This window comes from Streptomyces sp. NPDC051364, assembly GCF_040682115.1.
Taxonomy (GTDB): Bacteria; Actinomycetota; Actinomycetes; order Streptomycetales; family Streptomycetaceae; genus Streptomyces.
This window is the reverse complement of record NZ_JBFBAH010000030.1, coordinates 1-56411: the sequence shown is the minus strand read 5'-3', so window position 1 is coordinate 56411 and position 56411 is coordinate 1. Positions and strand designations below refer to the sequence as shown.

Sequence of the window (56411 nt, the reverse complement as noted above, 5' to 3'; positions counted from 1 at the left end):
GCCGGGTGGGGTCGGGCAGGTAGAGCATGCCGATGGACGCCCCCGCGTCACTGCAGGCATCGAGCAGCGCCTCCCCCAGCAGCCGCTGGTCGGCACCCTCGGGCCGCGCGGCCCGCTCGGCCCCCTCGCCACCCTCGGCACCCTGGTCACGCCCTGGAAGGTTTCGCACCCGACCATGTTCCCTCCCCGCCCTCCCCCACGTCGGCACCCGCCTGCCCCGGGCGAGCCCGCACCCGCGTCCGGCGGTACCGCCGTCACGGGCGTCGGCACAGGGCGGGGTCGGGGTGGTCGTCGAAGCCGAGCGCGCGGTAGAGCGGCTCGCCCTCGGTGGAGGCGTACAGGTCCACGCGGGCGGCCTCGCGTTCCCGGAACCAGTCGAGCAGGGCCCGCATGATCGCCCGGCTGTGTCCGCGCCGCCGGTGGGCCGGGTCGGTGACCACGCCGATCACGTGTCCGATCCGGCCGTTGCGCAGGTGCGGGCCGGGCAGCCGCTGCTCGACGGTGCCGATGCCGCATGCGGCGAGGCCGTGGTCGCCGTCCACGACGAGGATCCGTACGGATTCCGCCGTCAGCTGCTCCTTCAGCACCACGGCCAGCGCGACGCGCCAATCGTCATCCATGGACGAGGGGTTGAAGAAGTCGCCGCCGAGGTCCTCGAACAACAGCGCCCGCAGGCGGACGAGTTCCGCGACATCGCCGTCCGTCGCCGGCCGTACTCCGGTGTGGTCTCTCATGCCGACCAGACTGGTGTAATGGTCTGGTGCACCTCAACCCTTACGGCGAGGACGCCGTCAACCTCGCTGCGGACCTGGCCAACCGGCGTCCGGCGAGCCCCGAGGAACTCTCGGAGCGCTGCCGCGCAGCCGGCCTGGCCCTGGAGGGACCGGCCACGCCGCAGGATCTGGACCGGGCCGGGGCAGCGCTGGATGTGTGGGAGAAGGTGGTCGACGCCGACGACGAGCCGGAGCGCGCCGAGCTGGTCAACCGGATGCTGGAGGCGGCGACCGCCCATCCGCGGCTGACCGACCACGCCGGCGACGGCTGGCACCTGCACTACCGCCCCGACCGGCAGCCGCTCGGCTCCCTGCTGTTCTCGCTGATCTCCGTCGGGACGGCGCTGCACCTGGCCGGGCGGGGCATGCACCGGCTGCGGCGGTGCGCCGTGACCGAGTGCGCCACGGTCTTCGCCGACACTTCCCGTACCGGACGCCGGCGCTACTGCACCCAGCGCTGCGCCAACCGCGACGCGGTACGCCGGCACCGCGCGCGTTACGCGTAGGGGTCGAACGGGATGGGGGGCTTGGCAGCGTTCAGGGCGTCGTTGAAGCGGCCGTCGGAGATCTTGATCGTGGCGGAGCCGAAGTCGGCGGTCATCAGCTTGTCGCGGAACCCGGCCGGGTAGCCCTTCCAGCCGACGAGGCGCGGGTAGAACCAGTTGCCGGTGTGGTTCTCCGCGGGCTCGTCGTTGCCGTTGGCGAGGCGGTAGAAGTGGGTCGAGGCGCCGTCCTTGTGGTAGACGACCTTGGCGTGCGTCCCGTCGAAACGGACCTGTGAGCGGGGGTACCACTTCCAGCCGCTGTGCTGCGAAGTCGACACGTACCGGACTTCGTTGTCCTTGATCCAGACCACGACGTGCTCGAAGTCGTGGCGGTGCCCGATGGCCGCCGGGCCGAGGGTGGCCTGGTCCTTCTCGAAGTAGCCGGCGTACATGACGGCGCACCAGCCGTTGTTGCACTTCTCGCGGGAGTACGTGTTGGAGTTCTGCAGTTGCGTGTAGTCCCGGCAGTGGCCGTTCACCGCTCCCCCGAGCTTGAGGCCGGGATTGAGGGCGCCGCTGCTGCTGATGGCGGCGGTGGCGTAGCAGCCGTCCCCGTCGTAGTCGAAGGCGGGCGAGAAGGTCTGCTCGAGGCCGTCCGCGTTCTGCGGCAGGGGCGGCATCACGTCGGCGACGGCGACGGCCGGAAGGGTCATCACGAGGGCCGCGGCACCGAGGCCGGCGGTGGCCGCGGCCCGGCGGACTCTGGCCCACCGCTGACGGCGGAAGGTTTCTGCATGCTCGTTCGTCGACGCCGACAGCAAGCTGCGCACATCATCTCCTCGGCCTGTACCGCTGGTTCCGGGTTCTCCGGGCACCATCGCGTTCCCTGGTCGCACGACCGGTGCCACGCTAGCCGGGCAGCGTTCAGGCCGGGGTCGAGTCGGGCGAATTCCAGATGTACTCCGATGCCGCGTCGAGAAGCCATTCGGCGAGGTAGCCGGCGAACGAGGAGCGCACCAGGACCCGGAATCCGGGCCGGTGCTCGTCGTGCGGGACCAGCACCACCTGGGCCCGGGCCAGCGTGGTCTGGGCGCAGCGGCCGGCACCGAAGGCGCGGGGGTGCAGGTCGAGGGAGCAGCCGTGCGCGAGGAGTTCGGCGGCCCGGGCCCCGCCGACCAGCAGGGTGGTGCGCTGTGCCGAGACGTCGACGACTGCCGCGTGCCGGTCGCCGACGGCCTCGCGCAGCCGGGCTTCGAGGTGCGTCCGGGTTCCGGCCGGTCCGATGACGAGCCATTCGTCCTGGCCCAGCCACAGCGCCGCGAACTCGCCCCCGCGCGCGACCGTGTTGGGTTCCAGCGGCAGCGGGAAGCCGAGCGCGAGTCCGACGGCGTCCGCAGCCGGGCCCTTGGGGTCGAGCCGTACGTCGACCTGGGCGAGGAAGGGCAGTTCCGCCAGCCGCAGGGCTCCGCCCGAGGCGCGGGTGGCGGCGGCGAAGCGTTCGGCGTACGGCGCGAGCGGGCTCCGCCCGGCGCGGCGGGCGGCGGTGTCAGCCATCGCGGCCTGCCCCCTCGGGGTCGTAGAGGACGGGACCGGTGACGGTGACCGGGACCAGGCCGCCGCCCACCGGTGCGTACAGCCGGTCGCCGATGCGCTCCCGGCCGCCCTTGACCAGGGCGAGCGCGAACGTGCGGCCGAGCGCCGCGCTGCGGTAGCTGGAGGTAACGTGTCCGAGCATCGGCACCGGAGGTTCGGGCAGCGGGGCGGCAGCGACCAGTTGGGTGCCTTCGGGCAGCAGGACGGCGGGGTCGTCCGGCAGCAGTCCGACGAGGTGCTTGCGGTCGGGCCGGGCGGTGTCGGGCCGGGTGTACGAGCGCTTGCCGATGAAGTCGGGCTTCTTGCGGGACACGACCCAGCTCATGCCGAGGTCCTGAGGGGTCACGGTGCCGTCGGTGTCCTGGCCGACGATGGGGTAGCCCTTCTCGGCGCGCAGGACGTGCATCGTCTCGGTGCCGTACGGGGTGATGCCGAGGGGGCGGCCCGCCTCGTACAGCGCCTCCCACAGCTCGGGGGCTTCCCACGGCAGTACGTTGATCTCGTACGCCAGCTCGCCGGAGAAGCTGATCCGGCACACGCGGGCCGGGATCCCGGCGACGGCCGTGTCCCGCCAGGCCATGAACGGGAAGTCGGCCGCGTCCACGGCGAGTCGGGGGGCGAGCCCGCGCAGGACGTCCCGGGAGCGCGGCCCGACGAGGGCCACGGTGGCCCACTGTTCGGTGACCGAGGTGCAGTGCACGCGCAGTTCGGGCCACTCCGTCTGGAGCCATTCCTCCATCCAGTCCAGTACGGCCGCGGCGTTGCCGGTCGTGGTGGTGACGAGGTAGCGGTCGCCGGCGAGGCGGATGGCGGTGCCGTCGTCGAAGACCATCCCGTCCGGGCGGCACATGACGCCGTAGCGGATCATGCCAACCTTCAGGGTGCTCATCATGTTGGTGTAGAGCCGGTCCAGGAAGACACCGGCGTCCGGCCCCTGCACGTCGATCTTGCCGAGGGTGGAGGCATCCATGAGGGCGACGCCCTCGCGGGCGGCGCGGCATTCGCGCAGCACCGCCGCCGCCTTGTCCTCGCCTGCCTGCGGGTAGTACCAGGGCCGTTCCCACTGGCCGACGTTCTCGAACTCGGCGCCGTGCGTGACGTGCCGGTCGTGCAGGGCGGTCACGCGTACGGGGTCGTGCAGCAGGCCTCGGTCGCGGCCGGCGAGCGCGGCGAAGGAGACCGGGGCGTACGGGGCGCGGAAGGTCGTCGTGCCCAGCTCGCCGACGTCGACGCCCAGCAGGTGTGCGACGACTCCGCTCGCGAGGACGCCGGAGGTCTTGCCCTGGTCGTTCGCGGTGCCCGCCGTGGTGTAGCGCTTGAGGTGTTCCGCCGACCGGAGGCCGGCGCCCGTCGCGCGGGCGAGGTCGTCGACGGTGACATCGCGCTGGAGGTCGACGAAGCTGCGGGCGGTGTCCGCCCCGGGGACCACCCACAGGTGCCGGGCGGGGGTCCGGGGCTGTTCGGCGACGGGCGGGAGCGGGAGCGCGTCGTGGGCGGTGAAGCCCTCGGCTTCGAGGGCTCGGGTTCCCGCGGCCCGGCCCTCGGTCAGGCAGCGGGAGAGGTCGAACGTGCCGCGTGCCGCGCCCGCGGCCTCCACGGCTTGGCGGCCGGCGTCGGGGACGAAGGTCCCGAGTACCGAGTCGTACCGCAGGCGCCCGCCGGCCTGGCTGAACAGGTGGACGACCGGGTTCCAGCCGCCGGAGACGAGCAGGAGGTCGGCGGGGATCTCGCGGGCGGCGGAGCCTTCCCCGGAACCGGGCACGGCCTCGGTCACGGTCACGGTCACCGAGGAGACCCGGGGTGCGCCCGCGGTGCCCGTCACCACATGCCCGGTGAGCACCTCGATGCCGGCCTCGGCGGCACGGCCCGCCCACTCCCCCGGCCGGGGCCGGGCGTCGACGACCGCGGCGATCGCGACACCCGCCGCGGCCAGATCGAGTACGGCCGCGTACGCGCTGTCGTTCGTGGTGAACACGACCGCGCGGCGGCCCGGTACGACACCGAACCGGTGCAGGTACGTACGGGCGGCCGCGGCCAGCATCACGCCGGGGCGGTCGTTGTCGGCGAAGGCGAGCGAGCGTTCGTGCGCGCCGGTCGCGAGCACGACCCGGCGCGCCCGGATCCGCCACACCCGCTCGCGGGAGACGTGCGCGGGGGCCTGCGCACCGAGGTGGTGGGTGCGGCGCTCCACGGCGAGCACGTGGTTGTCGTCGTAGTGGCCGAAGACGGCCGTGCGGAGCAGTACGCGGACCTCGGGCGCCGCGTCGAGCTCCGCGCCCGCCGCGGCGGCCCACTCGGGCAGCTCGCCCGTGCCGAGCAGGCTGCCGCCCGGCTCGGGCCGGTCGTCGGCGAGGATCACGCGGGCCCCGCTGCGGGCTGCCGCCGTCGCCGCTGCCAGGCCGGCCGGGCCGGCGCCGACGACGAGCAGGTCGCAGTGGGCGTGGACCGCGTCGTAGCGGGCCGGGTCGGGTGCGGTGGCGAGCCGGCCCTGCCCGGGGAGGCTGCTCGCGACGAGCCCGTCGTACAGCTCGACGGCCGTGGCGGGCAGCATCGGCTCGGGGAAGGGTTCCTCGATCTGTACGACGGCGTTCGGCTCCTCGGCTCCCGCGGTGAAGATCCCGCGCGGACGGCCGAGCTTGACGCTGCTGGCGGCCTGGTGAACGCCATGGGCGAGCAGCGCCGAAGCGAGGGTGTCGCCCCGGTAGCCCTCGTACGCGACGCCGTCGAAGCGGAAGCGGAGCGGCTGGTCCCGCCGGATGCGGCCGCGGTCGGGCAGCCGGAAGGGGTGCGCGGTCATGAGCTCACCGGCCTCGGCTCGCCGGTCCGGTAGACGGAGCGGATCTCGTTGGTCGCCGTGTCCCGGACGACGTTGAACCAGCGGCGGCAGCCGTCCGCGTGGCTCCACCGCTCGGCGAAGGGGCCCTTGGGGTTGTCGCGGAAGAAGAGGTAGCGGGCCCACGCCTCGTCGCTCAGGGCCGCGGGGTCCGCGGGGTAGGGCACGTGTGCCTGGCCGCCGTAGTGGAACTCGGCCTCGTCGCGGGGCCCGCACCAGGGACAGGGAATGAGCAGCATCGTCTCGGCTCCTCAGTGGGCCACCGCGGCCGCGCCGTGCTCGTCGACGAGCGCGCCGGTGGTGAAGCGTTCGAGCGTGAAGGGGGCGTTGAGCGGGTGGGGGGCGTCGTGGGCGATGGTGTGCGCGAAGGCCCAGCCGACTCCGGGTGTGGCCTTGAAACCGCCGGTGCCCCAGCCGCAGTTGACGTAGAGGTGCTCCACGGGGGTGAGTCCGGTGATCGGGGACGCGTCGGGGCTGACGTCGACGATGCCGCCCCAGGTGCGCAGGACGTGCGCGCGGGCGAAGACCGGGAAGAGTTCGAGGGCGGCCGCCATCTGGCGTTCGATGATGTGGAACGCACCGCGCTGCGTGTACGCGTTGTACGCGTCGATGCCGGCGCCCATGACCAGCTCGCCCTTGTGGGCCTGGCTGACGTACACGTGCACGGCGTTGGACATCACGACGGTGGGGTGCACGGGCTCCAGCAGCTCGGAGACCAGCGCTTGCAGCGGGTGGCTCTGCAGGGGCACCTCGAAGCCGGCCATCGCGGCCAGTACGGAGGAGTGCCCGGCCGCGCAGAGGGCGACCCGGCCGGCTGCGATCGGCCCGAGCGAGGTCTGTACCCCGGTGACCCGGCCGTCCTCGACGTCGATGCCGGTGACCTCGCAGTTCTGGACGAGGTCGATGCCGGCGGCGTCGGCCGCGCGGGCGAGGCCCCAGGCGACGTGGTCGTGCTTGGCGATGCCCGCGCGCGGCTGGTAGGTGGCGCCCATGACGGGATACCGCACGTCCGGGGAGGTGTCGACGATCGGGCAGACTTCCTTCACCTGCGCCGGGTCGAGCCATTCGGCGTCCACGCCGTTCAGCCGGTTGGCCTCGACGCGGCGCACGCCGTCCCGTACGTCCTGAAGGGTGTGGGCCAGGTTCAGCACGCCGCGCTGGGAGAACAGGATCGGGTAGTCGAGGTCCTCCTCCAGCCCCTCCCACAGTTTGAGGGCGTGCTCGTAGATCCCGGCGCTCTCGTCCCAGAGGTAGTTGGAGCGGATGATGGTGGTGTTGCGGGCCATGTTTCCGCCGGCGAGCCAGCCCCGTTCGAGGACGGCGACGTCGGTGATGCCGTGGTTCTTCGCCAGGTAGTGGGCGGTTGCCAGGCCGTGTCCGCCGCCGCCCACGATGACCACGTCGTAACTGCGCTTGGGCTCGGGTGTGCGCCACAGCCAGGAGGGATGTTCGGGCAGGCCGGCGCCCGGGGTCCGGGGGCTCATCGGGCGTCCCCCGACAGGCCGCGCAGGCGTCGCATCCCCGGGTCGAACAGCGGCTCCTCGGCGACGGCGGCCGCGATGCGCAGGTCGAAGTAGCCGATGTCCAGGGCGCGACCCGGCGTGGCGAGCTCCGCGGGCAGCCAGGCGTAGGCGATGCCCTTGCCGATGGTGTGGCCGTACGCGGCGCTGGTGACGTAGCCGACCGGCCGGTCCCCGTCGTACACGGGCTCCTTGCCCATGACGACGGCGCTCGGGTCGTCGACGGTCAGGCAGGTGAGGCGGCGCCGGACGTCGGCGGCGCGCCGTTCCAGTGCGGCCCGGCCGATGAAATCGCCCTTGCCCGTCTTGACTGCGAAGCCCAGGCCGGCCTCGTACGGGTCGTGTTCGTGACCCATGTCGGTGCCGAAGGACCGGTACCCCTTCTCCAGGCGCAGACTGTTGAAGGCGCCCCGGCCGGCCGCGATGCCACCGTACGGCTGCGCGGCCCCCCAGAGCGTGTCCCACAGCTTCAGCCCCATGTCGGCGCTCGTGTACAGCTCCCAGCCGAGCTCGCCGACGTAGCTGAGGCGCAGGGCGGTGACGGGAACGGCCCCGATATGGGCGCTGCGGGCCCGGAAGTACCGCAGGCCCTCGTTGGAGAAGTCGGCGTCGGTGAGCGGCTGGAGCACCTCGCGCGCCTTCGGTCCCCACAGGCCGATGCAGCAGGTGCCCGCGGTGATGTCCCGTACGACGACGGAGCCGTCGCCGGGCAGGTGGCGGGTGAGCCAGTCCAGGTCGAGGTTGCCGTTGGCCCCGATCTGGAAACGGTGGCGGGCGAGGCGGGCCACCGTGATGTCGCTGCGGATGCCGCCGTCCTCGTCGAGCATCAGCGTGTACGTGACCGAGCCGACGGACTTGTCGACGTCGGAGGTGGTCAGGCGCTGGAGGAAGGCTGCGGCTCCGCGGCCGGACACCTCCAGCCGTTTGAGGGCCGACATGTCGTACAGGGCGACGCTCTCCCGGGTGGCCAGGGCCTCTGCGCCGACGATCGGCGACCACATCCGTGCGGCCCAGTCGTTGGGGGCCGGGATGTCCCACCGGTCCAGGAGGGGCTCGTTGGCGGCGTACCACTGGGGCCGTTCCCAGCCGGAGGCCTCCAGGAACAAGGCACCGAGCTCGCGTTCTCGGACGTGGAACGGGCTGGTGCGCAGCGGACGGGGCGCACCGGCGGGCTCGAGCGGGTGGAGGATGTCGTAGACCTCGACGAAGTTCTGACAGTCGCGGGCGAGGACGTACGCGGGGGCGAGCTGGTGCGGTTCGAAGCGGTTGACGTCGCATGCGTGCAGGTCGAAGGAGGAGCAGTGGCCGTCCACGAGCCATTCGGCCATGGCGCGGCCGACGCCGGCGGAGTGGGTGACCCAGACGGCCTCGGCGACCCAGAAGCCCTTGACGTCGGGTGATTGGCCGAGGAGGGGCATTCCGTCGGTGGTGAAGGAGAAGAGTCCGTTGATGCCCTCCTCGACCTTGGCGTCCCGGGTGGCCGGCAGCAGGGACTGGGTCTCGGTCCAGGCGTCGGCGAAGTCGTCGGCCGTGAACCGCAGTACGGAGGGCATCGGCTCGGCAGAGTCCGGTGGGGCGATGTCGTCGGCGGAGACCGGCATCGGACGGTGTCCGTAGAAGCCGATGCCGAGCCGGTCGTGGCGGTCGCGGTAGTAGAGGTCGGCGTCCTGGTGGCGCAGGATGGGACGGACCGCCTCCTCGGTCTGTCCGGCGAGTGCGGGGACGGGGCCGGTCCATGCCAGCTGGTGGGCGAGGGGCGTCAGCGGCAGGCTCATCCCGACCATGCGGGCGACCTTGGGGCCCCAGATGCCGGCGCAGCACACGACGATGTCGGCGGGGATCTCGCCGCGGTCCGTGACCACGGCGGTGACGCGGTCGCCGCCGGTGGTGTCGTCGGCTTCGGTGCGGATGTCCAGGACCTCGTGGCGCTCCAGGAGGCGTACGCCCCGGGCGCGGGCGGCCCGGAGCTGCGCCTCCACGGCGAGCACCGCCTTGGCCAGGCCGTCGGTGGGGACCAGCAGTCCGCCGAGCACGCGGTCGCGGTTCACCAGGGGGTGCAACGCCACGCAGGCGTCCGGGTCCACAAGCCGGCCCTCGACGCCCCAGGAGGTGAGCCAGCCGTGCCGGCGCCGCAGATCGATGAGGCGCTCCGGGGTGGTGGCCAGTTCGAGCCCGCCGACCTGGAGGAAGCAGGGCTGCCCGTCGACGTCGAGGGTGCAGAGCTTCTCGACCGTGTAGCGGGCCAGTTCGGTCATGGTCTTCGACGGGTTCGCCTGGAACACGAGGCCGGGGGCGTGGGAAGAGGAGCCGCCGGTGGCGGGGAGGGGTCCCTGGTCGACCACGGTGAGATCGGTCCAGCCGCGCGAGGACAGTTCGTCCGCAAGCGCTGCACCCACGACACCCGCTCCGATGATGACCACGCGCGGTCCCGCCATCTACGCCCCTCCGATTCGAACGAAATCGAGTTGCCGTCAGCGCAACGTGGTGCAGGTTGCGCAACTCACACTGCCGGTCGCCCCCGGCGGTGTCAAGAGGATCGATTGCGAGGCAACTCGCCGGCGCAGAGGGGCAAACGGCCGTGCCCGGCGGGCTGTCGGAACAGCCCGCCGGGCACGGTGCGGCACTCGGGAACAGGGGGCCGGATCAGCTCTTCTTCCCGAGCCAGGCATCGACCTTCGCCCGGTTGGCATCCACCCACTTCTTGGCGGCGTCCTCCGGCGACATCTTGTCCTGCGCGATGTACTTCGCCACGAGGTTCTGGTCCTCGTTCGACCAGCTGAAGTTCTTCACGAGCTGGTAGGCCGGGCTGCCCGAATCGGCGAACTTCTTGCTGACGATCTTGTCCAGCGCGTAGACGGGGTAGTCGCAGGCCACCTTCTCGGGGTCGTCGTCGCAGCCCGCCTTGTACTCCGGCAGCTCCACCTTGACGAGCTTCAGCTCGGAGAACAGCCACTGCGGCTCGTAGAAGTAGCCGATGACGGGCGTCTTCTTGGCCTCGGCCTGGCGGAACGCCTGGATCAGCGCGGCCTCGCTCCCCGAGTAGACCACCTTGAAGTCGAGGTTCAGGTTCTTCACCAGGGCGCCGTCGTTGGTGACGAACGACGGGTCCCCGTCGAGCAGTTGGCCCTTGTCTCCGGACTCCGAGGTCTTGAGCTGGTCCGCGTACTTGTTGAGGTTCTGCCACTTGGTGATGTCCGGGTACTTCTCCGCCAGCCACGGCGGGACGTACCACCCGATGACCCCCTTGTTGCCCGTCTCCCCTGCGGCGACGGCCGTCTGCTGCTGCTCGATGTACTTCTTCTTCAGGTCCGGGTGGCCCCAGTTCTCGACGATCGCATCGACCTCGCCGGTGCCGAACCCCTGCCAGGCGACCTCTTCCTTGAGGTCCTTCTTGGTCACCTCGCAGCCGAGGTCCTTCTTCGCGACGTACGCGATGACCGCCGCATTGGCCTCGTACCCGACCCACGGGTTGACGGCGAGGTTGAAGGACCCGCACTTCCCTGCGCTGCCGCCGCCGCCCGAGGGCCCGGCGCCCGCCTCGCCGACCTTCGCGCCGCTGCATCCGGCGAGCGCGAGGGCCAGCGCCGACAGACCGGCCAGCGCCGCCCGCTTCCGGGCCGGGCGCCGCTGCGCCGCCGGCCCTGTGTTGAGCTTCCCTGTCATGTGTCCTGCCCCTTCTTCCGCCTCAGCGCCCGCCGGGGGCTGTTGCCGCCCGGTGCGCCGCCGCCTGGGTGATCCGGTCGAACATGACCCCGAGCAGCACGATGGCCAGGCCCGCCGCCAGCCCCTTGCCGTACAACTGGCCCTGCGAGAAGCCCGCCACGACGTCGTAGCCGAGGGCGCCCGCCCCGACCAACCCGCCGACGACGACCATCGACAGGACGTAGATCAGCCCCTGGTTCGTGGCGAGCGCGAGGGCGCCGCGGGCCATCGGGAGCTGGACCTTCGTGATGATCTGCCAGGTGCTGGAGCCGGCCGACACCGCAGCCTCCACCGTGTCCTGCGGCACGCCCCGCACCCCGTCCGCGATGATCTTCACCGTCACGGGGGCCGCGTAGACGACGGCCGCCACGATCGCCGTGAACCGGCTCGCGCCGAACAGGGCCAGGAACGGCACCAGGTAGACGAACGCCGGCATCGTCTGGCCCGCGTCGAGTACGGGGCGGATCAGCCGGTCGGCCAGGGCGCTGCGCCCCATCCACACGCCCACCACGACGCCGAGGGCCAGGACGATGACCGTGGCGACCATGCTGGAGGCCAGCGTCGTCATACTGTCCCGCCACAGGCCCGTGCCGACGATCAGTGCCACGCACACGGCCGCGGTGGCCGCCGCCCGCGGGCCGCCGAGCAGCGCGCCGAGGGCCACCACGACCGCGCCGACGAGCCACCACGGGGATCCGGTCAGCAGCGCCTCGAAGGGGTTGAGCAGCTGGGTGGTGACCAGGTCGCGCAGGCCTCCCGTCACACCGGAGAAGCTGCCCTGCGCCCAGGCGGTGGCGGAGTCCGCCGTACGGGCGATCGCCCCGCCGACACCGGAGCCGGCCGGGAACTGCGCCGCCCATACGTAGGTGTGGGAGAGCCAGATGCACACGGCGGTGAGCACGCCGCCGGTGAGGACCAGGGGGCGGCGCCACCGCGCCGCGCGCCTGCCGCGGCGCCTGGCGTCCTCCACCCTCCCCCGGCCTTCGGCCGGGGGGACCACCATCGCGCTTCGCTCGCTCGCCGCGGTGGTCACGCGGTCGAGCACGATGGCCAGTACGACGATGGCGAGGCCGGCGTTGAACGCCGTGCCCACGTCGAGCGTCTCCAGCGCCTTGACGACGGTCTTGCCCAGCCCGGGCGCGTCGATGAGGGCGGCGATGGTGACCATGGACAGCGCGGCCATGATGGTCTGGTTCACGCCGAGCACGACGGTCCGCTTCGACATCGGCAGCAGCACCGTGGCGAGCGTCTGGCGCCGGGTCGCACCGAGCGACTCGGCCGCCTCGACCGTGGCGGCGGGAACCGAGCGGATCGCGTGGGCGGTGATGCGTACGGCGGGCGGGGTCGCGAAGATCAGCGTGGCGATCGTGGCGGACGCCGGGCCGATGAGGAAGAACAGCGTCAGCGGGGCCAGGTAGACGAAGGTCGGCATCGTCTGCATGAAGTCGAGCACCGGGGTCGCCAGGCGGTGCACCCGGTCCGACAGCCCGGCCCAGACACCGAGCGGAATGCCGATGAGCAGCGAGACGAGGACGGCCGCCACGGTCAGGGCGAGCGTGTCCATGCTCTCGCGCCACAGCCCCTGGAGGCCGAAGAGCACGAATCCGGCGACGGCCAGGCCCGCCACCCGTACGTTCCCGAACACCCAGGAGACGTATCCGACGAGGGCGACGACGCCCAGCCAGCCGACCACCGGGACCGGGCGGCCGTAGGACGGCTGCGCGACGAGCGCCTGGAGGAAGGTGACCAGGTTGTCGATGACCAGCCGGATCTCGTTGAAGACGTAGAGGAAGACCGGGTTGCTGTTGCGGCCGGCCCCCACGGCGTCGTTGATCTCGTTGAACCGCCGGTGGAGCGGCGTCAGTTCGGCGGTGCCGAGGGGAAGGGTGTGGATGCCGCGCAGGGCGAGCCACAGCACGACCCACCCGACGAGAACCGCGGCCGCGACCAGTGCGCGCCCGCCGCGTACGGGCGCGCGCCGCGCGGCCGCCGTTGCCAGGACGGCCATCAGGCACCGCCCTCCGGGCCGGCGACGACCGCGAGGATCTCCTCGTCGCCGACGACGCCCAGCAGCCGTCCGTTCTCGACGACCTTCACGGGCCGGTCCGCCGCGAGGACGGCGCGCGTCGCCTCGCGGACGATGGTGTCCGGGCCGAGCTCCGGTCCGTCGAGTGCATCGTCGGGGCGGGCCGGGCGCATGATCCAGCGCAGGGTGAGCACGCGCGAGCGCGGCACGTCCGCCACGAAGTCCCGGACGTAGTCGTCGGCGGGCGCGCCCACCAGCTCGTCGCCCGTACCGCACTGCACCGTGCGGCCGTCGCGCATGATGAGGATGCGGTCGCCGAGCTTCAGCGCCTCGGACAGGTCGTGGGTGACGAACACCATCGTCTTGCCTACCTCGCGGTGCAGCCGGACGACCTCGTTCTGCATGTCCCGGCGGATCAGCGGGTCGAGCGCGGAGAACGGCTCGTCGAAGAGGAGCACGTCCGGGTCCCCGGCGAGGGCGCGGGCCAGCCCGACCCGCTGCTGCATGCCGCCGGAGAGCTGGTCGGGGTAGGAGTGCTCGTTCCCGGCGAGGCCGACCAGCTCGACCACCTCCATGGCACGCCGGGTGCGCTCGGCCCTGCCGATGCCGCGGATCTCCAGCCCGTACGCGACGTTGTCCAGGACCCGGCGGTGCGGCAGCAGCCCGAAGTGCTGGAAGACCATGGCGAACTTGCGCCGCCGCAGCTCGCGCAGCCTCTTCTGACCGGCTGCGCGGATGTCCTCGCCCTCGAAGACGAGCTCGCCGGCCGTCGGCTCGATCAGCCGGGTCAGACAGCGCACCAGCGTCGACTTCCCGGAGCCGGACAGGCCCATGACCACGAAGACCTCGCCGGGCGACACGTCGAAGGCCACGTCCCGTACGGCCGCGGTGCAGCCGGTGCGCTCCATGAGCTCGCGGCGCGAGAGGGCGCACAGCTCGGGCGAGTCCGGCACCCGCGCCGCCTTGGGCCCGAAGACCTTCCACAGGCCGCGGACGGAGATCACGGGGGTCCCGTCCCCGGACGCGCCGCGCTGCGACGGCAGTTCTGTCTTCGTTGCGGTCACTGTCGGCCTCTCTTCGGATGGCACCGGTTCAGCCGCGGAACCAGTTCTGTGCCCTGGGCTGGATGTTCTGCCAGATGTGCTTGGGTTCGCGGTACTCGTCCAGGCCGGTCGGGCCCAGCTCGCGGCCGACACCCGAGTGGCCGAAGCCGCCCCATTCGGCCTGGGGGACGTAGGGGTGGTAGTCGTTGATCCAGACCGTGCCGTGCCGCAGCCGCCGGGCGACGCGCTGGGCCTTGCCGGCGTCCTGGGTCCACACCGCCCCGGCGAGCCCGTACTCCGTGTCGTTGGCGATCCGTACGGCCTCGTCCTCGCCCGAGAAACGCTCCACGGTGAGCACCGGGCCGAAGGACTCCTCCCGTACGACGCGCATGTCCGGGCGGCACGCGTCGAGCACGGTCGGCGGGTAGTAGAAGCCTCCGGCGAGTGCGGGGTCCTCGGGGCGACGGCCCCCGCAGCGCAGTACGGCACCCTCGGCGAGGCCCGCCGCGACGTACTCCTCGACCTTGGACCGGTGGGCGGCGGAGATCAGCGGCCCGGTCTCGGCGGCGGGGTCGAAAGGGCCGCCCAGCCGGATGGCGGCGGCACGGCGTACGAGCTCGTCGACGAAGGCGTCGTGCAGCGGGTCCTCGACGATCAGGCGGGCGCCGGCCGAGCAGACCTGCCCGGAGTGCAGGAAGACGGCGGTCAGGGCGAAGTCCACGGCCGCCTCGAAGTCGGCGTCGGCGAAGACCACGTTGGGGTTCTTGCCGCCCAGTTCCAGCGCGACCTTCTTCACGGTGGCCGCGGCGGCCGCCATGACCCGCTTGCCCGTCTCGAGGCCGCCGGTGAAGGAGACCATGTCCACGCCCGGGTGCTCGGCGAGCGGCGCACCGGCCGCGGCCCCCGCTCCCAGTACGAGGTTGGCCGCGCCGGCGGGCAGTCCGGCCTCCTCCAGCGCGCGCATGAGCAGGATCGAGGTGGACGGGGTGAGCTCGCTGGGCTTGAGGACCAGAGTGTTGCCTGCGACGAGGGCGGGCGCGACCTTCCACGCGGCCTGGAGCAGCGGGTAGTTCCACGGGGTGATCAGCCCGCACACCCCGACCGGCTCGTACACGACCCGGCTGACGGCGTCCTCGCGGCCCGTGTCGACCACCCGGCCCGCGCTGGTGCCCGCGATCCCGCCGAAGTACCGGAAGCAGGCCACGACGTCGGCGATGTCGTACTCGCTCTCCACCAGGCGCTTGCCGGTGTCGAGGGATTCGGCGCGGGCGAACTCCTTCGCCTCCCGCTCCAGCACCTCGGCGGTGCGCAGCAGCAGCGCGCCGCGCTCCCGCTCGGGTGTGCGCGGCCACGGCCCCTCGTCGAAGGCGCTGCGCGCTGCGGCGATCGCGGCTTCGGTGTCGGCCCGCGTCGCTTCGGACACGGTCCGCACGAACGCGCCGTCGGCGGGGCAGTGAATGTCCCGACGGCCGCCCGCCACCGCTTCGCGCCACTTCCCACCGACGTACAGATCTGCCACGCGCGGAGCCTCCATCCGGATAACACCGGTATGCGAGTTGCGTATTGCGCATCGTATTGCTCGGAATGGAACGACACGATCGCCCACGGGGTGCGGTACGTCAAGGGGACGGGCGCCCGGGCACGGCGGTTGTGCGGCGCCCCGCTCAGCGGTTCAGTCGTTCCCGTTCAGCCGTTCAGCCGTTCAGCCGCCGATGCGCTCCAGCATCGCGCGGCGCCAGCGCTCGGTCTCGGCGATCTGGTTGAACGTGAACAGGTGCAGCCCGGCCACCGCGGCCTCGGGCGCACCCAGCGCGGGGACGCTCCGGCGCAGCAGCCGCTCCGGGTTGTAGCCGCCGGGCGCCGCGAAGCGCAGGAACCACGAGGGGTGCCGGGTGAGGAACTTGGCCGACTCCCCCACGCCGATCTTCGTGGCCATGGACAGCAGCTTGGCGCGCTCGACGGGCCCGGCGACCCCGACGTGCACGGGCAGCACGATCTGCCGGCGCCGTACCCGCCCGAGCCACTGCCGCAGGGTCGCCGGGTCGAAGCACAGGTTGCTGACGATGTACGTCGCGTGCGGCTGCTTGTCCCACATCGCCTGGACGGTGACGTCGTCGTCGATGAGGGGATGGCTCTCCGGGTAGCCGGTGATGCCCACGTGCGCGAACGGGCTGCCCAGCTCGCCGAGCCGACGCAGGACGGGCAGGGCCGCGTCGTACGCCCCGGCCGGCGGGTCGGCGTCGCCGGCCGGTACGAAGACGTCCTCGATACCGGCGGCGACGAGCCGGTCCACGATGTCCGCGAGGTGGCCGGCGTCGGCGATCTGCCGGGCCGGGACGTGCGGGACGACCCGGTAGCCGTGCCCGGCCAGGCGGGTGGCGAGGTCCAGCGTCGGGCCGAGGCCTTTGGCCGGGGAGGCGGTGACCGTGACGGGCACGTCCGCCGGGACGTGTGCCAGGACCTTGTCCTCGGTCGCCTTCGCCGGCAGGACCTCGTAGCGGACCCTGCGCAGGAGCTCGGCCAGGCCGCCCCCGGTGACCGGGGCCTGTACGGGGCGTTCGGGATACGGCGTGGGCCGGGCGGACATGCCGCTCCTCCTCAGGTGTGGCCGGGGCTCTGCCCCTGCTCTGCCTCGCTGCGGAGGCGGTGGTGCCGGTAGAACTCGGCCCTGGACGGCGGCAGCGGCTCGTTGCCCAGGATGAGATCGGCGGCCTTCTCGGCCACCATCATGACGGGTGCGTAAATGTTCCCGTTCGTCACGTAGGGCATCACGGAGGCGTCCACGACGCGCAGCCCCTCCAGACCGTGCACGCGCAGGCTCGCCGGATCGGTGACCGCCCCCTCGCCGGTGCCCATCCTGGCGGTGCAGGACGGGTGCAGCGCGGTCTCGCCCTCCCTGGCCACCCAGTCGAGGATCTGCTCGTCGGTCTCGACCTCCGGCCCGGGCGAGATCTCTCCGTCGTCGTACGGGGCCAGCCCGGGCCGGCCGAGGATGGTGCGGGCGGTCCGGACCGCCTCGACCCACTCGCGGCGGTCCTGCTCGGTGGAGAGGTAGTTGAACCGCAGGGCCGGGTGCACCCGGGGGTCCTTGCTCCTGATCTTGACCGAGCCCCTGGCGTCGGAGTACATGGGGCCGACGTGCACCTGGTAGCCGTGGCCCCCGGCGGGCGCGGAGCCGTCGTAGCGGACCGCGATGGGCAGGAAGTGGAACATCAGGTTGGGGTACGCGACGTCCTCGTTGCTCCGCGCGAAACCGCCGGCCTCGAAGTGGTTGGTCGCACCGGGGCCCGTACGGAAGAGCCACTGCAGGCCGATCCAGGGGCGGTGGCGCCACTTCAGGTAGGGCTGCATCGAGACCGGCTGCTTGCAGGCGTACTGGACGTACACCTCCAGGTGGTCCTGGAGGTTCTCCCCCACGCCCGGCAGGTCGTGGACGACATCGATGTCCAGGGCCCGCAGCTCGTCGGCGTTGCCGACCCCGGACAGCTGGAGCAGCTGCGGGGAGTTGATCGCGCCGCCGGACAGGATCACCTCGCCGGCCCGCACCTGCCGGGGCGCACCGTTGCCGCGGCGGTACTCGACGCCGACGGCGCGCTTGCCCTCGAAGAGGATCCGGGTCACGAAGGCTCTGGTCCGCACGTCGAGGTTGGGCCGCTTCATGGCCGGGTGGAGGTAGGCCCGGGCGGCGGACAGCCGCCGCCCGCGGTGGATGGTGCGGTCGAAGGCCGCGAATCCCTCCTGCCGGTAGCCGTTGACGTCGTCGGTCAGCGGATACCCGGCCTGCCGGACCGCCTCCATGAAGGCCGGGAAGAGGGGGCTGGAGGCCGGGCCGCGCTCCAGGACGAGGGGTCCCGAGCGGCCGCGGAACTCGTCCTCCGGGTCCGCGGCCAGGCAGTTCTCCATCCGGTTGAAGTACGGCAGGCAGTGCGCGTAGTCCCAGGTCTCCATGCCGGGGTCGGCGGCCCAGCGCTCGTAGTCGAGGGGGTTGCCGCGCTGGAAGATCATTCCGTTGATGCTGCTCGACCCGCCCAGCACCTTGCCGCGGGCGTGGTAGATGCGCCGCCCGTTCATGTGCGGCTCGGGCTCGGACTCGTACTTCCAGTCGTAGAAACGGCTGCCGATGGGGAACGTGAGCGCAGCGGGCATGTGGATGAAGACGTCCCACGGGTAGTCCGGGCGGCCGGCTTCGAGGACCAGGACGCGGTTGCCGGGATCCGCGGAGAGCCGGTTCGCGAGGGCGCTGCCGGCCGAGCCGCCGCCGACGATGACGAAGTCGTAATGCTGGGGCACCATCGGAGTCTCGTCCCTCCGTCGTCTCCGGCCGAGGGCTGCCCCCAGCCGTCAAGATGCGGCGCATGCTAGTACGGGTATCGCCAGGCGCACCAGGTTGCGTTCCGCGCAACTTTTCGGCCTCGGCTCGCCCCGGCCTGTTGTTGATGACGGCGCGTATAGTTTCGCCATGAGCAACTACGAGGCAGCCACCGAAACCGCGGGCGCGCCGGCGGGCGGGGTGCAGTCCGTCGACCGCGCCGTCAGCGTGCTGGAGATCCTCGCCCAGCGCGGCGAGGCGGGCGTCAGCGAGGTGGCGGCGGAGATCGACGTCCACAAGTCGACGGCGTTCCGGCTGCTCGGCGCGCTGGAGGCGCGCGGCCTCGTCGAACAGGCCACCGAGCGCGGCAAGTACCGGCTCGGCTTCGGCATCGTGCGGCTGGCGGGCGCGGTCACGGGGCGGATCGACATCACCCAGGTGGGCCGCCCGGTGTGCGAGCGGCTGGCCGAGGAGCTCGGCGAGACGGTCAACATCGCGATCCTGGAGGAGCAGTACGCGATCAACCTCTGCCAGGTGCGCGGCCCGGGCGCGGTCACGGCGCACAACTGGGTCGGCCAGCTGACCCCGCTGCACGCCACCTCCAGCGGCAAGGTCTTCCTCGCCCACCTCCCGGCGAAGCAGCGCGTGCAGCTGCTGGCGGAGGCAGGCCTGAAGAAGTACACGCCGAGCACCCTGACCGCCCGGACGAAGCTCGAGAAGAACCTCGTCGCGTCCCTGGACCGCGGGTACGCCATGACGTTCGAGGAGTACGAGATCGGGCTGCACGCCATGGCCGCCCCGATCCGCGACCGGGACGGCATGGTCATCGCGGCGATCAGCGCATCGGGGCCGAGCTACCGCTTCACCGAGGAGCGCATGCACGAGCTGGCGCCGCTGCTGCTGAAGGGCGCGCAGGAGATCAGCCACCGCATGGGCCACCTGGGCTGAGCGTCCGCTTCAACGGCTTCTACCGCGGCTGCTCGTGCCCGGTGCCCAGCCGGTCGCGGACCCAGTCGTGGAACGCTCCGATGTGGTGCTCGCTGGGCACCAGCACGCCGCCCTTGGCGTACATACGTGAGCTCATCGCGGGCTGGCAGCGCTCGCAGGCGTCGAAGTCCTGCCGGTTCACCCGGTCGAAGAGCTCGACGGACCGGCTGACGTCCTTGCCGCTCTCCACCACGTCCTTGAGGTAGAGCCAGTCGCATTCCACGACCGTGCGGTCGGCCGCGACCGGGTACATCCGGTGGAAGATCACATGGTCCGGCACCAGGTTGATGAAGACCTGCGGCCGTACGGTGATCGCGTAGTACTTGCGGTCCTGGTCCGGCGAGACGGTGGGGATCCGGTCGAGGCCCTCCGAGCCGTCGACCGTGAAGCCCTGGATGCCCTCGCCGAAGGCGGCGCCGTGTCCGACGTAGTACTGCGCCGCGTAGCCGCCGGCGAACTCCGGGAGCACCTCGGTGAGTTCGGGGTGGATCGTGGCGCAGTGGTAGCACTCCATGAAGTTCTCGATGATGAGCTTCCAGTTCGCCTTGACGTCGTAGACGATCCGCCGTCCGACCTCCAGGTCCTCGATGCCGTACCGCTCGATGGACTCCGCGTCGCCGAGCCGCTCGACGGCCGCGCCCATGACCTGTTCCTCGAAGGAGGGCGGGCTGTCCGCGAGGCAGACCCAGACGTACCCGAGCCATTCCCGTACGGGCACGGGCGCCAGCCCGAACTCGGTCCGGCCGACGTCGGGCATCTTCGTGAGGTTGGGGGCGGCGATGAGCTTGCCGTCGAGGTCGTACGTCCAGGCGTGGTACGGGCACTGGAACGCCCGCCTGACCTCGCCGGTCTGCTCCGTGCACAGTTTCGCGCCGCGGTGCCGGCACACGTTGAAGTAGGCGCGGATCGCGTGGTCGCGCGCTCGCGTCACCAGGATGCTCTCGCGGCCGACGTCCACCGTCCGGAAGGCGCCCGGCTTGGCCAGCTCGGACGAGCGCCCCACGCAGAACCACATCGTCTCGAAGATGCGCTCCTGCTCCAGCCGGAAGATGTCGGGGGCGGTGTAGTAGTCGCCGGGGAGGGTGGCGATCAGGCTTTCCGGCAGGCCGGTCGTGGTCACGTGCACTCCTCGCGGAACGTCGTGGTTCGGGCGTCGGGGCGTCGGTGGGCAGCGGGGCGGCGCGTAGGGGCGTCGGGGTGTCGGATCAGGACGCGCCGTGGGTCAACCGGACGTCCGGGCCTCGGCGGTGGCCAGCCGGCGCCGCCACCGGGTGAACAGCCGCGTCTGGTTCAGGCCGAGCACCGCGACCGGTCGGCCCGCGCTCCGGTAGACCGCGAGGAAGCTGCGGTCGGCCGCCGCGCCCTCCTCGACCGTGACGCTGTCGGCCTCCGCGGCGTACCCGGCGAACTGGATCCGGGTCCCGTACTGGTCGGACCAGAAGTACGGGGGCCGGGGCGCCTCCGGCACGCCCTGCCCTCCGGAGAGCAGGGCGGCGACCGCCGCGGCCGGGCGCTCCCGCGCGCCGGTCCAGTGCTCGACCCGGCGGTGGGCCCCGGCCGCGGGCTCGTACCAGGCCGCGCAGTCCCCGACGGCGACGATGCCGGGGATGTTCGTACGGCCGGCCGCGTCGCACCGTACGCCGTCGTCCAGGTCCAGCCCGGACCCCGCCAGCCAGTCGGTGCACGGGCGGGCGCCCACGCCGACGACCACGGTGTCGGCGTCGAGGCGGCGGCCGTCGTCGAGTACGACGGCCTCCACCCTCCCCGCACCGGCGAGTGCGCGTACGCCCGTTCCGCACAGCAGGCGGACGCCGTGGTCGGCGTGCAGCCGGGAGACGAGGGAGCCCATCTCCGTACCGAGCGGGCCGGCCAGCGGTGTGGGCGCGGCCTCCACGACGGTGACGTCGAGGCCGAGCCGCCGGGCGGTGGAGGCGACCTCCGCTCCGATGAATCCGCCGCCGACGACCACCAGTCGGCCGCCGCGGGCCAGATCCGCCCGCAGCGCGCGGGCATCGTCCAGGGTGCGCAGGGCGTGCACGCCGTCGAGGCGCTCGCTCCCGGGCAGGGTCCGGGCGGCGGCGCCGGTCGCGATCACGATGCCGTGGGCCCGGACCGACCGGCCGTCGGCGAGCCGTACGTGGTGCTCGGCCCACGAGCCGGTGTCGAGCCCGACGGCTGGCACGCCGAGCTCCCACACGGCGGCGAGGTCCTCGCCCTCCGCTTCGAGGGCGAGTGCGTCCTCGTCGATCTCGCCGGCGAGGAACTCCTTCGACAACGGGGGCCTGTCGTACGGGCGGTGGGGTTCGCCGCCGATCAGGACGAGCCGCCCGTCGTAGCCCTGCTCGCGCAGCGAGCGGGCCGCGGACAGGCCGGCCAGCGAGGCGCCGACGACGGCCACGGTCTTCACGCGCGGCCTTCCGCCCGGTGGACGGCCGCACAGGGCGTCGGGGACGGCAGGACGTACACCATGCCGTCCTCGACGAGGACCTGGTGGGTGCGGACGGGGCGCTTGGCCGGCGGGAAGTCGACGCTGCCGGTGCGCAGGTCGAACTTCGAGGCGTGCAGGGGGCATTCGACCTCGCACCCCTCGAGCCAGCCGTCCGACAGCGAGGCGTCCTGGTGGGTGCAGGTGTCGTCGATGGCGTACACCTCGCCGCCATCGGTATGGAACACCGCGATCGGAGGATCGGAATCGAGTCTGCAGGCCTCGCCTCGCGGGAGATCGGCGAGTCGGCACACGGGAATCTTCATGACACCTCGGTGCGTATAGCGAAACGGATTGCGGTGAACGCAACGTCAGTGTGAGGGCGCCCCTCTACCCTGTCAAGGAAGGATTCACGACATCGGGGGGGCCGGACGGCCGTTGCGCACGCGGCCGTGAGAGGGTCGGCGCCCGGCCTCCGACAGGCCGCGCGCGAGGAGGGCAGTGTGACCGGCAGCACATCCACCGGACTGGTACTGGTGGCGGACGACGACGCCGCCATCCGCCGCTCGCTGGAGCGCGGGCTGCGGCTGAGCGGCTTCAAAGTGGTCCTCGCCGAGGACGGGCCCGCCGCGCTGGGCCTGCTCGCCGGCCAGGCCCCGGACGTCCTCGTACTCGATGTGTCGATGCCCGGCCTGACCGGCACGGAGGTCTGCCGCAGCCTGCGCGCCCGGGGCGACGAGACTCCCGTCCTGATGCTGTCGGCCCTCGACGAGGTCACGGACCGCATCGCAGGGCTGCAGGCCGGGGCCGACGACTACCTGGTCAAACCCTTCGCCCTGGAAGAGCTCGTGCTGCGCCTGCACGCCCTGCTGCGGCGCCGGCCGGCGCAGGCCCCTGCCTCGGACGTACTGCGCGCCGGCCCGCTGGTGATCGACGAGGCCAGCCGGCAGGTACGCCACGAGGGCGCCGAACTCCACCTCACCCGGCGCGAGTTCGAGCTCCTGGTCCAGCTGGTGCGCAACGCGGGGATCGTCCTCACGAGGGACCAGCTGCTGGACCGGGTGTGGGGCTACGACTTCGAGGTGCGCAGCGACGCCGTCGACACCTTCGTCAGCTATCTGCGCCGCAAGCTGGAGGAGGGCGGGCGCCCGCGCCTGATCCACACCGTGCGCGGGGTCGGTTTCGTCCTGCGCGTCCCCGAGGCCCGGAGCGGCTCGTGAAGCTCGCCACCCGTATCGCGCTCTCGGTGACCGTGGTGGTGCCCCTGCTGGTGCTCGCCGCGGGCCTGCTGGTGCTCGGGCTGGTCAGCCGCGATCTGCACCAGCAGCAGGACACCCGGCTGCAGGACCGGGCCTCGGCCGTCCTCCCGGACGTCAAGGCGATGCTCACGGCCGACCTGAACGGGCGGCCGAAGGCCGAGCAGAACCAGCATCGCAAGGTCCTCGGCGATGTCCTCGACGCCGGGATCCGGGTACGGACCACGGACGGAACGGTCGTCCTGGAGGGCGGACCGCAGCCCGCCGACCCGGTACAGCTGCCCGAGCGGACCCCGGCCGGCCCCGTCACCGTCCGGGCCAAGGGACATGCCTGGCGGGTGCTGACCGTCCCGGTGGCCGGGCCGGCGCCGGGCACGTTCTGGCTGTTCACCCCGGCCTCGGCCGCCGACCCGCAGGTCGTCGCCGTGCGCCGCCGGGTCCTGCTGGTCGCCCTGCTGGCGGCGCCGGTCTCCGGGCTGCTCGCGTACGGGCTGGCCGGACGCGCCACTGCCTCCGTACGGAGGCTGAGCCGCCGCGCCGCCGAACTCGACCCGGGGGCGGGCGCGGCCGCCTTCGCCACCGCGCCGGTGAACATCGCCGAGGTGGACGAACTGTCCACCGCCATCGGCCAGTTGCTGGCCCGGTACGAGGAGCAGGCCGCCCGGACGGCGCAGGCGCTCGACACCGCCCGCTCCTTCTCCTCTGCCGCCTCGCACGAGCTGCGCACACCGCTGATGAGCATGCGGACGGACCTGGACGTCCTCGCCGCCCATCCCGACCTCTCTCCCGCCGAACGGGCCGAGATCGTACGGGACTTGCAGAGCGACCACGCCCGGCTGCTGGACCTGCTCACGGCCCTGCGGATGCTCGCCCGGGGCGATCTGGTGGAGGTGTCCGCCTTCGCCCCGATCGACCTCTCCGAGCTGGTGGACACGGTCGTCGGCGAGACTGCCCGCCGCCATCCCGCGGCCCGCCTCGAAGCCGAACTCCCGCCGGAGCTCCGGGTGTTCGGCTGGGATGCCGGGCTGGCCATCCTGCTCGCCAACCTGCTGGGCAATGCGGTGGTGCACGGCCACCTGCCGGACGATCCGTCCCTGATCGCGGTACGGCTGTGCGCGGAGGGCGAGTTCGCCGTGCTCACCGTGGACGACGCGGGGCCCGGCATCCCGCCCGGCGAGCGGGAAGCCGTCTTCCGGCGGTTCCACCACCGCCCGGGCAGCCCCGGCTCCGGGCTCGGGCTGACGCTCGTCGCCCAGCAGGTCGCGCTGCACCAGGGCACGGTCACCATCGGGACGCCGCCCGGAGGCACGGGCACCCGCATCGAGGTGCGCCTGCCCCTGTCGGCCGCGGACGCCCCGACCCTGCGCCTGCCGAGGCGCCGCGACTGGATCTCCCGGGGGGACTGAGCGGAGGCGAACCGGCCGGGGCCGGGCCGGGGCCTCACGGGGGCGCTCCTGTGGACTCACAAAGATTCCACAAAGACACCTCCTACCGTCCTGACCGGTCGGCCGCCTGTGAGCCGGCCCGTTCGCACCGAAGGGGATACAGCCATGCTCCCGAACCGTAGGACCGCCGCTGCCGCGATCGGCGCCGTGGCGCTGGCCGGCGCACTGCTCTCCGCCGCCCCCGCCCAGGCCGATGGCGGCAGCCCCGCCCCCGCCGCCCCGAAGTCGGCCAAGTCCGCGCCGAAGGGCGACGGCGCCAAGGCGATCTGCAAGCGCCTGCCGAAGACGGAGACCCGCGTCAGCGCCGCGATCAACCGCCTCAACGGCGACGTCACCGTCCTCGGCTCCGTCGCGCGGCTCGAGCAGCGCGTCGCCAACGCCCAGACCGCCGGCCACACCGAGGTCCACACCTACCTCAACGACCGCCTGACCTTCCGCAAGAGCCTGTTGCCCACCCTGCAGAAGCGGCAGGACGACCTCAAGGCCGTCAGCACCTGGTGCTCCGCCCAGGGGTCCAAGTGACCGTGCCCCGCCGCGCCGCCGCGGGTCTCGCCACTCTGATCACGGCGGCCGCACTGCTGCTCACCGGCTGCACGCCCGGCGCGAAGGCCCAGCCCCAGGACACGCAGTCCGTGACCTCCGACGACGCCGAGGCCAAGGAGATGCAGCAGAAGCTGGACGACGCCGAGAGCGCGGCGGCCCAGGCGGACTCGGACGCCGCCCAGAACAACTGACCCACCCCACACGCACGCCCCGGCCTGCCCCCGATCCACGGGGGCAGGCCGGATCCGTCTACGCAGCGGGCTCGGGCCGGTGCAGTGCGCGCAGACCCTGGACCAGCAGGCTCAGACCGAACTCGAAGTGGGCCGTGAAGTCGGTGCCGGTGAACACGGGCAGGGCCGCGGTGAGGTGCGGGAACCGGGCTGCCGTCACCGCCTCCCGCAGCTGCTCGGGGTCCGCGGGCCCCTGGTCTCCGGGCTGCAGGACGGCCTGCTCCTCGAGGGTGTGGCCGACGGTGAAGTGGACGACGGTCAGCGCGGTGCGCGCCGCGACCTCGTGGCCGAAGCCCGCCTCGCGCAGGATCCCGATGAGGGTCTCGGCGAAGCCGAGCGTGTTCGGTCCGGTCGAGTGGGTTCCCGCGTAGACCCGTGCGCCGTCGCGGTGGGCGAGCAGCGCCGTACGCATACCGCGGGCCAGGGCGGTCAGCCGTCCGCTCCAGTCGGCGCCCGGCGGCGGGGCCGCGCAGCCCGCCAGGATCCGTTCGGCCATGGCGGTCAGCAGGTCCTGCTTGGTGGCGAAGTGGCGGTAGAGCGCCCCGGCCTGGACGCCCACCGCGTCGGCCAGCCGCCGCATGGTGAGCGCGTCCAGGCCGGATTCGTCCAGCAGAACCAGGGCGGCCTCGACGGTGCGGGCCTGGTCCAGCCGCGGGGGCCGGCCCCGGCTCGGGCGGGCGGCGCCGGCGGGCGGCGGGGTTGACGGTGAGCTCATGGACCCCACTATAGTGAACATCGTTCACGTGAACACTGTTCACTAATGAGGGGAGAGGTTGCCGATGGACACCGAAGTGATCGTCGTGGGCGCGGGCCCGACCGGGCTGATGCTCGCCGGCGAACTCGCGCTGGCCGGCGTACGGACCCGGGTCGTGGAGCGACGGGAGGCCCCGCAGCAGGATTCGCGGGCGCTGACCCTGCATCCGCGCAGCGTCGAGCTGATGGACCAGCGGGGGCTGGCCGGCCGGTTCCTCGCACGCACTGGCCGCCTGGGCCGGGAAGCCGTAAGCAGCCGAGCGGGGGTGTCAGGCCCGCTTCCCTTGCAGGAACCGGCGCAAGCGGGCCCAGGGCCAGGTGTTGACGACATCGTCCTTCGTCAGCCAGCCGCGCTGCGCCGTGCCCACCCCGTACCGCAGGTACGGCAGGTGCGTGGTCGCGTGCGCATCCGAGTTCACCGCGAACTTCACCCCGTGGCTCTTCGCGCGCAGGATGTCCTCGTCGCGCAGGTCGAGCCGCTCCGGATGCGCGTTGATCTCCAGGGCCGTTCCCGTCCGCGCACAGGCCTCGAAGACCGCGTCGAAGTCGGCGTCCACACCGGGGCGCCGGCCGATCCGCCGGGTGGTGGGGTGGCCGATGACGGCCACGTTCGGGTTCTCGCATGCCCGGATGAAGCGCCGGGTCATGGCAGCCCGGCTCTGACCGAAGTGGGAGTGGACGGAGGCCACGCACAGGTCGAAGTCCGCGAGGAACTCGTCGGGCCAGTCCAGGCCGCCGTCCGGGCCGATGTTGAGTTCCGTGCCGTGCAGCAGCCGCATCCCGCGCACCGTGCGGTCCAGTGCCCGTACCTGCTCGCGCTGCGCCAGGATCTTCTCCTGCGTCATGCGCTGCATGGCGAGGTCCGGCGCGTGGTCGGTGACCGCGTAGTACGCGTAGCCGCGGGCGGCAGCGGCGGCCACCATGTCCTCCAGGGAGGCGAGGCCGTCGGTGAGGTCCGTGTGGGTGTGCAGGTCGCCCCGGATGTCGCCCTCGGCCACGAGGTCGGGGAGTTCGCCGCGCAGCGCGGCCGCGATCTCCCCGCGGTCCTCCCGCAGCGGCGGCGGGATCCAGGGCAGGCCCAGCCGGGCGTAGATCTCCTCCTCCGTCTCCGAGGCGAGGTTCTTGCCACTCTCGGCGTCGAAGAGCCCGTACTCGGAGAGCTTGAGCCCCTGGCGCACCGCCAGTGCGCGGGTGCGGATGTTGTGCGCCTTCGACCCGGTGAAGTACTGCAGCCCTGCTCCCCAGGACGCCGGCGGCAGGACGCGCAGATCGACTTGGAGGCCGGCGCCGGTCCGGATGGAGGTCTTTTTCGCCCCGTGCGCGATGACCTCGGCCGCATACGGGAGCTCGGCGAGGGCCGTCATGAACGGTGCGGACCGGTCGGCCGCCACCAGGATGTCGATGTCGCCGATCGTCTCGCGCATCCGGCGCAGCGAGCCCGCGTACGTGCACCGTACGCACCCCGGGATGCGGTCCATCTCGGCGACGATCTGCTCGGCGATGTCCATAGCGGCGTCGAGCAGGATGCGGCCGTCGGCGTTCCGGAGTACGGAGATGCCGTGCAGGATGTTCTGCTCGGTCTGCTCGCCGAAGCCCTTCAGGTCGCGCAGCCGCTCCTGCCCGATGGCGTCCTCCAGCTGCTCGACGGACGAGATGCCCAGCTCCTCGTACAGGACGAGCGCCTTGCGGGGCCCGAGCCCGGGGATGGCGGTCAGTGTCCGCACCCCGGCCGGGACGGCGGCCCGGCGCGCCTCGATGTCCGGTACGTGCCCGGTGCTCAGGTACTCCACGATCTTGTCCGCGATGGACTTGCCCACGTGCGGGATCTCCCGCAGGCCCTTGGCGTCGAGCTGCGCGACATCGGCCGGGTGGCCGCCGATGGCGCGGGCGGCCTTCTCGTACGCGCGCGCCTTGAAGGCGTCGCCGCCGCTGATCGCGATGAGGTCGGCGTACTCCTGGAGCAGTGTCTCGACCTGCTCGTTGGCACTGGGCATACCTCCAGGGTGCCCCCTGCATCCGGGCCCGGCGCGTTCCGTCCCACGGCTGCCACCACCCCGCGATAGAAGTTGAGGATTGTTCACTTTCCATTGACAGGGCGGGCTCCGGGGCCCAAAAGTGTGCCGTCAGCGATGCACCTGCGACCGAAGTGAGCCCGCATGACAGCGCCCGTACCCGCGTTCCCCGCCGATTTCCTCTGGGGCGTCTCCGCCTCGGCCTTCCAGATCGAGGGCTCCCCCACCGCCGACGGCCGGGGCCCCTCCTCCTGGGACGCCTTCACCAAGGAGCCGGGGCGCATCCGGGACGGCTCGCACGCGGACGTGGCCACCGACCACTACCGCCGCTACCGCGAGGACGTGGCCCTGATGGCCGAACTCGGCGTCGGGGCCTACCGGTTCTCGGTGTCCTGGTCGCGGGTCCTGCCGGACGGCCACGGGCAGGTCAACCGCAAGGGGCTGGACTTCTACGACCGGCTGGTCGACGAGCTCTGCGCCGCCGGCATCGCCCCGGTGCCCACCCTGTTCCACTGGGACACCCCGCTGGCCCTCGAGGAGAAGGGCGGCTGGCTCAGCCGCGACACCGCCGAACGGTTCGCGGCGTACGCCTCGGTCGTCGCGCAGCGGCTCGCCGACCGCGTCCCGGTGTGGATCACCATCAACGAGCCCGCCGAGGTCACCCTCCTCGGATACGGCCTCGGCGAGCACGCCCCCGGCAAGCGTCTCGTCTTCGACGCCCTGCCCGCGGCGCACCACCAGCTCCTGGCCCACGGCCTGGGCGTACAGGCCCTGCGTGCGGCGGGCGCCCGCGAGATCGGCATCGCCGCCTCGCACAGCCCCGTGTGGGCCGCGAGCGACAATGAGGCCGACCGCGCCGCCGCCGAGCTGTACGACACGCTCACGAACCGCCTCTTCGCCGACCCCGTCCTGACCGGCGCGTATCCGGACGAGGGCCTGGCCGCGCTGCTGCCCGGCCCGGTGGCGGAGGACCTGAAGACCATCTCGGCCCCGCTGGACTGGTACGGGATCAACTACTACAACCCGATGCGCGTCGGCGCCCCGCAGCCAGCGGCCCCGGCAGGCGAGTTCGGCGGCATCGGGATACCCGCGGACCTCCCCTTCGGCATCCGGCCGATCGAGGGGTACGAGCACACCGACTTCGGCTGGCCGGTGGTCCCCGACGGGCTGCGCGAACTGCTCGTCTCCCTGCGCGAGCGCTACGGCGACCGGCTGCCGCCGCTGTACATCACCGAGAACGGCTGCTCGTACGGGGACGGGCCGGATCCCACGACGGGACGGGTCGCCGATGCGCGCCGGATCGCGTACCACGAGGGCCATGTGGCGTCCCTGCACCGGGCGATGGCGGAAGGCGTCGACGTCCGCGGTTACTTCATCTGGTCGATCCTCGACAACTTCGAATGGGCGGAGGGGTACCGGCAGCGGTTCGGGCTGGTCCACGTCGACTACGAGACGCTGGAGCGGACCCCGAAGGAGTCGTACGCCTGGTACCGCGACCTGATCAAGGGCGGCAGATGACGGTCGGACGGACGGCCGAGGAGACCGCAAGCCCCGTCGGCGGGCGCTGGGTCGGTGCGCTGTCCCTCGCGAATCTCGGTGTCTGGGTCGGCTGGTTCGGCCCGCTCCAACTGCTCCTGGCCCGCCAGGCGGAACAGCTCACCCCGGACCACAAGGCGTCCACCCTCGCCCTCGTGACGGGTGTGGGAGCGGCGGTCTCGATGGTCGCCAACCCGGTCTTCGGGGCCCTGTCGGACCGTACGACGTCGCCGGCGGGCCGGCGGATCCCCTGGGTGGTGGCGGGAGTTGCGGGCGGGGCCGCCGGGTTGCTCGTCCTCGCCCGGGCTTCGAGCGTCGCCGGGGTGATCGCGGGCTGGTGCCTGGTCCAGCTCGCGCTCAACGCGGCGTTCGCCGCCCTCACCGCCGCCGTGCCCGACCAGGTCCCGCCCCGCCGGCGCGGCCTGGTCGGCGGCTGGCTCGGCGTCTCCCAGGTCGGCGGGATCCTGGTCGGCACGGCGCTGGCCACGGTCGCGGGCGGCATCACCGCCGGGTATCTCGCGTGCGCGGCCTTCTCGGTGCTCGCGGCCGTCCCGTACGTGGTGATGCGGCGCGACACGCGCCTGTGGCCCGATGCCCGGCCCGCCTTCCGGTGGCGGACCTTCCTCACCGGCTTCTGGATCGATCCGCGGCGCCATCCCGACTTCGGCTGGGCCTGGTTGACGCGCTTCCTGATGAACCTGTCGTACTCCGTCAGCACGATGTACCTGCTGTACTACCTGACCGATGCCGTGCACTACGAGGACGACGCGGACACGGGCGTGCTGATCCTGACGGCGCTCAACGCGCTCACCCTCCTGGCCACGGTGGTGATCAGCGGGGTCCGGTCGGACCGTACGGGCCGCAGGAAGGTCTACGTCATCGGGGCGGGGCTGGTCATCTCGGCGGCAACGCTGCTGCTCGCCGTCTGGCAGACCTGGACGGGGGCGATCGTCGCCTCGCTCGTCCTCGGGGTCGGGTTCGGCGTCTACACGTCGGTGGACTTCGCCCTGCTGACGGATGTGCTGCCGACGGCGCAGGACCGGGGCCGGGACCTCGGCGTCATCAACATCGCCAATGCGCTGCCCCAGGTGCTGGCCCCGGTGATCGCCGCGCCGGTGGTCACCCACTTCGGCGGCTACACGGCGCTGTACGTGCTCGCGGGGGCTCTGGCGCTGGCGGGGTCGGTGCTGGTCCGCCGCATCCGCGGGGTGCCGTGAAGCCCGGCGGGGGTCCTGTGACGCCCAGCGGTGTCACCGGACGGGTCCGGTGACACCGCGTGCAGGGTGTGTCAGTGGTTGACGCAGACGTTGCCGGCGGTCGGGTTCAGCAGCCCGATGATGTTGACGCTGTTGCCGCAGACGTTGATCGGGATGTGGATCGGCACCTGGACCACGTTGCCCGAAAGGAAGCCCGGGGAGCCGATGGCATAGCCCTCGGCCTCGGCGTCGGCGGAGGCGCTGCCGATCCCGCCCAGCGTCGCACCGACGACCAGGCAGGCCGCAACGGCCAGGGTACGGATCTTCATGTGGATCTCCCATCGAATGAGGGTGTGCCGAGCCATCCCATACCATCCCGGCCCGAACCAGCCCGATTCACCCACCCGTGGGCCGTGTCTGCGGCGGGAATCCGCGAGATGCCGATCGGGAGATTTTTCCGGAAAACGCAATCTCCCGACCCGTCTGGACCGTATGCCCCTGTAGAAGTCTCTCCAGGAGGAAAGCTCATGGCGATCTTCACTCATCTCATCCCAGCAAACCGCCGTCACGGAAAGAGGGACATGACCTCGCGCGACGACAACACCGGTAGGCGCCGTCACCGTCGTCACCGCAACACCGGCCACGGCCACCACGGGAACAACGGCCACCACGGTCACGGCTGGTGACCGCCGAGAACGGCTGGGCGGACCCCGCTCCTTGATCCGCCCGGCCGGCCATCTTTGAGGAACGCATCCATGAGGCGTATCGCGTGGCATGCGCTGCACCGGCTGCTGTCGGTGGCCGATGATCCCGATGCGGTCGTCGCCGCCGCGCCGCCGGTCGCCCCGCGCGAGGCGTTCCGGCGGTTCTGGCCCTACACCCGCGGCGGCCGGCGCTGGCTGGTCCCGATCCTCCTCTTCAGCATGATCGGCCCCCTCATCGACGCGGCCGAGATCTGGCTCTTCAAGATCGTGGTGGACGAGGTGCTCGTTCCGCGCGATCTGCGCCCCTTCCTCTGGATCGCGCTCGCCTACCTGGGGCTCGTCATCTTCTCCGGCGTTCTGGAGTTCGCCGACGACGTGATGTCCACCTGGGTCGGCGAGCGTTTCCTGCTGGCCCTGCGCTCGGACGTCTACCGGCACGTCCAGGGCCTCTCGCTCGGGTTCTTCGAACGGCGGCGGCTGGGAGACGTACTGTCGCGCATCACCGGCGACGTCGACGCGATCGAGACGTTCCTCCTCTCCGGAGTGGCCAACGCCCTCTACTACGTGATCCAGTTGGGCGTGTTCCTCGGCCTGCTCTTCTACCTGAGCTGGGACCTGACCCTCCTCGCGCTGATCATCGTGCCGCTCTTCTGGGCCTCGGCCCGCCGCTTCTCGCGGCTGGTCAAGGCCGCCTCACGGGAGCGGCGCCGGCGCAGCGGCTCGATCAGCGCGATAGCCGAGGAGTCGCTCGGCAACATCGCGCTGGTGCAGGCGTACAACCGGCAGGGGACGGAGGAAGGCCGGTTCGCCCGGGAGAGCATGGGCCGCTTCCGCGCGGAGATGGTCTCGGCCCGGATCCGTTCCGTCTACGGCCCGATCGTCGAGATGATCGAACTGACCGGCGCACTGGCCGTGATGGGCCTCGGTACGTGGAAGCTCGCGCAGGGACAGCTCACGCTGGGCGGACTGCTGGTCTTCATCGCACTGTTGAGCAAGCTCTACAGTCCGATCCGCGACCTGTCCCAGCTCACGACCACGTTCTACGCGGCGTCCGCGTCGGCCGAGCGGATCATCGAACTGCTCGACCAGCGCCCCCAGGTCGTCGAGGTGGAAGCCGCCCGTGCCCGGAGGATCGGGCGCGCCCGGGGCGATGTCGAGTTCCGCGGCGTCTCGTTCCGCTATCCGGGCACGTCGCGGTGGGCGCTGCGCGACGTGTCGTTCCGTGTGGAGCCCGGTACGACGCTGGCTCTGGTCGGTTCGAGCGGCGCGGGCAAGTCCACGGTCGGGAAGCTGCAACTGCGCTTCTACGACCCGGACCAGGGGGCGGTCCTCCTCGACGGCACCGATCTGCGGGAGCTGCGGCTGTCCGAGCTGCGCGAGAACGTCGCGGTCGTGCTGCAGGAGACGCTCGTCTTCCACGGCACCGTACGGGAGAACATCGCCTACGGCCGGCCCGGCGCGACGGAGGCGGACATCGTCGCGGCGGCCCGCGCGGCCGACGCCGACGGGTTCATCCGGCTGCTCCCCGAGGGCTACGACACCGTGGTGGGCCAGCGGGGCCGGACGCTGTCCGGCGGGCAGGCCCAGCGGCTGGCGATCGCCCGCGCGATGGTCAGGGACGCACCCGTACTGCTGCTGGACGAACCGACCACCGGCCTGGACGCCGAGTCGGGCCGCCGGATCATGGAACCGCTGCGCCGGCTTATGGCCGGGCGGACCACCGTCGTGATCTCGCACAACCTGCTCACCGTGCGCGACGCGACGTGCACGGTGGTACTGGACCGCGGCCGGGTCGTCGAATGCGGCACGCACGAGGAGCTGCTCGTACGGGGCGGCGCCTACGCCCGCCTGCACCGTGCGAACGGCGGAGCGCCCGGCGCCGTCACGGCCGCTGCTCCCCTGAAGGTCCTGTCGTGAGCCCGAAGGTCCGTGTCGTGAGCCCCAAGGTCCTGTCATGAGCCCTGCCACCGCCACCACCCGGCCTGCGGCCCCGCCCCTCGCGCCCGGCACGGCCCCCGCGCCGGGGTACGAGGTCCTGGCGCACCTGGCCAGGACCGGCTGGCTCGACCTCTACGACGCCTGGAGCGAGGAGCGGGACTGCCGGTGCGTGGTGAAGGTCCTGCGCCCCGACTGCCGCGACGAGCCCCGGCTGGGCGACCGGCTGGTCAGCGAGGGCCGCTGGCTCCAGCGCTTCACGCATCCGCATCTGGTCCGCGCGTACGAGACCTTCGTGTCGCCCGAGCCGCTCGTCGTCCTCGAGACGCTGACGGGCGAGACGCTGTCCCACCTCATCGGCCGTCTGCCCCGGCGGGCGGCCGCCGAGGACGTGGCCGTCCTGGGCGTGCAGCTGTGTTCCGCGATGCACTACCTGCACGGGCAGGGCCTGCTGCACCTGGACCTGAAGCCGTCCAACGTCGTGGTGGAATGCGGCCACGCGAAGGTGCTCGACCTCAGCGTCGCCCGCGCGCCGGGCATCGCCCCGCCGGGCGTGGGCACGTTCGGCTACCTGGCCCCCGAACAGGCGCGCGGGGAACTGCTGTCGGCAGCGGCCGACGTCTGGGGCATCGGCATCACGCTGTACGAACTCGCCACCGGAGACGTCCCGTTCGACATCGGCGACACGGCGGACGGCACCACGAACAGCGGAAGCGCGGACAGCGGTATCCCGGACTGGTATCCGCAGCTCGAAGAGGCAGCCCCACCGGTGACCGCCCGCCGACGCCTCCCGCACGCCCTGGCTGCGGCCATCGACGGCTGCCTCCGACCCGATCCGGCGGCGAGGCCTGCGATCCCCGAACTGTCTGCCGCCCTCGACGCGACGCTGCACCGGCGGCGGCGCGACACGCCTGTGTGCGACACGCCTGTGCCGGAGTGACCGGAAAAGCGTCTGGTGGGGGCTGACCGCATCTATGTAATGTCACATTGCATGATGCTCTTACGGCGTGCCGCGTCTTTCGCGGTCCTTCTTGCCACCGCCCTCCCCCTGGCCGTCACCTCACCCGCGCACGCGGAGGACACCTCCTCGTGCCGCACCGCACCCTCGGCGCCCCTCGACGCCGAGCAGGCGCGGCTCACGGATGCGCGGACCACGGCGCTCGTCGAGCGCGCCGGGTTCGGGGACTTCGTACGGCGCTTTCCCGCCGCGCTGTGCGGAGTCCGGAGCCCCGCCGAAGCCGGGCTGCTGCTCGACAGCTGGGGAGAGGGCCTCTGGCAGGCCGCCGTACGCCGCGCCCAGGGGCAGCGGCCCGGCGGTGACCTCCCGGCCGGGGACGATCGGCCGCTGTACTGGACGCGGCTGGCCATGACGACCGCGCTCGCCCGCTGGGAGCCGGGATTCGCCGTCGACCGCGCCGCGCTGCGCACCCGTTTCGAGGACGCCTCCCGCGGCCTCACCGACAACGCCTTCCACACGCCCGCGGGCATACGCTGCGTCTTCATCAGCGGCTTCGACCCCTTCGGCCTGGACGCCGAGCTCCGCCGCGCCAACCCCTCCGGCTCCGCCGCCCTCCGGCTCAACGGCCGCCGCATCACCCTCGCCGACGGCAGCCGCGCCGAGATCCGGGCCGTCGTCCTGCCCGTGCGGTACGCCGACTTCGACGCCGGGATCGTGGAGCGGGCCTTCGCGCCGCGACTGGCCGGCGGTCCCGGCGCGGCGGACGTCATCACCACCATCAGCCAGGGTTACCCCGGCATCTTCACCCTGGAGGCCTGGGCGGGCCGGTCCCGGTCGGCGGATCCGTACCCCGACAACACCCGTTCCCTCTCCGGCGGCACCCGCGAGCACCCCGTGACCGCTCCCGGCCTCGCCCCGGGCGCGGAGTTCATCCGGACCACGCTCCCCACCGACGCGGCGACCGGCGCCGTCCAGAGCCCGTACCCGGTGCTCCTGAACACCGCCGTCACCGAGATCCCGGCGGGCGCCGCCGAGCCGGTGGACCGCGAGGACGGCCCGACGCCGGGTTCGCGGGCGGTGGAAGGCGGCGGAGGCGGCTATCTGTCGAACGAGGTGGCCTACCGCTCCAACCGCCTCCGCGGCGACCTCGCCCCGCAGCTGCCGGGCGGCCACCTGCACACCCCGGTCCTCACCGGCCTCCCGGCGGACCCGACCCTGCTGACCGGCCCCGAGTTCGAACAGAACGAGACCGCGATCACCGCGGAGGTCCGCACCATCCTCGAACACACCGCCGCGCGCCCGTAGGCCTCCTCCCCTGCAACGTGCCTACAGGGATCCGAGTTCGTCGCTCAGATCCCCGAGACCGAGTGAGCCGAGCGAGAGCGCGGCCATGTGCCAGCGTTTGAGGTCGAAGTCCGGGCCCTGCTTGGCCCGGGCCCGCTCCCGGCCCTCCAGCCAGGCCCGTTCGCCGAGTTTGTACGAGATGGCCTGGCCGGGCCGGCCCAGGTAGCGGACGACCTCGCTGTCCAGGTAGGCGACGGGCCGGCTCGAGTAGCGGCCGAGGAACTCCCGCGCCAGCGCGGGAGTCCACCGCTCCCCGGGCCGGAACGGCGAGTGCGCGGGGATGCGCAGCCGCAGGTGCATGCCTATGTCGATCACGACGCGGACGGCCCGCATCATCTGGGCGTCGAGATGGCCCAGCCGGTGGGCGGGGTCCGTGAGGAACCCCAGCTCGTCCATGAGGCGTTCGGCGTACAGGGCCCAGCCCTCGGTGGTGGCGCTCACCTTGCCGACCTTCGTCTGGTAGCGGGACAGCTCGGCTGCGACGAACGTCCAGTGCGCCAGCTGGAGATGGTGGCCGGGCAGTCCCTCGTGGTACCAGGTGGACACGAGGTTGTGGGTGGGGAAGCGCGTCCTGCCGAGCGTGGGCAGCCAGGTCCGGCCCGGGCGCGCGAAGTCGAGGGAGGGCTGCGAGTAGTACGGGGCCGCGGCGCCACCGGGCGGCGCGATGCACGACTCGACGCGCCGGACCGGATCGGCGATGTCGAAGTGCCGCCCCTCCAAGGCCTCCACAGCCTCGTCCATCAGGGACTGGAGCCAGAGCCTCGTCTCCTCCACGCCGTGAACGCTCTTCCCGTGCTCTCCCAGCCAGGCCAGCACCACCCACGGATCCTGCCCGCCGGGCAGGATGCGCTCCGCCTCGGCGCGCATCTCGGGCAGCAGCCGGTGGAACTCCTCCCAGCCGTAGGCGTACGCCTCGTCGAGGTCGAGGTCCGCGCCGGTGTAGTAGCGGGCGAAGCGGCCGTAGCGCTCGCGCCCGACGGCGTCCTCGGCGCCGGCACCGGTGGCCTGCGCACCGTACTCGCGCCGGAACCACTCCCCCAGCTCCGCGAAGGCCAGCGTCGCCGCCCGCGCCGCGGCCCCGACCTCGGCGCCCATGTGCGGCGGCGCACCGGAAGCCAGCCGGCCGAATCCGCCGCCCTCGGTGCCCAGCCACTCCTCCAGCTGAGCCACGTTGGCCCGTACCTGGCGGGGCGCGGCGGTCGTTCCGCGGCGCGCGCCCTCGGCGAGGGAGGCACGGTAGCCGCTCAGGCACCCGGGCACGGCCCGCAGCCTTTCCGCGATCGCCGCCCAGTCCTCGGGCGTACGGGCCGGCATCACCGCGAAGACCTTGCGCACCCGGTGCAGGGGCGAGGAGATGTTGTTCACGGCGCGCAGGTGCTCGCCGGCGTCGTACTGGGCGAGTTCCGCGTCGAGCCGCTCCCGCAGCAGCCGCGCGCACCGCCGCTCGACGTCGGCGCCGCCGTCCGTGTGGGCGGCGAGCCGTAAGAGGGTCTCGCGCGCGAGCTCGGCCTCGGCCAGGGCCCCGTCGGGCGAGTAGTCGGGCAGTCTACCGGCGCCGGCGGACGTCCCGAGGTACGTCCCGCTGATCGGGTCGAGCGCGACCAGGGCGTCGACATGGGCGTCGGAGATCTGACGGGGCAGCTCACGCTGATGCCTCAACATGCCCCGACTCCTGCCCGCCCCTCCCCCGAACAAGCCCCTGGCACAACCCTTTGGCCGGTATCCGGTGGCGGGCCCCCGCGTGTCCTGCTTGCCAAGGCCAAGGCCCGGGGGTCCCCGTGGTCGTGCGCCCTGCGCCCTGCGCACTGCGCACTGCGCTGGAGCATACGGAGCTGCACGAGGCCGACATCGCGGCGGCGCCGCCCTCCGAACGCTGCCGAACGCCGGGCGGCGTTCGAGTTCAGGCCGGATCCCGCAGCGCTGTGACGCGGGCCGTGTCCGGGTCCACGCAGGCCCGTACACACGATGCTCGCCTACCTGCAGTCCAAGCGGGCCGCCGGCTACCGCAGACGCTTGATTCACTTCTGTGGCACGTCCTGAGTGGCCGCGGCGTCGTTGGGGCGCTGCAGGCCGAGCAGAAGACCGGCCTCGACGTGGAGAACGTCCTGCGTCGCCCGGCCAGCCCCTTCGCCACGTGGATCGGCGCGCAACCGGCCCGCCTTTCAGCAGAACCCGGGCGTGGGACGAGGCTCACCCGCCGCTCGCGCCCACCGTGCCAGCGCGCGGGCGGAATGGGCGTGGGACGAGGCTCACCCGCCGCTCGCGCCCACCGTGCCAGCGCGCGGGCGGAATCAATGGTGCGCCCGGCCCGCATTTTCGCCGGGGCTGCCTCGGCGTCCCAAGGCCACGGGTGCGGCGTTGTCGGAAGCTGTCGCCGCCAGTGTCGCGGGCGAGGCGCTGCTCGAGACCGGCAGCCCAGCGCTGGGCCCAGTCCCGGTCCTGGCTGAGGCAGTCGACGGGGCCGTGGACCTGGACGGCGTAGCCGCCGGTGATCACGAGCGGGTGCGGCGTGCCGATGGCTATCACACCGGCCAGGAGCCGGCGGTGGAGTGCGCTGAGGTTCACGCCGCGGACGTCGTCCGCATCCGGGCGGCGAGCCGGGGGAAGCGCTCCTCCCCGACCTGCCGGGTGTGCCGGCTGACCAGGGTGCGAAGGACGGGCCACTGCTCGGCCGGCAGGTCGCGGGCGAGGAGCGCCGTGAGGTCGTCGCGCTGGCCCGCCCTTGGCCTGTGTCGCTCCACTCGCACCATAAATCGAACACATGCTTGAATTGATGGATGCAGTGCACCTCCTTCCCCGACGACCTGGTCGCCCTCCAGGCCGAGTGGCTCCGTACCTACCGGGAGCTGGCCCGGCGGCCCGAAACCGTCGGCACAACCACGCTCCGCCGCAGGCTGATCACGCTCTCGTGCACGATCGCCGCTCATCCGTACTGGTCGCGCCCGGTCCGTACGGCGGGCGGCCCGGTCGAGCTCCGCCTCGCGGCGAGGGCCAGAGGCTGGGTGAGGGCGGCATGACGAGCGCCTGCCCCGGGAACGACCCGGGATCCGACGCGCCGGTCCCGGCTCCCTGCCTGGTCGTCCACCCCCCGGACCACCGCGGGTGGCGCCGGGTGCGGTGCGACGGCCAGAGCCTGGGCACGGCGTACCGGATCAGCGACATTGCCGTCTTCCTCGCCGCGACGGGGATGGAGAACGCCGAGGACTTCGATGTCACGGACCCCGCCCTGGTCGACTGGCGCGGCGGCGGCCCCGACTGCTGGACACCACCACCGGTGTAGCGAGCGCCCGGCGAGCCGCTCGCGGCGGCTCACCGGTCTCGGCGGCGAGGAGGAAAGCCTGCCCATGGACGGCGGCAGCCTCTTCGAGGCGCCCCTGCTGCCCCAGGATCTCCCCGTAGAGACTCAAGGCCGCGCCTCGTCGGCACTGGTCCCGTGGAGCCGGAAGACGGAGCCATGACGTTTACAGAACAGCAGCTAGGGTCCCCGAACCTGACCGCGCGTCAGCACGGTGAGCGTCGAGGTTGAGCGTTGGGGTCAGCTGGCAATCAGTCGTGCGGCGATTCGCTGGCAGCCGACCGACGACCCCCGATGGAGGCGACCAATGCGTCTGCCACGATCGCCGCATCTGCCTCTGCAACATCTGCTGGGTACTCCGGCAGCAGATCGTCCCAGACGGGCATCCATGATCCGTACAGCTGCGTCTGTCCCTCGGGCCGGGCGAAGAACCAGATGTGCAGGTGTGCGCCTCCATCTCCGATGCGGTAGACGTGGGCTCGCGAAATGTGTGGCAGGGCCTGCACGTGGCGGACGATGTGAGTGGACAGGACCCCCAGCTCGGCTGCCAGCTCATCGGGCAGGTCAGCCATGTCATAGTGCTCACGAGGATGCAGCATGAGCACCAGCGGCACACCAACTCCCGCGATCCGGGTGAGCCGCCAACTGTCGTTGAACCAGATCCCATCGCCTCGGTCACGGCACGCCCCACAGTTCGACGGGTCCTCGCCGTGTCGCGGAGGCTCGGGCAGAACCGGAGGGCGCAGCGGCGCGACGCGCAATCCGTCCGGCTCGAACGGGCTGATATCCCACCCTGTCATGCGCGCGAGCGGGAGCCGACGCTCCCCATCCGCAGCGGCAAGCGCGTGGTCGTAGAACTCGTCAGGTCTCAAGGCCATGATCCGAAGATTAGTTCGGCACCGACACCCAGTGAGGCCCGGGGTGACCTGACTTGACCCCTGGTAGGGCCGGGTCCGTCCCGCCCGCCGGGAATGGTGGGAGCACACCGCCGTCCTCGCCCGGTGAAGCCTCAGCCACAGAAGGTGCGCCCAGCCGATAGCCGCACGCGGAATCCGGTGTACAGGCGCTACTCCGCACCACAGACGGTCCTAGCCACTGTGCTGCGTTTCGCGATGCACGGCCACAATGCGCTCGCCACCATCCCTCACTGCTCAGTTGGCGAGGCGAGTACCGGAGCGCAGCGCAGGGCGCAGCGCAGGGCGCAGCGCAGGGCGCAGCCAACCCGCGGAGCCTGACTGGTGAATCCGAAGCCCACGAACCGGCCTTCTCCTGCGTGCTCCCCGGATCACGTCGTCCGAGGCCGATCGGATCCCCTGCGCCGACCTCTGCGCGAGGAGCGCCCGACCCGGCCTGAGGCTGCGCCCGCCGTACGGGCCATGCCCGCGGCGGGCGGGGCCGGGGGTGTGATCCGGGAGGGGTGCACGCGGAGGGCGCGGCTGCCGGGCGGGGGCAGGTGTCTGCCTCTGCGGCGGTGGGCTGTACTGCTGGGCATGCAGGGCCGCCGTGCGCTCGGCGGCTTCGCCGGCGTGGCTGAGGGGGGGGGGACGCGGACTGCATCTCCTGGCGCAGGGCAGCCTCGCGCCGGATCTCGCCCAGGCTCGCGCGATGGCGGTCGACCACGGCGCGCTGGGCCGCCGCGTTGCCAAGCAGTTCCCGTACGTCCTCTGCTACGCGCGCGTCCAGGCGACCGGCGAGCACCGGGACGCGCCGCCGCATCGCCTCCAGGGTCGCCTCGATCGACTGGACGTTCCTGGGCGGGACCGAGTTTCCGGCCTGCGCGAGCAGGGTGGTGTGGGGGTAGGCCATGAGGGTCTGCCACGGCCCCGAGAGGCGTGCCTGTGCTGCCGTACGGTGCACAGTCCGCCCCTGGCCGGACCGGGCACCGTACGGCGCTGTGTGCTCAGGCCGGTCCCGCACCACCGTTCTTGACCAGCTCGGTCACGTCGGCCGTCTCGGCTGCCGGCGGGGCCGCGATGTCCTTCGCGATGCCGAAAGACAGGAACTCCACGCTCATGCCAACTGCGCCGTGCGTCTGGTTCAGCCGTGCGGGCATACCCTTGTCGTCGACCCAGATGTCTGAGGTGAGCTCATCGGCGCTGCCTCCCAAAGCACCGAACGCGGCGGCGGCGTCGCCGAGCTTGTCGGCGGGGATCGTCGCCCGGTAGTGGACCGTGCTCCGCCCGTTGACCTCTTCCGAGCCGACCTTGGTGACGTTCTTGGCCCACTTGAGCGTCTTCAGCCCGGCAGTCGGGTCGTTGTTGCCGGTGTTCATGCTGGCCGCGCCCTTGTCACCGAGGACGGCGGAGGCGTCGAGCTTGAGCCAGCTCTTGCCCTTCAGCGGACCGTCCGGCGCGGGGTCGACACCGTAGTAGTACGCGCCCTGTACGAGCCGCATCGTGACCGTGCCGTCCGCTACCAGCTCCTCCATCTCAAGGTCCTTGGCCGGCATCTCGGCTTCCATCGCGAGGCCGTTGCCCCACGAGTAGACGCCGTTCATCTGCACCGGCTTCCCCCCGGTGTCCGGCATCGTCACGGTCATCTTGACTTGGGCCGAACCCGCCTTCGACGCCTCGTCGGACGCCTTGGTGAGCGCTGCGACCAGCGTCTCCGCGGAGTCGGCCGCCTTCTGCCCCACGCTCGCGGCCGTACATCCGCTGGCGCCCGCCGTGATGACGATCGCCGCGGCGATGCCCACAGCAGCCCTACCTGACTTCATTCCCCACCCCTTGTCCAAGTCTTCAATCCTGAGAAAAGGTACCGCCCCAAGTCCGCACATCCATTCGGATTTCGCGTGAGGCCGCGGCGAGCGAAACGCGCTGACACTGCTGAGAAGCAGGCCATGGGCTCCGTCGCTCGCTGTCTGCTGTCCCGACCGGCTCGACCTGGCCTTCTTGTAGGAGGGCTTCAACGCCTGCGCGGCCGCTGGGCTCGTCGGCGATGCAACTGCAGCCTGCGAGAGGTCGACCGCGGTCCTCCCGCTGCACACGGTGCCTGCGCAGGCTGTGACACCAGAGCTGTCAATGATTCGCGGGCTGGGACACCGCCCCGACTTTTGTTCGCGGACAGAAGTCTGCGCCTCGATACGAGCTGGGCCTCTCATGTCCTGCGCACCTCTGGGCCGGCGCACGGTTCCTGATGAGAGGCTGGGCAGCATGGGCTCTGAGCTGGACGATCAGGACTGCCGGGATTTCTTGGGATCGATCCGCGTCGGCGACCTCTACAGCGGGACCGCAACAGAGGTCACGCAGTCGCGAGGGGTGGCGGTGACCCTGGATGTATTTCCGCGGCGTCCGCTGGGAATGGTCGGCCCCTTGGGACTGTCCTGGCGCCGCCGTGCGACCGGCGCTGTGCAGGTCGGCCAGCGGATAACGGGCGAGGTCGTGGCCGTTGATCTGGATGAAGGCATCGCCTGGTTGTCGATGGCCGCCGCCGAGGAGCCGGAGCTCTGGGCGTTCCTGAGTTCCCTTCGCCCCGGGGAGCTCCTTTCCGGCACGGTCGCTGCCATCGAGCGGTTCGGCGTGTTTGTGGCGTTGGACCAAGGCCCCGCCCACCCGGTCTTCCCAGGGGTCGGATTCATCACGATCCCCGAGCTGTCCTGGCGGCGCTTCGAAACGGCATCGGACATCGTCCAGGTCGGACAGCGCGTCTCGGGCGAGTTCCTCTACTTCGACACGTGGAACGGAGAGGCCAGGCTGTCGGTGCGAGCGACTCAGCCGGATCCGTTCCAGGCTTTCGCGGACAGCACCATGGTGGGCGAGACCCTACATGGGCAGGTCACCAAGCTGGTCCCGTTCGGCGCTTTCGTCCAAGTCGCCGACGGCATCGAGGGACTGATCCACCTTCAAGAGCTCACAGCGACACCTGTGGGCACTCCTGAGGAAGTCGTCCAGGTCGGCGACGAGGTGTCGGCCGTTGTCACCGGCCTCGACCGCGAACGACGGAGGCTGTCCCTCTCCTGTCGCCAGGCTGCACCTGGCCTTCGCTGAGTCCTGTGCATTTGCTGGCGCGGCGACCGCCGCCTCCAGCAGGGGTGAGCCGTCCATCTCCACCACCCGCCGCTCCCCCGGTTGCCAACCGCGGGCCGACGCCGTGTCGAGCAGGGCCCGCACTACGCCCGGTTCGTGCAAGTTCAGGAAGCCGCACTTCACGTCGACCGGTGCCGAGGCAACGCCCCGGCTGCGGCAGTGGAGGAAGCCCGACTTTTGTCCGCGGACAAAAGTCGGGGCCCACCGTGAGCAGGATGCGGTGTGCCCTTCGGGTCAGTCAGCGGGTGCTGGGTCCGTTGTCGTTCTGGCCCTCGGCGTCGGGCCTGGGCGAACAGAGCGGTGGAGATCGCAGGTCAGGCCGACTCGTTTGAAGAGCCCCACCCCGCGGGGGTCAGTTTGTGCCACTCGTGGCCGCACCCGTCGGAGCAGTAGCGCTCGCGGCGGCGTCCGTCGGAAATCGCCAGCACCGAGATCAGCAGTCGGAATGCCTTCCTGCGTTCGTCCAAGGGCGTGAGACCGGCGATCTTCCCCAACTGTTGGCTGATCCGGCCGCGTGAGATGAGCACCGCCGGCGTATGAGTCGGGCGGAGCCCGGCACGGCGGATGCTCTCCGGTGCGTCTTCGGCGCTGGCTCGAGCCTGGATGCAGTAGTGCGACAAGAGCCGCAGGGCGGCGGACTGCTCTTCGGCGTCAAGTCCCTCAAACCACTCGATGCCGTGTGACATCGGCCGCCGCTCCTGAGCGAGCTCGTTGAACACCACGGCCCACGGGTTCATCACACTGCTCCCAATTGGTCGGACGACAGGCACAGCCCTTACGACGTGGTGCGCGATGGAGGTTGGTTCAGTACACCTAGCTCGGACGCCGGAGAGCAAGTACCCCGGCGGTAGGTTTTGACGGTTCAGAGGCGGCGTGCGGCGGGGTCACGCTCAGCGATGTGCTGGCAGACCGCGTCGACGCTGGGACGGTGGCGGGCCAGGTGTACTCGAACTCGGGAAGCTCGAATCCCTGGTCAAAGCGGCAGATGCGGGACGCGGTACGGCGGCCTCCGTGGCGTTCGTAGAACGCGACCGCGCGGGTGTTGCCCTGCAGGACCTCCAGGTAGACGTCTTGGCCCGGGTGCGCAGTGGTCGACCAGGCCAGGGCATACTCGAGAAGCCGACTGCCCAGCCCGCGCCCGGTGTCGCCGGGACGGGCATGCAGGTTGTCGAGCAGGACCCGGCCGTCCGGCTGCGGTTCGAGGTAGATGAAGGCGAGCACCACGCTGGATTCCACGGCCAGGAACAGTGCCGCGCCCGGGACAGGATCGGCCAGCCGTGCCCGCCACACCTGTTGGCGTTCGGCGAGCAGCGGACCGTCCAGGTACCGCGCAGGGAATAGGGTCGCGTAGGCCCTTCGCCAGCTGGCGGTGTGCAGCTCGGCGACGGCATCGGCATCGGTCGCCACGGCGGTTGTGATCTTCATGGCCGCATTCTCGCGGCCGACTCGGCTGAGGTCTACGAGCTGAGACACGCTCTCACCACTCGCTCACTCACGCAGCCGTGAGGGGTGCACGGCATCTTCCTCCTATGGTGAATGCAGATCCGGCTCCAGGCCTGGTCGGCTCGATATTCTTCGCCCTTCTTGCATCAGCTCCACCGCCTGGGGCTAGCTGCGCCGGACGTGCAGGACCTGATGGACCGGGCCGGGGACGCTAGGCGACGGCATGGAGTGGATCAGCACAGTGCGGGACCTGCCGGAGCAGGTCACGTAGCGCCCTCTTAGGACGCCTCTTCCGGAGTGTCGCCCCGGGCCGGGTCCGGGCCCTCGGGGGCAGCGGGGACCGCAGAGTCAGCGGGGCCGGCGGGCGCGGGTTGCGGATCGGCGAGGAGGATGGCCGTTTGCTCGTCGAGGGACCTCCGTTGCGCCGCCAGACGTTCCAGCTCGCTCACCAGGCGCGCGTCCAGGCGCGCGTCCCCGTCGGGAGCGGCCCTGAGGGCTTCGAGTTCCAGCCGCGCCCGCGCGGTCTCCGCGTCGAGCGCGGTACCTTGCCCCCTCAGCGCCCCCAGGGCCCGCTCGGTCGCGGAGTCCCGGAGGAGTTCGGCCTCGGCGCGGATCCCCTCTGCCTCGACACGCGCCTCGCTGATGGCCTGGTCCGCTACCTGCTGGGCCAGACTGAGTACGCGGGCGGAACTGTCGCCGCCGGGGCCGAAGGGGTAGTTCGGGATTGTCCCGGACAACCCGGCCTGGACGCGCGCGCTCGTGTACGCCGCGTCGGAGTCGCTGTACGCGCTCGTGTACGCCGCATAGGGGTCGCCGTAGTCCGGATAACCCCCGTACTCCGTCGCCGGCGGCGGCTCGTACCACCCGACATCGTCGGCAGCCTCCAGCACCGCCTCGCGCCCCCGTTCCAGGGCGTCACGGCCCGCTGCCAGCACGCGCTCGACGTCGTCCAGTTCCGCCTCCGCGGCCCCGGCCACCTCGGCGCGGGGCATCGGGGCGTACGCGAGCAGCACCTCGGCCACCTCTTCGGGGCCTCGGTCGGTCAGCGGCCTGAGCGCGGAAAGTTCGGCTTCGAGTTCCTCGATACGTCGCGCCGCCCGGTCGGCGACCTGCTGTGCCCGGTCCCGGTCCTCCTCGGCGAGCCGCAGCTGCTCACGCAGGTCCCGTTCCAGATGTTGGGCCTGCCGCAACTGGGGCTGAAGGAGGTCGAGCGCGCCGCTGGACGCCACCGGTCCGGCCTGAAGGGCGTCGACCCGACGGGTCAGCTCCAGCACCCTCGCCTGGGTCCGGCCCAGCACGTTGAAGAACACGGTCGCGATGCGGAGCGCCTGGTGGCGCTCCCGTTCGCTGGCTTCGTAGGCACGCTGGGCCCGGTCCATCTCCTCGTACGCCTGAATGGTGCGTTGCTGCGCCCGGAGCAGTTCCCTGACGCTGACGACCGGTTCGACACGGACCTCCGCCAGTGAGGTGGGGCGCTGCTGCGCCGCCTCCCACAACACCCGGGCCGCCGTCTGCCGCTCGTTCGACTGGTCCCAGCCCTCGGAGCACACGTCTGCCACGGCGGCGACGAGGTGCCAGGTCAGCCCGTCGCCGGCCAGCCGCTCCCTGAGCTGGCGCAGCTTGGGCACCTCATCGTCCTCGTCGAAGTGGTCCGGTGTCAGTCGGGAGTGCAGGACCGGTACGGATACGCCGGTCTCGTCCAGCCAGGACCGCAGCAGGACCACCAGCTCGTTGATCTCGGCGCACGACCCTTTGGGCTGCTCCCGCCACGGTCGGCCCGCTCGCCGCACAGCCTTTTCCTCCATGAGCCCTCCCCCTGCCCTTTGTTGCCCGGACAATCCCGGTTGTCGCCCGGACAACATCCAACCGCTCCGTGGGGTCACCGCGAGGGTGGATCGTCGTTCCGGGCGTCGCTCACGACGCCCGACCGCTGGGCGGAGCGCCGGCGGACCAGGCACGAGTTCCACGGAAGGGACCATGGAGAATTTCCTCGCCGCAATCGCCAACGGAGCGTCGGCCGGGCCGACGCAGGCCCTCACTCTGCTCGGCGGTGCGACGGACCCGTCGCCGGGGTTCATGACCCGGACCCTGCTGGTGTTGATCGTTCTGCTGCTGGCGGTCATCGCGGGCATCACCTCGGGCGTCCTGCACCGGATGGAGCACGCCGCGGTCCCGGCGGCGATCTGGCGCGGCTGCATCGCCTTCGCGTCCGTCACCACGCTCAGCCTCGGCATTCTGGCGATCTACGGCCTGTCCTAGCAGCGGCTGAGAAGTCTCGCGCAGGGGTCGGCTGGCGCTCCAGGTTTTGAGCGCCGGTGGACACCCGCGCGTAGCCGATCTTGATCTCGGTCCGGACGGCGGGTACGCCCACACCCGCGCCGCCAGGAAGGAGCGGACCTCCTGCTCGGCCTCCCGGATCTCCCAGGCGTGCTCGTGACGGCCTTGCTTCCGCGTCCCGTACCCGGCCCACTCGGCCGAATCGACACCGAGCCGCTCAGCCGCGAACCGCACCACCACCGCGGGGGCCACTGCCAGGCCCTCGGTCGGGAACGCCCCGAGCATCCGCACCGAGCCCCACCGTACGCCGACACTGGGAACGCTGGATCGACCACCTGGCCAGTCGGGGACTACTTGGCGAGGGCTTCGCCACCGCCGCACTGTCGTACATCGGCTCGCCGCTGACAGCGGCGATCTACCGACAGGGCACCATCGGCGAAGCCAAGGCCCACCTGGAGGCCACCGCCCGCACCCTGAACGAGCGGCTCGACAAAACGGTGGGCGGGCGGGCCGTGACCTCCGTCAACGGCGCCGCCGTCACCCAGTCCTCCACCGCCATCCCCGGCATCGCCCTGTACACCGGCCTGCTGCGCGGCGTCCTTGGAGAGGACCTGGTCCCGCCGGTGCATCAGCTCGCCGCCCTGTGGGACCAGCTCACCGGTGCCGCGCCGCTCGCCCTGGATGACGAAGGCCGGGTCCGCCTTGACACCTGGGAACTCACCGACGACGTCCAGGCGGCCGTCGCCGAACGCTGGGAGGCCGCCACGACCGACGCCATCGCCGGTCTCGCCGACCTCGACTGGTTTCACGCCGAAGTCCAGCGCCTGTACGGATTCTCTGTGCCGAGCGTCGACTACAGCGCCCCGGTGGCCATCGACGTTCCCTGGCCCGTTCCCACACCCTGATCCCGTCGCGGATCCGCCACGTGGAACGCCTCCGCTGAGCGGCTCTCACTCTTCGTCGATGGCGTCCTTGTCACGCAGGGCGGGACTGTGGTGTGCCCCGTTGCGGCCCACATGTGCCGAGGGAGGGTGGGCCGCAACGTGTGGTGAGTCATCCGGTGCCGGCGATCCATCGTTGGACGGCAGCGTTGGTGGTGGCGTCGAGTGCGGAGACGGCTTCGATGGCGTGAAGGTCTCCGGCGAGCGGTGGGATGCCGGCGGCGGTCAGCGCGGCGTGCAGGTCGAGGCGCCGGTGGTGTGCTGCGCTGATCCGGCTGAGAGGCCGCTCCGCCGGGGCCGGGGTCGGTACGGAGCTTTGGAGGCGAGTGTCCTCTTCGTCCTCGAATCCCCGGACGCCGGGGAAGCGGTAGGGGTCGAGCGCCTCCTGCTGTTTCGGTGCGTGCGAGGAAGCTCGCCACATGTTCATGCAAGGACCTCCTGGAGTCTGCCTGTCGGCGGGGAAGTTGCGGTGGGGCTGTACGGGAGCGGCGCGGGTGGGTGGCGAACCGGATGCCTCCGGGCGCGGTGGGGGCAGGTGCTTACGTCCGCTGCTGCTGCAGGGCGATGGCACCCGCGGTGACCACCTCGGCGAGCTGGCTGGCGACCGCGACGCTGCATCCGCCGAGCCGGACGAACCCGCGGCAGCCCAGGGGTCCGTCGTTCGTCAGGGAGGGGAGGGCCAGCCCTGCGAGCGCGAGGGCTGCCTCGAGATAGGCGACGGCGTCCTGGCCTGCCTGGTAGGCAGCGTCCTGTAGCTGTTTGTACTGGATTCGCTCAGCGTAGGAGGGCTCGTACGCCATTGTTGCTGTCCTCTCTCAGTAGGCCGGGGGGAGGTGTGGTGCGGGGGGCGTGGCGCTTCAGTGCCTGGCGAGCCCGGTCGCGCCGGGTCGGCGGGGCGGGCCGTCGTACAGGTGGCAGCGGAGTCCGGGCAACCGGGATGGGCTCCGAGCTGCGGTAAGTGAGGTGCCCGGGCCGGCTTCGCGTGCACGAGGCGGTCGTCGAAGCCGTCGTGCCGAGATTGCGGACCGCCCGTGACTTATCGGATTCGATTGTCGTTCCTCAGGTGTAAACGATCACTCGATCACTCCGCGGGCTCTGGGAAGGACCACGTGCTCCATGCGGTCAGCGGCTGTCACGCCTTCGTCTCCGGCGCCGTATGCGGCGGCGCCGGCTCTGCCTTTGGCGGCGCGGCCACGACTGACACGGCAGACTCCGGCCCTGCCCGTCTCAGCGGTCGCCGCCTCCGCCAGGGCGTCGTGGCGGCCCTCACCGTCCTCGACCGCACCCGGCGACCGTCCGCCAGGCACAGAACTGCTTCGCACGGCCGGCGGACCGATCCTGGCCAGGGACTTCCCGGACGTGACCGTCAAGCCCCGTAGTGGAATTTGGGGGCAGAAGAGGGCCTGGAGTTGCGGTGCCGTGGTGTCGGTTGACGGGGCGGTCGGGTGAGAGTGATCTGGCGGACGAGCTGTTGGAAGCAGGCGAGCGCGGCGATGGCCGGAAGGGTCGCCGCGGCCTCGGCGGCGAACGTTCTCGGCGCCTGGGCCACGCACAGCAGCGTGGCCAGGGTGGAGAACAACAGGACGATGGACCAGGAGTGGATGGCACGGCGCTGGTGCAGGGCCGCCCTGAGGATGGACAGGGAGGCAACCATCCAGGGTCCGTAGATGAGCAGCGGCCACCAGCCGACCACGTCGTGGGCGGTGCGGGGCGCGGCACTGTGCTGAAGGGCGTCGCAGATGGCAAGGCCGCTGAGGACGCTCACGACGGCGGCGATGAGTGCGACCAACCCAGCTGTGCACAGGCTGCCCGTTCGCATCAGGGCCGCGGCCGGCGCCTTCGCCGTGACGGTCCGGCGGTGCCCGCCGGACGCTGCTGCCTCCGGCAGCCCGGTGACGACCGCCGGTCCGGCTGCCAGCCCTGCAGTGCTCATCATGTCGTTTGCTTCATCGAACATGCCCCGGTCGAAGGACTCCGCCTGGCCGCCGGCCATGCTCCCCTGGAGGAGACAGGCGAGCTCCTCCGCCGGATCCCATGTGCTGTTCCCGTGGTCCGGTCCGAACGGCGGGTGCCCCGTGGCAATGTGCTGTTCGGGATCCGGTACCGGCCGAAAGATGTGGGCATCCGGCTGGGTGGGGAAGCCGTTCCAGTCGTGATGACCGTACGGTTCATACACGGGGGTCCTGCCTCACTTGGCCGTCGGTGCACATTCCGGATGTCCCGGTTGCAGCCACGTCTTGCGACCGTCGGTTGAACTCGCGATGGATCGTGCTGATCACCTTCAGAAAATCCTCAAAGATTGAGGACGAGTAATTCAGCTCGATTTTCCGACCTTCATGATGCAGAGTCGCATTCTCGCCGTGGCTGCGGTCGGATGAAGCCGGTGTGAATGTCCACTTACCCATCCGGGCGGCCCCTGCGTGGACGGGGAGACCTTCCTCTTCGGCATACCGATGGAAGGTTGCACCGATGTTTGCTGTTGTCATAGTCCAACCAACGCTTCCGGCCCCGGGCGGGGTATGAGCCATGCGGGTGATGATGGTGGAGCGAACGAGTGGTGACTGTTTCCGTTCATCATTTCTGCACTTGTGACGAACCTGTCAGAACCGCTTCGCGTATCTCGCCTGCGGTGCATCTCCGCAGCTCAGGAGAGTGACGGTGCGATGGCAGGTCGGGCGTCTCGGGGGCGGCGTCCACGCCGGCCGACTTCCCCCTCGAGCAGGTTCCGGCACGCCCCCGGGCGGGGTCGGCGATCCTCCGTGCCGTCGGGCCGTCACGCTCCGTCCGGCCTGCCGGGGCGCTTGGCCGCCAAGATGACAATCGGAAGTTACTGTAACCGGACAGGGTGCTGCACATGGCTGCAATGAGGTGACGGGCCATAACTCTGCATATTCCGCCGCGTTATGTCGAGATGTTGCTGAGGGCTCGACCGCGGGCCCCGCTTTGCGAATCCGTCACCCTAAAGGACCCGCTGTGGCAGACGTGTTGATGAGGCTTGTGCTGATCTGTGCAGTACTAGGTGCGTTCTGGAGCGCATTGGCATCGTCAGGGGTGGGCCGAATGCGGCAAAGGGACATCCTCGAACTGAGGCGCCAGCAACATTTCAGGTACGTCCTGGCCCGGAATGCGAATGCGCCCTGGCTCACCCACCAGGAAGTCCCGGCAGCTGCCGCGTCGGTGCGAGAACCCGCCGGCAGTGCGGCGTGTGCTGCCTGCGGAGCCCTGTCGCGTTGGGAAGGCGGTGTTCCTGGCCGAGTGCCGTCGCTGCCCACCCCTTACACGGACCGGGTGTAGAGCCGGGTGGTGTCGCGGATGAACCGGCGGCTCTGTTCGAGGCTGAGTGCTTGTGCTTGGAGGTGGTCGTACATGAGGTGGTAGGGCTGGCGGTCCGCGGGCTTCTCCAGGTAGAGGTCGCTGGTGAAGCGCTCCAAATACACGACTCCCGCGTCGCTGTCGCGGAAGGTGAGGATGGAGAACTGCCCCGAGGCACCGGGGTGGGCTCCTGCGGTGTGGGGGAGGACCTGCACGGTGATGTGCGGCTGGGCGCCGAGGCGGTTCAGATGTTCGAGCTGTTCGCGCATGACGTCGGCGGTGCCGACGGCGCGATGTAATGCCGATTCATCCAGAACGACCCATAAACGGAAGGGACGGGCGGGGTGGTGGGCGCGATGCTGGCGCCGCAGCCGCACCTCCAGACGGGTGGCGGCCTGCTCGGCTGTGATGTGAGGGTTCGTTTCCTCGATGACCGCGGCGGCGTATGCAGGGGTCTGCAGCAGACCCGGGATCACCAGCGGGTCGTACGAGTGGATGGAGGCGGCCTCCGTCTCCATCCCGATGAACACGCTGTAGGGGACGTCCCCGTAGGCGACCCACCAGCCCTGCCGACCGGACTCCTTCGCCATCCGCATCAGCGAGGCGACGAGCGACTGGTCGGTGACCTCGTAGACCTCACACAGATCACGCACGTCACGGGGGTTGATGGCGCGACGGCCCGTCTCCAAAAGGCTGATCTTGGACTGGGACACCAGCAGCCGCCCCGCAACCTGCTGGGACGTCATGCCCGCGGCACGGCGCATCCGGCGAAGTTCCGCGCCCAGGCGGCGCCTTCTGACGGTGGGGCTTCCGTTCGCCGCCATGGCGGTGCTACCTCCGACTACAGGACCTCACGCGGAAATACACAACGCTAGGCAAGTGGCAAAAGCATTCTCCATACCCGAAGCGACGAGGAGCACATCCAGATGACGAAGATCACCTGTCCGGCCCAAAGGGCACGGCCGGAGTAATGCCCCGAGGTCAGACGGCCCGACGGGCCCGCGCCGAGCGGCGCCGGATGTCCTGGAACCGTCCCACCCGCAGCCACTGCGAGGCCGGCCGTGACCGAAGGGCGGCCGCGTTCCCGCCGCGTTGTGGGCGTCGTGCCAGGCCCATCGGCGACATCGGCTTCCACGGCCAGTGGGCGCTGATGCTCACTCCGACCCGGCCCGTCCGTGTCTACGCCGCGACGAAGACCGGGCAGAGGTCACGCTGGACGGGGCTGCGGGCGCGCTGATGCCGCGGCCCCCAAGCACGAACACTGCCCCCCGGCGCCGCGGTCGCGGAGCCGCCCGTCAACACCTTCACCCTCCCCGTACGGAGGCTCTCCACCCTTGTTGCCGTGCTGTCCGCTGCCCAGTTCGCCGTCACCCTCGCTCTTGGAGCCGGCAGATGGCGGCTTGGGGTCGTGGCGGGGCTGATGCAGGGCTGGTTTGCGCCGCCATCGGCGTGCCTGTGGCCGGCTGTGCCTGAGGCAGGTCGCTGTTCCGTCTCGGGCAAAGGCCCACGTAGGCCGTAGGGGGTATCCACTCATCCGTACAGCCCGCCTTCGTGGGTGTTGAGCAGGCACGGGCGGGTGACGGCGTTAGCGTCGGCTCGGCGATCATCAGCGCCGCGGCCGATCCGGACATGCCTGACAGGGCATCGCTCGTGGCCCATGGAAACGCCACTTCGGTGTCGTGCATTGCAGGAGGTTGTGATGTCGGGTAGCGCGGTATCTGCGGCATCGGAACAGGGGGGTACGGTGCGAAGTCGAGGGGCCGGGGGCTCCTGGTGGACGTTGCTGCGGTCCTGGGTGACGGGGCTGGCGGTACTGGCCGGGATGGTCGTCCCCCTCGCCGCAGCAACACCCGCCACCGCGCAAACCAGAACCCTCGCCTACGTCACCAACAACGCCGCGGACACCGTGTCGGTGATCGACACCGCCACCAACACCGTCACCGCCACCATCCCGGTCGGCAGTGGCCCCGAGGGTGTGGCGGTCTCCCCGGACGGCACCCGCGCTTACGTCACCAACTCCAATGGCACCACCGTGTCGGTGATCGGCACCGCGACCAACACCGTCACGGCCACCATCGACGTCGGCAGGGGCCCCCAGGGGGTGGCGTTCACCCCCGACGGCACCCGCGCCTACGTCACCAACTCCATCGGCGGCACGGTGTCGGTGATCGACGCCGCCACCAACACGGTCACCGCCACCATCGACGTCGGCGAGGCCCCTCGTGGTGTGGCGGTGGGATTCAGCGTCTACGTCGCCAATCCCGGCTCGGGCACCGTGTCGGTGATCGACATCGCCGCCAATACCGTCACCGCCACCATCCCCGTCGGCACCTTCCCCCAAGGTGTGGCGGTCAATCCGGACTCCGCCTACGTCACCAACACCAATGACGCCACCGTCTCGGTGATCGACACCACCAGCAACACCATCGACGCCACCATCGACGTCGGCGACTCCCCCCTGGGGGTGGCGGCCGCCCTGGTCGGTGGCGCCAACGTCTACGTCACCAACGCCACCTCGCCGGGCACCGTATCGGTGATCAACTCCGCCACCAATACCGTCACCGCCACCATCCCCGTGGGCTCCCTCCCCCAGGGGGTGGCGGTCACTCCGGACACTTCCCACGTCTACGTCACCAACGTCGGCTCGGACACCGTGTCGGTGATCGACTCCGCCACCAATGCCGTCAGCGCCACCATCGGTGTCGGCGACAGCCCCGTTGCCGTGGCGATCGGGACCATCCCCGTGCTGGAGCAGCCGCGGATTGCGACCACACTGACGCTGAAGGCGGAGAGGCAGGAGCGGAAGGGCAAGGACAGGCCGGGTGTTCTGGACCGCGGCGACCTCACCCTGAAGGCCAGGTTGACCGCCGGAGGCGCGCCCGTGGAGGGCAAGCGGATCGAGTTCACCACCGACTCCACCTCTCTGTGCACCGACACGACGGACAGCAGGGGCCATGCCATCTGCAAGGTCCCGCGCACGTATGACAGCGAAGCCTGCTACACCGCCGCCTTCCCCGGCGACGACACCCACGGCCCGTCCACCGCCACCGTCTGCACGAAGGACCACCACGGCAAACCCCACCCCGACGGGGACCAGCCCGACCACGGCAGCATCCGTGATCTGAAGCAGGCCCCCATGGCCTCACCAGGCCTTCCCGCCATCCGGCGCAGCCACTGAGTTCTTTCAGCGCGGCCACGGCGGCCGTCGTGGCCGCCTGAAAGCCCTTCGGGGCGACGAACCGGGCCCGGAACCAGCCGGCTCCGCTCTGCGCGACGCCCAACGAGAAGCCGCGCTGCCGGTCGGCCTCGGTCGCCCTCACGTCGGACCAGTGCCGGCCGTCGCGCGAGAACTGCACGAGCACGGTGATCGTCCCTGGCCCGTTTGACGCGAACTCCATCGCCCCTTCGATGCGGACCGGCCCGGCCTCCGTACGAGTGGCCCCGAACCGCGAGAAGGCAGCGGGGTGGCGTACCTCGACTTCCTTGCTCCCCCGCTGACGAAGGCCGTGAACGGGTCCGTGTAGTCCGCACGGTTCGTGAGCACGAAGTGTCCGCTGCTGCACGGGGCCGCCGTAACCGTCACGGTGCCGCCCGCGGCCGTGGTGAACTCCCCGGGCCAGTCGTCCTATATCACCCGATGGCTCGACGGGAATGGCGTCAGCGGCACCTCTGAGGCGCCGGGCGATCTCGGCCGGCCGCCGGCAACAGGCGTTCGAGCATCCGGGACACCGCCGGCTCGTTCATAGGACTGAGAACGGACAACAGCCGGACGAAGGGGAACCACCACCGTGGAGAAGAACGCCTGGGACATCACCGGGGAGCTTGCCGTCTTCCTCGACGAGGCCGCCGCCCATGTCCCCGCCGAGCAGCGCCGGGTATTGCAGGTACTCAAGATCGGAGAGGAGTTCGGCGAAGCCGCCCAGGCCGTCATCGGTGCCACCGGCACCAACCCCCGCAAGGGCCGGTCCCACTCGTGGCGGGACGTGGAGTCGGAAGTGTGCGACGTACTGGTGACAGCGATGGTCGCGCTTCACCGACTCGGCGTTGCGGACCCGGCCGCGATGTTCACCGCGCACCTGGAGAAGACCGCCGCCCGCACCCTGGCTGCCCGGGAGGCATGAGCATGTGGATTCCCCGAGAGGAGTGGATCAAGACGCTGCCGCGGACGATCGTGGCCTCCTGCATCATGCTGCTGGACCCCGACGGCCGTGTCCTCCTCCTCCGATACGGCCCCGGCCAGCCGGCCGCGGGGCAGTGGTGGCTTCCGGGCGGGATGCTCGATCACGGCGAGGACCCGTGGACGGCGGCCCGGCGGGAGATGAGCGAGGAAACCGGCGCCGACCTGGACGACGTACCTCGGCTGATCGGCACGGACCACCGCGCCGATGTCGAGAACGCCGGCCCCGTGATCGACTACTTCTTCCACGGCGGCGTCTACACCGGCGCCCGGCCCATCCGCCTGAGCCACGAGCACGACCTCCACGCCTTCAAGCACCTGGACGAACTGCGGGACACCCCTCTCGCTGCTCGTCTCCAGACGCTGACCGCCCTCCACGCCGCCGCCCGGTCCGGCACTGCGGTCTACCTCCGTGAGGGGAGCCCGTCATGACCGTACGCGGCGACCATCCCGCGCCGCGCTCGTGACGGCACGGCAACCTCGCCTGAGCTCCGCGTGGCCGAGCGCCCCGCACACCGAGCTGGTGTGCGGGGCGCTACGTCAAGCCAACCCACCGGCGTGCTCTGCAGGTCGCCCTCCGGGGTAGCGCGCATGCCTTGGAACGCATGGCCGCGGCCAACACGGAGCGGGCGATGCTCGCCCGCGGAGACCTCGGGCGGCCCCAACGGGTCGCGTCCGCCCAGGTCTACCGGTACCTGGCCACGGCCATCGCCCTCGGTGGACTCGTCTTCACCCTTGGCGGCCTCCTCGAACTCGCCTGACGACCAGCCGGCGCTGCAACGCCTCGAACGACAACCGGCGACGCATTCCGTCGTCGGGGCTCGCTGGTCACTCTGAGAGGATGACGCCATGACACGTGATCGGCAGATGGTCAGCTCCGGGTCCCCTCTCGAACCGCAGATCGGCTTCTCCCGAGCGGTTCGGATGGGTGAGTACGTCGCCGTTGCCGGGACCGCGCCCATCGGGGACGACGGCGCCACTGTGGGAACAGGCGACGTCTATGCCCAGACGGTGCGCTGCCTGGACATCGCCGAACGCGCACTGAAGGAGGCGGGAGCCGAGCTGGGGCACGTCGTGCGAACCCGCATCATGCTCACGGACATCGAGCAGTGGACGGAGGCTGCGCGAGCGCACGGTGAGCGATTCGCATCGATTCGCCCCGCCTGCACGTTCGTCGAGGTGTCCCGCTTCATCGACCCCGCATGGCTCGTAGAAGTCGAAATCGACGCCATCGTGGACTAGGGCGTGTATCCGGTTGTGATCAATTTGTGCGACTCGCCCGTGCCCTGTGACGCGATCTGGTAGATCGTCACTCATGACGCGGGCGCAACTG

49 protein-coding genes and 5 pseudogenes (1 of these 54 running past the window's edge) are annotated in these 56411 nt (G+C 71.3%); 23 read left to right on the top strand and 31 right to left on the bottom strand.

Features of this window, described 5'->3' with window-relative positions; translation table 11 throughout:
* Both AB0M76_RS35535 and AB0M76_RS35530 read right to left on the bottom strand, forming a co-directional pair.
* Positions 1-169 carry the start of a SpoIIE family protein phosphatase gene (locus AB0M76_RS35535; RefSeq protein ID WP_365956879.1) on the bottom strand. Its footprint begins 2042 nt before the window's first position, so the window shows 169 of its 2211 coding nt (coding positions 1-169); it begins with the start codon at positions 167-169; its stop codon lies off the left edge, out of view.
* A gap of 85 nt (positions 170-254) precedes the next feature.
* The gene (locus tag AB0M76_RS35530) at positions 255-734 is read right to left on the bottom strand and encodes a GNAT family N-acetyltransferase (RefSeq protein ID WP_365956878.1); all 480 of its coding nucleotides are present in this window, start codon (positions 732-734) and stop codon (positions 255-257) included.
* A 26-nt stretch (positions 735-760) separates the two neighbouring features.
* Here AB0M76_RS35530 and AB0M76_RS35525 point away from each other — a divergent pair, with 26 nt between their 5' ends.
* On the top strand, positions 761-1279 hold the full coding sequence (locus AB0M76_RS35525; protein ID WP_365956877.1) for a CGNR zinc finger domain-containing protein: 519 nt from the start codon (positions 761-763) through the stop codon (positions 1277-1279).
* Here the strand turns inward: AB0M76_RS35525 and AB0M76_RS35520 are convergent.
* From AB0M76_RS35520 to betA, 11 genes and pseudogenes are all read right to left on the bottom strand, one after another.
* On the bottom strand, positions 1270-1971 hold the full coding sequence (locus tag AB0M76_RS35520) for an NPP1 family protein (RefSeq protein WP_365956894.1): 702 nt from the start codon (positions 1969-1971) through the stop codon (positions 1270-1272). The two genes, AB0M76_RS35525 and AB0M76_RS35520, sit on opposite strands and share 10 nt — an antisense overlap.
* A gap of 211 nt (positions 1972-2182) precedes the next feature.
* Positions 2183-2812, bottom strand: a complete 630-nt coding sequence (locus tag AB0M76_RS35515) for a sarcosine oxidase subunit gamma family protein (protein WP_365956876.1) — start codon at positions 2810-2812, stop codon at positions 2183-2185.
* Positions 2805-5923: pseudogene (locus AB0M76_RS35510) on the bottom strand (sarcosine oxidase subunit delta family protein). Before AB0M76_RS35510 ends, AB0M76_RS35515 begins: the two are co-directional and overlap by 8 nt.
* A 12-nt stretch (positions 5924-5935) precedes the next feature.
* Positions 5936-7168 (bottom strand): sarcosine oxidase subunit beta family protein, encoded by a 1233-nt coding sequence (locus AB0M76_RS35505; protein WP_365956875.1) that lies wholly within the window; start codon positions 7166-7168, stop codon positions 5936-5938.
* Positions 7165-9639 carry an FAD-dependent oxidoreductase gene (locus AB0M76_RS35500; RefSeq protein WP_365956874.1) on the bottom strand — a complete coding sequence of 825 codons (2475 nt, stop codon included), beginning with the start codon at positions 9637-9639 and terminating at the stop codon, positions 7165-7167. The genes AB0M76_RS35505 and AB0M76_RS35500 overlap by 4 nt, the downstream gene beginning before the upstream one ends.
* Before the next feature lie 208 nt (positions 9640-9847).
* Positions 9848-10867, bottom strand: a complete 1020-nt coding sequence (locus AB0M76_RS35495) for an ABC transporter substrate-binding protein (protein ID WP_365956873.1) — start codon at positions 10865-10867, stop codon at positions 9848-9850.
* 22 nt (positions 10868-10889) lie between these two features.
* On the bottom strand, positions 10890-12914 hold the full coding sequence (locus tag AB0M76_RS35490; protein WP_365956872.1) for an ABC transporter permease subunit: 2025 nt from the start codon (positions 12912-12914) through the stop codon (positions 10890-10892).
* Positions 12914-13996, bottom strand: a complete 1083-nt coding sequence (locus AB0M76_RS35485; protein WP_365956871.1) for a glycine betaine/L-proline ABC transporter ATP-binding protein — start codon at positions 13994-13996, stop codon at positions 12914-12916. Before AB0M76_RS35485 ends, AB0M76_RS35490 begins: the two co-directional genes overlap by 1 nt.
* A gap of 28 nt (positions 13997-14024) precedes the next feature.
* Positions 14025-15494 (bottom strand): aldehyde dehydrogenase family protein, encoded by a 1470-nt coding sequence (locus AB0M76_RS35480; protein ID WP_365956870.1) that lies wholly within the window; start codon positions 15492-15494, stop codon positions 14025-14027.
* A gap of 183 nt (positions 15495-15677) precedes the next feature.
* Positions 15678-16562 (bottom strand): 5,10-methylenetetrahydrofolate reductase, encoded by an 885-nt coding sequence (locus AB0M76_RS35475; RefSeq protein WP_365956869.1) that lies wholly within the window; start codon positions 16560-16562, stop codon positions 15678-15680.
* An 11-nt stretch (positions 16563-16573) separates the two neighbouring features.
* Positions 16574-18268, bottom strand: a complete 1695-nt coding sequence (gene betA, locus AB0M76_RS35470; protein WP_365956868.1) for a choline dehydrogenase — start codon at positions 18266-18268, stop codon at positions 16574-16576.
* A 166-nt stretch (positions 18269-18434) separates the two neighbouring features.
* Between betA and AB0M76_RS35465 the strand changes: the two genes are divergently transcribed.
* A complete protein-coding gene (locus tag AB0M76_RS35465; protein ID WP_365956867.1) occupies positions 18435-19232 on the top strand; it encodes an IclR family transcriptional regulator in 798 nt (265 codons plus the stop codon).
* Between the two features lie 19 nt (positions 19233-19251).
* Here AB0M76_RS35465 and AB0M76_RS35460 read toward each other — a convergent pair whose 3' ends face one another.
* From AB0M76_RS35460 to AB0M76_RS35450, 3 genes are all read right to left on the bottom strand, one after another.
* Positions 19252-20391 carry an aromatic ring-hydroxylating dioxygenase subunit alpha gene (locus tag AB0M76_RS35460; protein ID WP_365956866.1) on the bottom strand — a complete coding sequence of 380 codons (1140 nt, stop codon included), beginning with the start codon at positions 20389-20391 and terminating at the stop codon, positions 19252-19254.
* 102 nt (positions 20392-20493) lie between these two features.
* Positions 20494-21678, bottom strand: coding sequence for an FAD-dependent oxidoreductase (locus AB0M76_RS35455; protein ID WP_365956865.1), 1185 nt, complete (start codon positions 21676-21678; stop codon positions 20494-20496).
* On the bottom strand, positions 21675-22022 hold the full coding sequence (locus AB0M76_RS35450; protein WP_365956864.1) for a bifunctional 3-phenylpropionate/cinnamic acid dioxygenase ferredoxin subunit: 348 nt from the start codon (positions 22020-22022) through the stop codon (positions 21675-21677). The genes AB0M76_RS35455 and AB0M76_RS35450 overlap by 4 nt, the downstream gene beginning before the upstream one ends.
* A 177-nt stretch (positions 22023-22199) precedes the next feature.
* Here AB0M76_RS35450 and AB0M76_RS35445 point away from each other — a divergent pair, with 177 nt between their 5' ends.
* From AB0M76_RS35445 to AB0M76_RS35430, 4 genes are all read left to right on the top strand, one after another.
* Entirely contained in the window at positions 22200-22916 is a 717-nt protein-coding gene (locus AB0M76_RS35445; protein ID WP_365956863.1) for a response regulator transcription factor, read from the top strand.
* Positions 22913-24358, top strand: a complete 1446-nt coding sequence (locus AB0M76_RS35440) for a HAMP domain-containing sensor histidine kinase (protein ID WP_365956862.1) — start codon at positions 22913-22915, stop codon at positions 24356-24358. The genes AB0M76_RS35445 and AB0M76_RS35440 overlap by 4 nt, the downstream gene beginning before the upstream one ends.
* Before the next feature lie 144 nt (positions 24359-24502).
* Positions 24503-24919, top strand: coding sequence for a hypothetical protein (locus tag AB0M76_RS35435; RefSeq protein WP_365956861.1), 417 nt, complete (start codon positions 24503-24505; stop codon positions 24917-24919).
* Positions 24916-25131, top strand: coding sequence for a hypothetical protein (locus AB0M76_RS35430; protein WP_365956860.1), 216 nt, complete (start codon positions 24916-24918; stop codon positions 25129-25131). Before AB0M76_RS35435 ends, AB0M76_RS35430 begins: the two co-directional genes overlap by 4 nt.
* 58 nt (positions 25132-25189) lie before the next feature.
* On the opposite strand, the gene AB0M76_RS35425 is transcribed toward AB0M76_RS35430, so the two are convergent.
* Positions 25190-25885, bottom strand: coding sequence for a TetR/AcrR family transcriptional regulator (locus tag AB0M76_RS35425; RefSeq protein ID WP_365956859.1), 696 nt, complete (start codon positions 25883-25885; stop codon positions 25190-25192).
* A gap of 64 nt (positions 25886-25949) precedes the next feature.
* Here AB0M76_RS35425 and AB0M76_RS35420 point away from each other — a divergent pair.
* Positions 25950-26144, top strand: a pseudogene (locus AB0M76_RS35420) (FAD-dependent monooxygenase); the annotation flags it as partial.
* Between the two features lie 48 nt (positions 26145-26192).
* Here AB0M76_RS35420 and polX read toward each other — a convergent pair.
* Positions 26193-27917: a DNA polymerase/3'-5' exonuclease PolX gene (polX, locus tag AB0M76_RS35415; RefSeq protein ID WP_365956858.1), complete on the bottom strand. Its 1725-nt coding sequence runs from the start codon at positions 27915-27917 to the stop codon at positions 26193-26195.
* Positions 27918-28079: 162 nt separating this feature from the next.
* Here polX and AB0M76_RS35410 point away from each other — a divergent pair, with 162 nt between their 5' ends.
* Complete coding sequence (locus AB0M76_RS35410) at positions 28080-29453, top strand: GH1 family beta-glucosidase (protein WP_365956857.1); 1374 nt, start codon at positions 28080-28082, stop codon at positions 29451-29453.
* A complete protein-coding gene (locus AB0M76_RS35405; protein ID WP_365956856.1) occupies positions 29450-30688 on the top strand; it encodes an MFS transporter in 1239 nt (412 codons plus the stop codon). The genes AB0M76_RS35410 and AB0M76_RS35405 overlap by 4 nt, the downstream gene beginning before the upstream one ends.
* A 71-nt stretch (positions 30689-30759) precedes the next feature.
* Here AB0M76_RS35405 and AB0M76_RS35400 read toward each other — a convergent pair whose 3' ends face one another.
* Positions 30760-30996: a chaplin gene (locus AB0M76_RS35400; protein WP_365956855.1), complete on the bottom strand. Its 237-nt coding sequence runs from the start codon at positions 30994-30996 to the stop codon at positions 30760-30762.
* 426 nt (positions 30997-31422) lie between these two features.
* Between AB0M76_RS35400 and AB0M76_RS35395 the strand changes: the two genes are divergently transcribed.
* From AB0M76_RS35395 to AB0M76_RS35385, 3 genes are read left to right on the top strand one after another with little or no spacing between them, the layout of a single operon-like run.
* Positions 31423-33288, top strand: a complete 1866-nt coding sequence (locus AB0M76_RS35395; protein ID WP_365956854.1) for an ABC transporter ATP-binding protein — start codon at positions 31423-31425, stop codon at positions 33286-33288.
* A gap of 37 nt (positions 33289-33325) precedes the next feature.
* Positions 33326-34246: a serine/threonine-protein kinase gene (locus tag AB0M76_RS35390; protein ID WP_365956853.1), complete on the top strand. Its 921-nt coding sequence runs from the start codon at positions 33326-33328 to the stop codon at positions 34244-34246.
* Positions 34247-34297: 51 nt separating this feature from the next.
* A complete protein-coding gene (locus AB0M76_RS35385; RefSeq protein ID WP_365956852.1) occupies positions 34298-35569 on the top strand; it encodes a pyroglutamyl peptidase in 1272 nt (423 codons plus the stop codon).
* Between the two features lie 21 nt (positions 35570-35590).
* On the opposite strand, the gene AB0M76_RS35380 is transcribed toward AB0M76_RS35385, so the two are convergent.
* The gene (locus AB0M76_RS35380) at positions 35591-37270 is read right to left on the bottom strand and encodes a DUF885 domain-containing protein (protein ID WP_365956851.1); all 1680 of its coding nucleotides are present in this window, start codon (positions 37268-37270) and stop codon (positions 35591-35593) included.
* A gap of 899 nt (positions 37271-38169) precedes the next feature.
* Entirely contained in the window at positions 38170-38349 is a 180-nt protein-coding gene (locus AB0M76_RS35375) for a hypothetical protein (protein WP_365956850.1), read from the bottom strand.
* Positions 38350-38385: 36 nt separating this feature from the next.
* Here AB0M76_RS35375 and AB0M76_RS35370 point away from each other — a divergent pair, with 36 nt between their 5' ends.
* A complete protein-coding gene (locus tag AB0M76_RS35370; RefSeq protein WP_365956849.1) occupies positions 38386-38625 on the top strand; it encodes a hypothetical protein in 240 nt (79 codons plus the stop codon).
* Positions 38622-38888 (top strand): hypothetical protein, encoded by a 267-nt coding sequence (locus tag AB0M76_RS35365; RefSeq protein ID WP_365956848.1) that lies wholly within the window; start codon positions 38622-38624, stop codon positions 38886-38888. The genes AB0M76_RS35370 and AB0M76_RS35365 overlap by 4 nt, the downstream gene beginning before the upstream one ends.
* Positions 38889-39154: 266 nt before the next feature.
* Here the strand turns inward: AB0M76_RS35365 and AB0M76_RS35360 are convergent, their stop codons facing one another.
* A complete protein-coding gene (locus AB0M76_RS35360) occupies positions 39155-39781 on the bottom strand; it encodes a hypothetical protein (protein ID WP_365956847.1) in 627 nt (208 codons plus the stop codon).
* A gap of 1022 nt (positions 39782-40803) precedes the next feature.
* On the bottom strand, positions 40804-41619 hold the full coding sequence (locus tag AB0M76_RS35355; protein WP_365956846.1) for a hypothetical protein: 816 nt from the start codon (positions 41617-41619) through the stop codon (positions 40804-40806).
* A gap of 436 nt (positions 41620-42055) precedes the next feature.
* On the opposite strand from AB0M76_RS35355, the gene AB0M76_RS35350 reads away from it, so the two are divergent.
* Positions 42056-42889, top strand: coding sequence for a S1 RNA-binding domain-containing protein (locus AB0M76_RS35350; protein WP_365956845.1), 834 nt, complete (start codon positions 42056-42058; stop codon positions 42887-42889).
* 353 nt (positions 42890-43242) lie between these two features.
* Here the strand turns inward: AB0M76_RS35350 and AB0M76_RS35345 are convergent, their stop codons facing one another.
* From AB0M76_RS35345 to AB0M76_RS35335, 3 genes are all read right to left on the bottom strand, one after another.
* Positions 43243-43665: a DUF5958 family protein gene (locus tag AB0M76_RS35345; protein ID WP_365956844.1), complete on the bottom strand. Its 423-nt coding sequence runs from the start codon at positions 43663-43665 to the stop codon at positions 43243-43245.
* 76 nt (positions 43666-43741) lie between these two features.
* Entirely contained in the window at positions 43742-44353 is a 612-nt protein-coding gene (locus tag AB0M76_RS35340; protein WP_365956843.1) for a GNAT family N-acetyltransferase, read from the bottom strand.
* A 296-nt stretch (positions 44354-44649) separates the two neighbouring features.
* On the bottom strand, positions 44650-46176 hold the full coding sequence (locus AB0M76_RS35335) for a hypothetical protein (protein WP_365956842.1): 1527 nt from the start codon (positions 46174-46176) through the stop codon (positions 44650-44652).
* 172 nt (positions 46177-46348) lie between these two features.
* Between AB0M76_RS35335 and AB0M76_RS35330 the strand changes: the two genes are divergently transcribed.
* Positions 46349-46630 (top strand): hypothetical protein, encoded by a 282-nt coding sequence (locus tag AB0M76_RS35330; RefSeq protein ID WP_365956841.1) that lies wholly within the window; start codon positions 46349-46351, stop codon positions 46628-46630.
* Positions 46631-46837: 207 nt separating this feature from the next.
* On the opposite strand, the pseudogene AB0M76_RS35325 reads toward AB0M76_RS35330, so the two are convergent.
* Positions 46838-46933: pseudogene (locus AB0M76_RS35325) on the bottom strand (hypothetical protein); the annotation flags it as partial.
* A gap of 29 nt (positions 46934-46962) precedes the next feature.
* Here AB0M76_RS35325 and AB0M76_RS35320 point away from each other — a divergent pair.
* Positions 46963-47553: pseudogene (locus AB0M76_RS35320) on the top strand (enoyl-[acyl-carrier-protein] reductase FabV); the annotation flags it as partial.
* Between the two features lie 148 nt (positions 47554-47701).
* On the opposite strand, the gene AB0M76_RS35315 reads toward AB0M76_RS35320, so the two are convergent.
* The 4 genes from AB0M76_RS35315 to AB0M76_RS35300 form a co-directional block, all read right to left on the bottom strand.
* Positions 47702-48016 carry a hypothetical protein gene (locus tag AB0M76_RS35315; RefSeq protein ID WP_365956840.1) on the bottom strand — a complete coding sequence of 105 codons (315 nt, stop codon included), beginning with the start codon at positions 48014-48016 and terminating at the stop codon, positions 47702-47704.
* A gap of 112 nt (positions 48017-48128) precedes the next feature.
* Entirely contained in the window at positions 48129-48389 is a 261-nt protein-coding gene (locus AB0M76_RS35310) for a hypothetical protein (RefSeq protein ID WP_365956839.1), read from the bottom strand.
* Positions 48390-48955: 566 nt separating this feature from the next.
* Positions 48956-49546: a hypothetical protein gene (locus AB0M76_RS35305; protein ID WP_365956838.1), complete on the bottom strand. Its 591-nt coding sequence runs from the start codon at positions 49544-49546 to the stop codon at positions 48956-48958.
* A 1318-nt stretch (positions 49547-50864) separates the two neighbouring features.
* Positions 50865-51725 carry a helix-turn-helix transcriptional regulator gene (locus AB0M76_RS35300; protein ID WP_365956837.1) on the bottom strand — a complete coding sequence of 287 codons (861 nt, stop codon included), beginning with the start codon at positions 51723-51725 and terminating at the stop codon, positions 50865-50867.
* Between the two features lie 287 nt (positions 51726-52012).
* Between AB0M76_RS35300 and AB0M76_RS35295 the strand changes: the two are divergent.
* The 6 genes and pseudogenes from AB0M76_RS35295 to AB0M76_RS35270 all read left to right on the top strand — a co-directional run.
* Positions 52013-52087: pseudogene (locus tag AB0M76_RS35295) on the top strand (dCTP deaminase); the annotation flags it as partial.
* A gap of 558 nt (positions 52088-52645) precedes the next feature.
* Entirely contained in the window at positions 52646-54079 is a 1434-nt protein-coding gene (locus tag AB0M76_RS35290; RefSeq protein WP_365956836.1) for a YncE family protein, read from the top strand.
* Positions 54080-54689: 610 nt separating this feature from the next.
* Complete coding sequence (locus tag AB0M76_RS35285; RefSeq protein WP_365956835.1) at positions 54690-55022, top strand: MazG-like family protein; 333 nt, start codon at positions 54690-54692, stop codon at positions 55020-55022.
* 2 nt (positions 55023-55024) lie between these two features.
* Complete coding sequence (locus AB0M76_RS35280) at positions 55025-55510, top strand: NUDIX hydrolase (protein WP_365956834.1); 486 nt, start codon at positions 55025-55027, stop codon at positions 55508-55510.
* A gap of 173 nt (positions 55511-55683) precedes the next feature.
* Positions 55684-55839, top strand: coding sequence for a hypothetical protein (locus tag AB0M76_RS35275; protein ID WP_365956833.1), 156 nt, complete (start codon positions 55684-55686; stop codon positions 55837-55839).
* An 88-nt stretch (positions 55840-55927) separates the two neighbouring features.
* On the top strand, positions 55928-56320 hold the full coding sequence (locus tag AB0M76_RS35270; protein ID WP_365956832.1) for a RidA family protein: 393 nt from the start codon (positions 55928-55930) through the stop codon (positions 56318-56320).
* Positions 56321-56411 lie beyond the last annotated feature (91 nt).

What these genes read in the sequence shown, in the direction of transcription:
- AB0M76_RS35300 (WP_365956837.1), bottom strand. Translation starts at nt 51,725, where the DNA reads ATGGCGGCGAACGGAAGCCCCACCGTCAGAAGGCGCCGCCTGGGCGCG.
- AB0M76_RS35410 (WP_365956857.1), top strand. Translation starts at nt 28,080, where the DNA reads ATGACAGCGCCCGTACCCGCGTTCCCCGCCGATTTCCTCTGGGGCGTC.
- AB0M76_RS35425 (WP_365956859.1), bottom strand. Translation starts at nt 25,885, where the DNA reads ATGAGCTCACCGTCAACCCCGCCGCCCGCCGGCGCCGCCCGCCCGAGC.
- AB0M76_RS35370 (WP_365956849.1), top strand. Translation starts at nt 38,386, where the DNA reads ATGCAGTGCACCTCCTTCCCCGACGACCTGGTCGCCCTCCAGGCCGAG.
- AB0M76_RS35305 (WP_365956838.1), bottom strand. Translation starts at nt 49,546, where the DNA reads ATGTTCGATGAAGCAAACGACATGATGAGCACTGCAGGGCTGGCAGCC.
- AB0M76_RS35465 (WP_365956867.1), top strand. Translation starts at nt 18,435, where the DNA reads ATGAGCAACTACGAGGCAGCCACCGAAACCGCGGGCGCGCCGGCGGGC.
- AB0M76_RS35380 (WP_365956851.1), bottom strand. Translation starts at nt 37,270, where the DNA reads ATGTTGAGGCATCAGCGTGAGCTGCCCCGTCAGATCTCCGACGCCCAT.
- AB0M76_RS35400 (WP_365956855.1), bottom strand. Translation starts at nt 30,996, where the DNA reads ATGAAGATCCGTACCCTGGCCGTTGCGGCCTGCCTGGTCGTCGGTGCG.
- AB0M76_RS35500 (WP_365956874.1), bottom strand. Translation starts at nt 9,639, where the DNA reads ATGGCGGGACCGCGCGTGGTCATCATCGGAGCGGGTGTCGTGGGTGCA.
- AB0M76_RS35515 (WP_365956876.1), bottom strand. Translation starts at nt 2,812, where the DNA reads ATGGCTGACACCGCCGCCCGCCGCGCCGGGCGGAGCCCGCTCGCGCCG.
- AB0M76_RS35475 (WP_365956869.1), bottom strand. Translation starts at nt 16,562, where the DNA reads ATGTCCGCCCGGCCCACGCCGTATCCCGAACGCCCCGTACAGGCCCCG.
- AB0M76_RS35490 (WP_365956872.1), bottom strand. Translation starts at nt 12,914, where the DNA reads ATGGCCGTCCTGGCAACGGCGGCCGCGCGGCGCGCGCCCGTACGCGGC.
- AB0M76_RS35390 (WP_365956853.1), top strand. Translation starts at nt 33,326, where the DNA reads ATGAGCCCTGCCACCGCCACCACCCGGCCTGCGGCCCCGCCCCTCGCG.
- AB0M76_RS35360 (WP_365956847.1), bottom strand. Translation starts at nt 39,781, where the DNA reads ATGGCCTTGAGACCTGACGAGTTCTACGACCACGCGCTTGCCGCTGCG.
- AB0M76_RS35355 (WP_365956846.1), bottom strand. Translation starts at nt 41,619, where the DNA reads ATGAAGTCAGGTAGGGCTGCTGTGGGCATCGCCGCGGCGATCGTCATC.
- betA (WP_365956868.1), bottom strand. Translation starts at nt 18,268, where the DNA reads ATGGTGCCCCAGCATTACGACTTCGTCATCGTCGGCGGCGGCTCGGCC.
- AB0M76_RS35395 (WP_365956854.1), top strand. Translation starts at nt 31,423, where the DNA reads ATGAGGCGTATCGCGTGGCATGCGCTGCACCGGCTGCTGTCGGTGGCC.
- AB0M76_RS35365 (WP_365956848.1), top strand. Translation starts at nt 38,622, where the DNA reads ATGACGAGCGCCTGCCCCGGGAACGACCCGGGATCCGACGCGCCGGTC.
- AB0M76_RS35435 (WP_365956861.1), top strand. Translation starts at nt 24,503, where the DNA reads ATGCTCCCGAACCGTAGGACCGCCGCTGCCGCGATCGGCGCCGTGGCG.
- AB0M76_RS35335 (WP_365956842.1), bottom strand. Translation starts at nt 46,176, where the DNA reads ATGGAGGAAAAGGCTGTGCGGCGAGCGGGCCGACCGTGGCGGGAGCAG.
- AB0M76_RS35330 (WP_365956841.1), top strand. Translation starts at nt 46,349, where the DNA reads ATGGAGAATTTCCTCGCCGCAATCGCCAACGGAGCGTCGGCCGGGCCG.
- AB0M76_RS35520 (WP_365956894.1), bottom strand. Translation starts at nt 1,971, where the DNA reads ATGACCCTTCCGGCCGTCGCCGTCGCCGACGTGATGCCGCCCCTGCCG.
- AB0M76_RS35530 (WP_365956878.1), bottom strand. Translation starts at nt 734, where the DNA reads ATGAGAGACCACACCGGAGTACGGCCGGCGACGGACGGCGATGTCGCG.
- AB0M76_RS35340 (WP_365956843.1), bottom strand. Translation starts at nt 44,353, where the DNA reads ATGAAGATCACAACCGCCGTGGCGACCGATGCCGATGCCGTCGCCGAG.
- AB0M76_RS35280 (WP_365956834.1), top strand. Translation starts at nt 55,025, where the DNA reads ATGTGGATTCCCCGAGAGGAGTGGATCAAGACGCTGCCGCGGACGATC.
- AB0M76_RS35385 (WP_365956852.1), top strand. Translation starts at nt 34,298, where the DNA reads ATGATGCTCTTACGGCGTGCCGCGTCTTTCGCGGTCCTTCTTGCCACC.
- AB0M76_RS35315 (WP_365956840.1), bottom strand. Translation starts at nt 48,016, where the DNA reads ATGAACATGTGGCGAGCTTCCTCGCACGCACCGAAACAGCAGGAGGCG.
- AB0M76_RS35345 (WP_365956844.1), bottom strand. Translation starts at nt 43,665, where the DNA reads ATGAACCCGTGGGCCGTGGTGTTCAACGAGCTCGCTCAGGAGCGGCGG.
- AB0M76_RS35495 (WP_365956873.1), bottom strand. Translation starts at nt 10,867, where the DNA reads ATGACAGGGAAGCTCAACACAGGGCCGGCGGCGCAGCGGCGCCCGGCC.
- AB0M76_RS35310 (WP_365956839.1), bottom strand. Translation starts at nt 48,389, where the DNA reads ATGGCGTACGAGCCCTCCTACGCTGAGCGAATCCAGTACAAACAGCTA.
- AB0M76_RS35405 (WP_365956856.1), top strand. Translation starts at nt 29,450, where the DNA reads ATGACGGTCGGACGGACGGCCGAGGAGACCGCAAGCCCCGTCGGCGGG.
- polX (WP_365956858.1), bottom strand. Translation starts at nt 27,917, where the DNA reads ATGCCCAGTGCCAACGAGCAGGTCGAGACACTGCTCCAGGAGTACGCC.
- AB0M76_RS35450 (WP_365956864.1), bottom strand. Translation starts at nt 22,022, where the DNA reads ATGAAGATTCCCGTGTGCCGACTCGCCGATCTCCCGCGAGGCGAGGCC.
- AB0M76_RS35275 (WP_365956833.1), top strand. Translation starts at nt 55,684, where the DNA reads ATGGCCGCGGCCAACACGGAGCGGGCGATGCTCGCCCGCGGAGACCTC.
- AB0M76_RS35270 (WP_365956832.1), top strand. Translation starts at nt 55,928, where the DNA reads ATGACACGTGATCGGCAGATGGTCAGCTCCGGGTCCCCTCTCGAACCG.
- AB0M76_RS35505 (WP_365956875.1), bottom strand. Translation starts at nt 7,168, where the DNA reads ATGAGCCCCCGGACCCCGGGCGCCGGCCTGCCCGAACATCCCTCCTGG.
- AB0M76_RS35350 (WP_365956845.1), top strand. Translation starts at nt 42,056, where the DNA reads ATGGGCTCTGAGCTGGACGATCAGGACTGCCGGGATTTCTTGGGATCG.